Origin of the sequence: Paenibacillus sp. FSL H7-0357 (assembly GCF_000758525.1) — a bacterium.
In the GTDB taxonomy this organism is placed as follows: Bacteria; Bacillota; Bacilli; order Paenibacillales; family Paenibacillaceae; genus Paenibacillus_AQ.
Genome location: NZ_CP009241.1, coordinates 5,823,613 through 5,881,283 on the forward strand (window position 1 = coordinate 5,823,613; position 57,671 = coordinate 5,881,283).

The 57,671-nt window shown below is 53.1% G+C and carries 39 protein-coding genes (2 of these 39 only partly in view); 2 read left to right on the forward strand and 37 right to left on the reverse strand.

From position 1 onward, the window contains the following. The 14 genes from H70357_RS25835 to H70357_RS25900 all read right to left on the reverse strand — a co-directional run. On the reverse strand, positions 1 to 594 hold the 5' portion of the coding sequence (locus H70357_RS25835; RefSeq protein WP_038595428.1) for a PhoH family protein. Its footprint begins 378 nt before the window's first position; the window shows 594 of its 972 coding nt (coding positions 1-594); the start codon lies at positions 592 to 594; the stop codon falls past the left edge of the window. 6 nt (positions 595 to 600) lie between these two features. Beyond that, complete coding sequence (gene yqfD / locus H70357_RS25840; protein ID WP_038595430.1) at positions 601 to 1,791, reverse strand: sporulation protein YqfD; 1,191 nt, start codon at positions 1,789 to 1,791, stop codon at positions 601 to 603. Beyond that, positions 1,788 to 2,081 carry a sporulation protein YqfC gene (gene yqfC, locus H70357_RS25845; RefSeq protein ID WP_038595431.1) on the reverse strand — a complete coding sequence of 98 codons (294 nt, stop codon included), beginning with the start codon at positions 2,079 to 2,081 and terminating at the stop codon, positions 1,788 to 1,790. The genes yqfD and yqfC overlap by 4 nt, the downstream gene beginning before the upstream one ends. Positions 2,082 to 2,524: 443 nt before the next feature. Continuing rightward, the gene (locus H70357_RS25850; protein WP_038595433.1) at positions 2,525 to 3,133 is read right to left on the reverse strand and encodes a hypothetical protein; all 609 of its coding nucleotides are present in this window, start codon (positions 3,131 to 3,133) and stop codon (positions 2,525 to 2,527) included. Between the two features lie 16 nt (positions 3,134 to 3,149). Further along, complete coding sequence (gene floA / locus H70357_RS25855; RefSeq protein ID WP_038595434.1) at positions 3,150 to 4,151, reverse strand: flotillin-like protein FloA; 1,002 nt, start codon at positions 4,149 to 4,151, stop codon at positions 3,150 to 3,152. A gap of 61 nt (positions 4,152 to 4,212) precedes the next feature. Beyond that, positions 4,213 to 5,544 carry an NfeD family protein gene (locus tag H70357_RS25860; protein ID WP_081966236.1) on the reverse strand — a complete coding sequence of 444 codons (1,332 nt, stop codon included), beginning with the start codon at positions 5,542 to 5,544 and terminating at the stop codon, positions 4,213 to 4,215. Between the two features lie 278 nt (positions 5,545 to 5,822). Beyond that, a complete protein-coding gene (locus H70357_RS25865; protein ID WP_036683862.1) occupies positions 5,823 to 6,266 on the reverse strand; it encodes a GatB/YqeY domain-containing protein in 444 nt (147 codons plus the stop codon). Positions 6,267 to 6,281: 15 nt separating this feature from the next. Further along, positions 6,282 to 6,455, reverse strand: a complete 174-nt coding sequence (gene rpsU, locus H70357_RS25870) for a 30S ribosomal protein S21 (protein WP_005547957.1) — start codon at positions 6,453 to 6,455, stop codon at positions 6,282 to 6,284. A 138-nt stretch (positions 6,456 to 6,593) separates the two neighbouring features. Then, positions 6,594 to 6,953 (reverse strand): histidine triad nucleotide-binding protein, encoded by a 360-nt coding sequence (locus H70357_RS25875; protein WP_038595438.1) that lies wholly within the window; start codon positions 6,951 to 6,953, stop codon positions 6,594 to 6,596. A gap of 884 nt (positions 6,954 to 7,837) precedes the next feature. After that, entirely contained in the window at positions 7,838 to 11,266 is a 3,429-nt protein-coding gene (locus H70357_RS25880; protein WP_038595440.1) for an AAA family ATPase, read from the reverse strand. Next, positions 11,267 to 12,448: an exonuclease SbcCD subunit D gene (locus H70357_RS25885; protein WP_038595441.1), complete on the reverse strand. Its 1,182-nt coding sequence runs from the start codon at positions 12,446 to 12,448 to the stop codon at positions 11,267 to 11,269. A gap of 112 nt (positions 12,449 to 12,560) precedes the next feature. Continuing rightward, complete coding sequence (locus H70357_RS25890) at positions 12,561 to 16,742, reverse strand: UvrD-helicase domain-containing protein (RefSeq protein ID WP_038595444.1); 4,182 nt, start codon at positions 16,740 to 16,742, stop codon at positions 12,561 to 12,563. Beyond that, on the reverse strand, positions 16,739 to 20,260 hold the full coding sequence (gene addB, locus H70357_RS25895) for a helicase-exonuclease AddAB subunit AddB (protein ID WP_038595446.1): 3,522 nt from the start codon (positions 20,258 to 20,260) through the stop codon (positions 16,739 to 16,741). The genes H70357_RS25890 and addB overlap by 4 nt, the downstream gene beginning before the upstream one ends. A gap of 402 nt (positions 20,261 to 20,662) precedes the next feature. After that, on the reverse strand, positions 20,663 to 22,063 hold the full coding sequence (locus H70357_RS25900; RefSeq protein WP_038595447.1) for a class I SAM-dependent rRNA methyltransferase: 1,401 nt from the start codon (positions 22,061 to 22,063) through the stop codon (positions 20,663 to 20,665). Between the two features lie 98 nt (positions 22,064 to 22,161). Here H70357_RS25900 and H70357_RS25905 point away from each other — a divergent pair, with 98 nt between their 5' ends. Then, entirely contained in the window at positions 22,162 to 23,151 is a 990-nt protein-coding gene (locus H70357_RS25905) for a Na/Pi cotransporter family protein (RefSeq protein ID WP_038595449.1), read from the forward strand. Positions 23,152 to 23,348: 197 nt separating this feature from the next. Here H70357_RS25905 and H70357_RS25910 read toward each other — a convergent pair whose 3' ends face one another. From H70357_RS25910 to H70357_RS26000, 19 genes are all read right to left on the reverse strand, one after another. Next, positions 23,349 to 25,583, reverse strand: coding sequence for an Ig-like domain-containing protein (locus H70357_RS25910; RefSeq protein ID WP_038595451.1), 2,235 nt, complete (start codon positions 25,581 to 25,583; stop codon positions 23,349 to 23,351). Between the two features lie 304 nt (positions 25,584 to 25,887). Next, on the reverse strand, positions 25,888 to 27,234 hold the full coding sequence (gene mtaB, locus H70357_RS25915; RefSeq protein ID WP_038595453.1) for a tRNA (N(6)-L-threonylcarbamoyladenosine(37)-C(2))-methylthiotransferase MtaB: 1,347 nt from the start codon (positions 27,232 to 27,234) through the stop codon (positions 25,888 to 25,890). A 3-nt stretch (positions 27,235 to 27,237) separates the two neighbouring features. Beyond that, positions 27,238 to 28,002, reverse strand: a complete 765-nt coding sequence (locus H70357_RS25920; RefSeq protein ID WP_038595455.1) for an RsmE family RNA methyltransferase — start codon at positions 28,000 to 28,002, stop codon at positions 27,238 to 27,240. Between the two features lie 154 nt (positions 28,003 to 28,156). Next, positions 28,157 to 28,840, reverse strand: a complete 684-nt coding sequence (locus tag H70357_RS25925; protein WP_038595457.1) for a site-2 protease family protein — start codon at positions 28,838 to 28,840, stop codon at positions 28,157 to 28,159. 2 nt (positions 28,841 to 28,842) lie between these two features. Continuing rightward, positions 28,843 to 29,901, reverse strand: coding sequence for a 50S ribosomal protein L11 methyltransferase (prmA, locus tag H70357_RS25930; RefSeq protein ID WP_038595459.1), 1,059 nt, complete (start codon positions 29,899 to 29,901; stop codon positions 28,843 to 28,845). Positions 29,902 to 30,047: 146 nt separating this feature from the next. Further along, the gene (locus tag H70357_RS25935; RefSeq protein ID WP_038595460.1) at positions 30,048 to 30,626 is read right to left on the reverse strand and encodes a DNA-3-methyladenine glycosylase I; all 579 of its coding nucleotides are present in this window, start codon (positions 30,624 to 30,626) and stop codon (positions 30,048 to 30,050) included. 404 nt (positions 30,627 to 31,030) lie between these two features. Continuing rightward, entirely contained in the window at positions 31,031 to 32,692 is a 1,662-nt protein-coding gene (locus H70357_RS25940) for a DUF4179 domain-containing protein (RefSeq protein WP_038595462.1), read from the reverse strand. Then, positions 32,652 to 33,212: an RNA polymerase sigma factor gene (locus H70357_RS25945; RefSeq protein WP_063848056.1), complete on the reverse strand. Its 561-nt coding sequence runs from the start codon at positions 33,210 to 33,212 to the stop codon at positions 32,652 to 32,654. The genes H70357_RS25940 and H70357_RS25945 overlap by 41 nt, the downstream gene beginning before the upstream one ends. A gap of 329 nt (positions 33,213 to 33,541) precedes the next feature. Next, the gene (locus tag H70357_RS25950) at positions 33,542 to 35,974 is read right to left on the reverse strand and encodes an EAL domain-containing protein (protein ID WP_038595464.1); all 2,433 of its coding nucleotides are present in this window, start codon (positions 35,972 to 35,974) and stop codon (positions 33,542 to 33,544) included. Positions 35,975 to 36,430: 456 nt separating this feature from the next. Continuing rightward, positions 36,431 to 37,609, reverse strand: a complete 1,179-nt coding sequence (locus tag H70357_RS25955; RefSeq protein WP_038595467.1) for a sn-glycerol-1-phosphate dehydrogenase — start codon at positions 37,607 to 37,609, stop codon at positions 36,431 to 36,433. 142 nt (positions 37,610 to 37,751) lie between these two features. Further along, positions 37,752 to 39,242, reverse strand: coding sequence for an L-arabinose isomerase (gene araA / locus H70357_RS25960; protein WP_038595469.1), 1,491 nt, complete (start codon positions 39,240 to 39,242; stop codon positions 37,752 to 37,754). A gap of 80 nt (positions 39,243 to 39,322) precedes the next feature. After that, positions 39,323 to 40,996, reverse strand: coding sequence for a ribulokinase (locus tag H70357_RS25965; protein WP_038595471.1), 1,674 nt, complete (start codon positions 40,994 to 40,996; stop codon positions 39,323 to 39,325). Positions 40,997 to 41,023: 27 nt separating this feature from the next. Further along, entirely contained in the window at positions 41,024 to 41,713 is a 690-nt protein-coding gene (gene araD, locus H70357_RS25970) for an L-ribulose-5-phosphate 4-epimerase (RefSeq protein WP_038595473.1), read from the reverse strand. 211 nt (positions 41,714 to 41,924) lie between these two features. Then, on the reverse strand, positions 41,925 to 42,938 hold the full coding sequence (locus tag H70357_RS25975; RefSeq protein WP_038595475.1) for a FecCD family ABC transporter permease: 1,014 nt from the start codon (positions 42,936 to 42,938) through the stop codon (positions 41,925 to 41,927). Then, on the reverse strand, positions 42,935 to 43,906 hold the full coding sequence (locus tag H70357_RS25980) for a FecCD family ABC transporter permease (RefSeq protein ID WP_231578511.1): 972 nt from the start codon (positions 43,904 to 43,906) through the stop codon (positions 42,935 to 42,937). The genes H70357_RS25975 and H70357_RS25980 overlap by 4 nt, the downstream gene beginning before the upstream one ends. 147 nt (positions 43,907 to 44,053) lie before the next feature. Further along, positions 44,054 to 46,009, reverse strand: a complete 1,956-nt coding sequence (locus H70357_RS25985) for an ABC transporter substrate-binding protein (protein WP_038595476.1) — start codon at positions 46,007 to 46,009, stop codon at positions 44,054 to 44,056. A gap of 150 nt (positions 46,010 to 46,159) precedes the next feature. Beyond that, on the reverse strand, positions 46,160 to 47,266 hold the full coding sequence (locus tag H70357_RS25990; protein ID WP_038595478.1) for a GntR family transcriptional regulator: 1,107 nt from the start codon (positions 47,264 to 47,266) through the stop codon (positions 46,160 to 46,162). A gap of 245 nt (positions 47,267 to 47,511) precedes the next feature. Then, on the reverse strand, positions 47,512 to 47,691 hold the full coding sequence (locus H70357_RS25995) for a YfhD family protein (protein WP_038595479.1): 180 nt from the start codon (positions 47,689 to 47,691) through the stop codon (positions 47,512 to 47,514). Between the two features lie 40 nt (positions 47,692 to 47,731). Next, positions 47,732 to 48,091, reverse strand: coding sequence for a hypothetical protein (locus H70357_RS26000; RefSeq protein ID WP_038595481.1), 360 nt, complete (start codon positions 48,089 to 48,091; stop codon positions 47,732 to 47,734). Between the two features lie 273 nt (positions 48,092 to 48,364). Here H70357_RS26000 and H70357_RS34550 point away from each other — a divergent pair, with 273 nt between their 5' ends. After that, positions 48,365 to 52,900, forward strand: coding sequence for a S8 family serine peptidase (locus H70357_RS34550; protein ID WP_081965934.1), 4,536 nt, complete (start codon positions 48,365 to 48,367; stop codon positions 52,898 to 52,900). Between the two features lie 178 nt (positions 52,901 to 53,078). On the opposite strand, the gene dnaJ is transcribed toward H70357_RS34550, so the two are convergent. From dnaJ to hrcA, 4 genes are all read right to left on the reverse strand, one after another. Then, entirely contained in the window at positions 53,079 to 54,203 is a 1,125-nt protein-coding gene (dnaJ, locus tag H70357_RS26010) for a molecular chaperone DnaJ (protein WP_038595483.1), read from the reverse strand. Between the two features lie 120 nt (positions 54,204 to 54,323). After that, positions 54,324 to 56,159 (reverse strand): molecular chaperone DnaK, encoded by a 1,836-nt coding sequence (gene dnaK, locus H70357_RS26015; RefSeq protein ID WP_038595484.1) that lies wholly within the window; start codon positions 56,157 to 56,159, stop codon positions 54,324 to 54,326. A 103-nt stretch (positions 56,160 to 56,262) separates the two neighbouring features. Then, positions 56,263 to 56,853 (reverse strand): nucleotide exchange factor GrpE, encoded by a 591-nt coding sequence (gene grpE, locus H70357_RS26020; protein WP_038595485.1) that lies wholly within the window; start codon positions 56,851 to 56,853, stop codon positions 56,263 to 56,265. Positions 56,854 to 56,902: 49 nt separating this feature from the next. After that, on the reverse strand, positions 56,903 to 57,671 hold the 3' portion of the coding sequence (gene hrcA, locus H70357_RS26025; protein WP_038595487.1) for a heat-inducible transcriptional repressor HrcA. Its footprint extends 263 nt past the window's final position; the window shows 769 of its 1,032 coding nt (coding positions 264-1,032); the start codon falls outside the window, past its right edge — the gene reads right to left on this strand; its stop codon occupies positions 56,903 to 56,905.

The following is a 57,671-nucleotide window of genomic DNA, read 5'->3' on the forward strand; positions in this document are numbered from 1 at the left end:
TAAGGCGTCGTAGAGCGGACGAAGATATGGATCAACCTTTTCCTGCAAATCGCCGGGCAGGAAGCCCAGGCTCTCTCCTGCTTCAACTGCAGGACGCGTAAGCACGATGCGCTTCACGGAACCTTCCTTCAACGCGGTGACGGCAAGCACAACGGCGAGATAGGTTTTCCCTGTTCCCGCAGGTCCGATGCCAAAGACGATATCGCGCTTCTTGATCGAAGTCACATAGTGCTTCTGGCCAATCGTTTTGACACGGATCGGCTTGCCGCGGAAGGTTGTCGTAATTTCACCTTTGAACAAATCAAGCAGTTGGTCGGCGCGGAAATCCTTTGCCAGCTCCACCGCATACTGCACATCACGTTCACTAAGTATGTAACCGCTGCGGATCAGAGACAGCAGCACATTGAACAGCTGTCCCAGCATGTCCACTTCCCGCTCCGCCCCGCGTATTGTAACTTCAGCTTCACGCGAGTCGATAACCGCCGGTATTTCACTCTCGATAATTTTCAGAAAACCATCCTGCGGGCCGAACAGGGATTGCGCTTCTCCCGCATTTTGCAAAGATATACGAATGCTTGCAGTCTGTTCTGACAAGTAGCCTCATTCTCCTCGGTTGTTTACTATCGGAAGTTCTTCCGCGATTCTCTCTTCCACTTCAAACAGCACTTTCATATAAACTTTACCATTCTCTTTCTTCTCATGCAAAATTTTTTGACTTTTAATAACGCTGTCAGTGCCGTAACGGGCCAAAATATCATTAGTTGCCCGGGTAATCCCTTCCTGCCGGGCAGCCTCCGGAGTTTTGGTGCCGGAAGTATATTTGACCTCCATTTCCTTCTCAGTCATCAGTCCAAGCGGCACCTGCAAAGAACGCCAGGACAGCAGATCATGCTCCGTAAGCGTCCGTGATTTCTCAAATCCGGATTTCCCGTATCCCCAAAGTTGAACCGCCCAATTGCCGATCACCAGATATGTGCGGTCTTTCCGGTCCCCTGTATATGAACTGCCGGTTGTTTTGAGCGGCACCTCGATGTTGTATTCATGCCATACTAGACCCTTTACCTCGCCTTTGGCAACCACCGTCTGCATATTGTTTTCATCACCCAGGGTGCCGGAGATCAGAATATCCCCTTTTTTGACCCGCGAATTGCGCGCTACAACCGGTCTGCCCTGCTCGGCGTAGATCTCGGTAACCACCGCATCGGTTCTGCTGATCAGATGGCGCTGGCTGAGCAGCGGCTTGTTCTCGGGCTTGTCAGCCTCGACAACCTGGATGGTAATGCTCGTCCCCGTGCGCTGCACCCCTACCCAGGAAAGCCCCGGCATCCGCGAGGTCATCTGTCTGGAGAGCTTGTCCGGCTCATCCATACGCCAAATCCACTGGAAAGGATAGATGCCTTCTTGACGAGCAGCGTCCAGAATATCTTCGGAGGCAATGAATTGATTCCCTTCGACTTTGATGCTCCACACCATTGATGAAAGCAGCAGAAGGCCAATGCCAAACAGCAATAAACCGGCAGCAAAAAACTTCCGTTTCCACAGCCGCGCGAGCCGGAAGGGCAAGCCGTTCCTGCCTGTCACATGCATGCGGCAGCCTGTCTTTTTTAACAGCGGCCGAAGGACAAAAAAGTCATTCAGCAGCAGGTTCAGGGAAGCGCCATCCCCCGCAGGCCTCACATCCCATATGACGATGCCTTGTTCGTTCACTGCATTGATAAACCTTTCCACCTGCGGTCCCGTCACATGCAGTGTAACGAACCCCCGCAGAGATGCCAGAGGCGGTTCTTTCATGGTTTCTCCTCGCTTCCCTTATATCTGATCTCCCCGATTAAACCCTCTACAGCCAGTTCCTGGCCAAGAATATTCCGGATCACTAATCCCTCGCCGGAAATCTCCAGATAACCATTGACTAACGCAAGCTTAAGCTGCCCGGAGGAAAAATGCAGCACGCCGCGATGGTTCTCAATATACAGCTCCTTATTGCCGATCAGGGTGATTCGGGGCATCTCCTGCAGCACATCCTGCGGAAGATCCAATACCCCGTTTGTCCATCCCCGCAGCCTGCGGCCGATACGGGTCATATGTAGACTTCTCCCCCTTCCTGCCTTCTGTACACCTTATGCGGCAATGCTGTTTTTTATGAGAAGAACTCACCCTGCCTACTGTAATTTCAATATCAGCACAGAATCCGGCCTCCCCGTTCCATTTGAAATTGGTTGAACATACAATCCAAAATGAAAATCTCAAAATATAATAATCTATCTAACAGGAACGGAGGATTTTACTATGGCAGCTACGCCTAACCCTGATATAAAGTAGCCGTTACCACCGTAGGCGTGGACGCAGGCGGCAAAATAGTGGACAACCAGCAGTATCTCTGCACTCAACTGACCACAATTTCCGCTCTGACTCCATAAAAGCATACCCTCCCCGCAACCCCAAGCAGGACTTCATAAAAAAAAGCAGCAATCAGCACCGGTGGAATACCGGCGGCTGATTGCCGCTTAATACTTCATAATTATACTTAACGCCGCGAAGAATGCGGTTTGCGTGAACGGGGAGGAGCAAGGATTTCAGCCCATACCAGCCCGTTCCGCAGCGATTCACGATTATCTGCCAAACCATGACGGGCAGCAGGCGCTTCGGAGACAGCACCGCTCTTACGTGCATTGCCTGCGTCACCTGCCTCTGAAGCGCCTGCCATGCCGTCAAAAGACGCCTGCAGGCGTTCCAGCTCCCGCTGCATCCGTTCTGTACGCGCCTGTACGCCCTCTTCTCCCGATTGCTCAAGGGACATGCCTTCACCTGTATCATAGTCGGGAGAAGGCCGCTCAGGAGACTCCTTCCAGACAGGAGAAGCATCGTACTCACGCTCGTCATAGGACACAGAAGGCTGACCCGGATAAGAAGACTCGCCTGGAACAGGAAACCCGCTGCCCTGACGGGCCGGGCTTTCATCCTCAGGGCTCTGTTCCTTCTGCCGGGCACGGCGGAGAGGACTGGCGTCCCCTCCGCCGCCAAAAGTCGGCATACCGCCGCGCGGACCATTTTTCTGTTTATTCTTCCCCGCTTTGTTCATGTTGGAAAAGATCGCAATCACAATGACTACGGCGATATAAATCAAACTGCTCATGGGATCTCACATCCCCTTATTTATTGGTCGGACGGCTCGAATCATCGCCATCATTTAATTTGCCGAGCGAGCCGCGCATTTGCGTGTCGGCTTCAATGTTTTTGAGGTTCATGTAATCCATGACCCCGAGTTGACCTGCACGCAGCGCTTCTGCCATAGCCAGCGGTACCTGAGATTCAGCTTCGACGACCAGCGCCTTCATTTCAACGACGCGGGCTTTCATTTCCTGCTCATGGGCAACGGCCATCGCTCTGCGTTCCTCCGCCTTGGCCTGTGCAATGCGTTTATCCGCTTCAGCCTGCTCGGTTTGCAAATAGGCTCCGATATTCTTACCAACGTCGATATCTGCAATATCAATGGACAAAATTTCAAAGGCCGTACCCGAATCCAAACCCTTGGACAAGACTGTACGCGAGATTGAATCCGGATTCTCCAGCACATCCTTATGGGAATCACTTGAACCTACTGTTGTTACAATCCCCTCGCCGACGCGGGCAATGATTGTTTCTTCCCCCGCACCGCCGACGAGCCGGTCGATATTCGCCCGGACTGTAACCCGCGCTTTAACCTTGACTTCAATCCCGTTCTTGGCAACAGCAGCGACAATCGGGGTCTCAATCACCCGTGGATTAACGCTCATCTGTACGGCCAGCAGCACGTCGCGTCCGGCAAGATCAATGGCAGCGGCGCGTGTGAATTCAAGCGGAATATCCGCCCGCTGGGCGGCAATCAAGGCATTGACAACCCGGTCGACGTTACCGCCTGCCAAGTAATGGCTTTCCAGTTGATTGATATTCAGGCCAAGCCCTGCTTTGGTGGCTTTAATGAGCGGATTAACAATCCGGCTCGGAGTAACCCGGCGGAGTCTCATAGCCACCAGGGTAATAATGCTGATTCTTACTCCGGATGCCCATGCGGAAACCCACAGCATCACCGGGAAGAAACTGAAGAACACGCTCAGTACGATGATCACAACAACCGCGATCAGCAAAATCGGAATTAAAGACGCTTCGCCCATACTTTTTGTCAACCTCCGTTACATTTTTAAAATTCATAAACATACTGGCTGCAGGCTCCGCTTATTTCTCGGATTCCTTCACAACCACACGGCCTCCCTCGACCTTCACCACGGAAACTGGAACCCCCGAACTGATGAAGCTCCCTTCGGTTACCACATCCACACGTTCATTGCCGACCAAGGCCGTTCCGGCCGGACGAAGCGGTGTAATGCTGACGCCCGAAGCACCAATCAGACTCAGTTTCTCCAGCACCGGAACAAATCCCTGCTCTTTGGTTAGACTGTCGCGCAGAATAAACCGGTTCCAGATGCCCCGTTCCTTGAAAACCACAGCTACGATGGCGATAACTACTGTGGCTGCCGCAAAGGCTATTCCCAGATTCAAGAATGCATGCTCTAAGCTAAACGCAGCCCGAACAACGCCTGCCACAAGGCTCACAGAGCCCAGCAAACCCAGAATCCCGAAGCTTGGGACAAACAGCTCCAGCACAAGCATGACAAGTCCCAGAATAAACAACAGCCAGGTCTCTGCTCCAGCGAAGCCCGCCACATAGTTGCCGAAGAAATAAAGGGCAAATGCGAGAGTGCCGATAATTCCCGGAGCGCCAAAGCCCGGCACCAGCAGCTCAATGACAATTCCGGCGATGCCGATGAAGAGCAATATCGTCATAATAATCGGATTTGTCAGAAAATGCGACATTTTTTCTGCTCCGGTATGTTCCACGCGAAAAATGTCGTCTGTGGAATAACCAAGCAAAGTGATGGCCTCTTCCGGCGTATCGGCAAGATGATCGGCATATCCGGCTTTCAGCGCTTCATCGCTGGTCAAAGCAATAATTTGGCCTTGCGCTTTGTTCACCCCGAGTTCAGGCTTGTTCACGACAAGGTTCACATCCATCATTCCTGCAGCAATCTCCGGATCACGTCCGTTCAGTGAAGCGGCACCAACCATCTTGGATTTCCAGTAGGAGACCATCTTTGCGTCGTCTACGCTTTTTCCGTTCATATCCACCAGCGATGCAGCGCCGATCATACTTCCGGGCTTCATAATAATTGAGTTGGCGTTCAGGGCAATATAACTGCCGGCAGACGCAGCATCTCCTTTAACATAAGCAGCTGTGGGAATTTCACTGTCCCTGACCATCTGCCCGATTTGTTCCGCAGAGTCGACAAGTCCCCCTGGTGTATCAATCTCCAGTACAATCAGAACCGCCCCGTATTTTGCCGCTTCCTCAAATCCCCGCTCCAAAAAGCTTTGTAGTCCGCGTTCAATCTCCTGGTCAACCGGAATAATGAACACCGGCCCGCCCTTCAGCTTTTCCGCAGCCGTTCCTCCTGCAGCCGAAGAGGCTCCCTCTGCTTGCGTGTAAGCTGCAAACGGCGTCAAGAGCATCAGCAGCAGGACGGTGACTATGCCCGAAAAGGCAATTTTACGGATTTTTTTCACTTGTAACCCTCCTTTCTCTAAAAATAACTCCAGCACATAATCCTTAGTACGCCATTCCCGGAAATATGTTTCAAACAATCGTTCGGTCTGTTCAGGAACACATTACCGGAAACAGGGCGGAGCAACAAAAAAAGGGAGGAAGTAAGCTGCGCTTTACTTTCTCCCTTCATTTTATCCACCGATAATGAAAAACACCCCTTTATTCAAGGGGTGCTAGCGTTATATTATTGCAGAAATTGCAGAACCGCCTGGTTCACGAGTTTACCATCGGCGCGACCTTTGACCTTAGGCATCAGTGCGCTCATGACCTTACCCATTTCACTTTTCGAAGAAGCACCGGTTTCCTGGATGGTCTGCTGTACAATTACTTTAATTTCTTCTTCGGAAAGCTGCTCGGGAAGATACTTAATGATAATCTCGATTTCTGCCTTCGTACTCGCGGCAAGCTCGTCGCGACCCGCTGATTCAAATTCTTGGAGGGCATCTTTGCGCTGTTTGATTTCACGACTAAGGATATCAAGCACTTCGTTGTCGTCTAATGTTCTCTTCAAATCTATTTCAAGATACTTTATTGTAGAACGAACCATTCGAATGGTGGAGAGTGTGAACTTGTCCTTACTCTTCATCGCTTGCTTCATATCTTCGTTTAATCGTTCGCTAAGATTCATGCGTGGGTAATCCTCCTAAAACTTTCTCTTACGAGCAGCCTCAGACTTCTTCTTGCGCTTTACGCTTGGCTTCTCATAATGCTTACGTTTCTTCACCTCAGCCAAGACACCATCTTTAGCGATGGAACGTTTAAAGCGACGAAGTGCAGCATCAATTGTCTCGTTTTTACGAACTTTCGTTTCAGACACCAGTTTTCCCTCCCTCCGACCAGACCGTCCAAGAGCATAACACGGTTCATCATATTTCATTATAGGTCAAACTGAAATAAGGTGTCAACCTTCGTGTTATTCTTTTTTTAGGCAGGTTATCAGAATTTGAAATATCTGCTAAGCATGTGATGCGGAATTGCCGACAAGTGCACCCAGTTTGGCACCGCCAAGCAAATGATAATGAAGATGAGGCACGGCTTGTCCGCTGTCCGGACCGCAATTGTTGATCAGACGGTAGCCTGTCTCCGCAATTCCCAACTGAATAGCAATTTGCTGCGCTACAGCGTGAATCTCACCGATCAGCGGCAGATCTTCAGCCGTGACATCATTCATCGAAGCGATGAACTTCTTAGGGATAATCAGCACATGCACCGGTGCGGCAGGCTCAATATCGTAGAATGCCAGTATCCGCTCGTTCTCGAACACTTTTTTGGAAGGGATTGAGCCTTCAATAATCTTGCTAAAGACAGTTTCCATACAACGCTTCCTCCTAAAAGTTTGTGGAGCGATACTTCCGTAGTAATTCCTCAGACCGGCCTTCTTCGCCACAATTAGTTTTTATGTTCTCTAATCATACAGGATAATCATGGATTACGAAAGCAGCACAAGAATAATACAACGCGGGGAAGTTGGAAAGATCATATCATGAGTCAAATGAAATGAATACACACGCAAGCAGGAGGATAGCTCAAACATGAATAGGACATTGCTTAGTGAAAATGTGTACTAGGGATAATACAGAACTCTGCTTATCACCATGGCTGTATTATAGACAGTGTTAGCTGCTGGCAAACGGGGTGGCATTGTTTTATTTATTTCGCTTGTGGCCTGACTCCCGGGGCATCTATCTGCCCGGTTCCTTTGTTACCCAGGACGCACTTCAAACTTCGGACTTTTTACGCACGGACTGTGTTGTATCAGCCCATATATATTTATGTGGAGCTTTATATCCCGCTTATCTGTATCAGATACAGGAAAAGTGTATTCTGTTTGTCCCACATCATCCGCATCTAACATTCAGGGTGATCGTCAACAAAGTAATCGTTGTCAAAAAGGCACTGCTGAGGCGCTTCTCTATGTGTAGTTGCGGGTTCGGTACAGGGGAACAAGGTAATGATAGCTTAATCTAATCCCATATCTGACAGGGATCTCGAACTTCGGGACCCATCAGACTCATAAAAAAAAGCAAAAAAAAGAAACACCCTACCAGCTTAAAAAGCTGATTCGGCGGCGGACGTATGAAAAGGAGCGTTTCCCGGTCATACGTCCGCCGAGGTGTTTCAAAATGATGTCGGCTTAGCTGTATTATAACAGGGGGTTGAAGGTGTATCTGTGATTGTCATCACACCTTCAACCCGCTTTCACATTTTTTCCAAAAGAATACGCGAACCGCCCCCGCCCTGCTCTGCAGGCACGACTATCAGCTTGCGCGGCAATCGCGCCCGGAGTTCAGGAACGTGGCTGATGATCCCGACGGACAGCTGGTCATTATGCAATCTTTCGAGTGAAGTAATGACGGTGTCCAGCAAATCCGGATCAAGAGTACCAAAGCCTTCATCAAGGAAAAAGAATTGCAGCGGATACTGACCCCGCAGCTGAATCTGTGCCGATAAGGCCAACGCCAGTGAGAGGGAGGTCAGGAAGGTTTCTCCGCCAGACAGCGTCGAGACCGGACGTCTGACTCCTCCATTGCCATCATCGCGGATAACAAAGCCGCCTCCGGAGTCAACTTCCAGTGCGTAACGCTGCTTGCTCAGGAACCGCAGCCGCTGTGAAGCGGCCTGGCATACCTGCATCAGCTGTTCTTCGGCGATATATTCCACAAAGGCATTGCCGCGCAGCACAGCCTGCAGCTTGGACAGCCGGTCCTGCTGCGCCGCATGCTCCTTACGCTGACCTTCGAGCTCCATCCAGCGGATATGGCGGTGCTGCAGATCCTCAAGATCACGCTCTGCGCGCGCTCGGCTCTGCAGCGAGCGTTCATCGTCTTCCTTGCATGTCTGCAGGGCAGACTGGCTCTCCTGCCATTCCTCAGTGCTTAAGGAGGCTCCTGACAGCTTCTCCTCAATGCTCCGCAGCTGCAGCGTCACTTCCGCTTCTTCCTCCCGGTGAGCCCGAATACGGGCAGCGGCTCTGCTGCGTTCTTCCGGCATGAGCGCCGCCCCTTCAACCTCAGAGGCGGAAGCAAACGGAGAAGAGTTCAGGCTCTCTTCCCAGTGGGCCGCGGCCGCAGCGCTATGCTCACGCGCTGATTCCGCCGCCTGGCGGGCAATGGCCGCCTCCTTCACCTCATGCTGTGCCTTGTCCGCTGCCTGCCGGTGCCTTTGCTTATTATTGTCCAGCGCCGCCTGCAGCTCCTGAAGACGCCGCTCGCATTCCTCCAGCAAGGCGGCGGCAGAACGGCCTCCTGTCCACTGGAGCAGACGCTGCTCCTTCTCGCGTTCGAGCGCTTCTTTGCCTTCCAGTTGGGCATTCCACTGGGCCAGTTCTTTATCCAGCACGGCAATCTCTTCCTGCAGAACTTGTACAGCATTGCCCTTCTCCTCAAGAAACTTCACGCTGATGTCGAGCCGGCCTCTGATTTCCTCGGCCTGTTCGTCCTTTGCCAGCATTTCGCGATAGGCGTTCTCGGCCTCACCCGCGGCCAGTTCAGGGAACAGCCGCGCCCAGTCCTGGCGCAAGGTGCCCAACCGGGCGGCAAGATCGCCAGCCTTGGCGGCAAGACCTTCCACCCAGGCCGTCTCGGCAGTGGCCGCAGCCGCTTCCTGGTGGCATAGCTGCTGCTGTTCCTGCATCCCCCGCTGCCATTCCGCCGCTCCCCGGCGCAGCTCGCCGGAGCGGGCTTTCAAGGATACATGCTGCGCCTCCAGCCCGGATAAGAACATTTCATCCGGGCTGATCCCGGCGGAAGCTGAATGAATAGAGGCATCCGCGCTGTCCTGCGCCAGTCCTGCAGCCGCAGGTGTTTTCAGAGCGTCGCCTATAACCCCTTCACCATAAATCTGTTCCAACCATGCGCCATCCTGCTCCAGCAGGCTGCGGAACAGATGGCGGGTTTCCAGCGCGCGCCGTTCAAGCGCACGGATATGCTGGAGCTGGGTTTCCAGGCCTTCCCGCCCGCCGCTGTCCTGGGACAACGCAGGCGAGGGATGATGCCCGCTGCCGCAGACCGGACAAGGCTGCCCGTCTTGCAGCTCGCGGGCTAGGGTAAGCGAGAGCCTGTGCAGCTCCTGCTCCTTCAGCGCAGCCTCCAGCGTGCCGCCGTGCAGCTCCAGGCGCTCGGCGGCATTTCTTGCAGCGGCTTCCGCAGCCCGCAGCTCCTCCTGGTGCAGCGCAGCCGCAGCAATGTGCTCCCCGCGGGCTGCGGCCAGCGACTGCCGCCGGGCTTCGGCGGCGGCCAGCCGCGCCTCTGCCGCCGCGAGCACCGCCGCCCGCTCGCGGCGCTCCCGCTCCGCCGTCTCCCACTGGGACTCGGCGGAGCGCAGTTCCTGCAGTCTCTGCATCGCTTCCTGCAGAGACTGCCGTTCCTGGGAGCGGACCGCAAGCGGCTGCAGGCTTTGCTGCAGCTCCTGCTGGCGCTTTTGGCCCTTGGCCAAAAGCTCACGCTCCCGGGCCATGCTCTCCCGCCGGGCAGCCAGCCCGCGGGAGGCCTCGCCTTGGCGCGCCTGCACCGCCGCGCGCTCACGCCGCAGTTCACTGAGCTCGGCTTCGAGCTCCAGCGCACGGCGGTAGGTATCGGCCCCCTGCCGGAGGGCCGGCTCCTCGGCGGCCAGCGCAGCCTGCGCCGCAGCCTCGGCCGCAGCAAGCCCCGCCGCCTCATGCTCGGCGGCGGTTGCCAAGGTTTCCCGGCTCTCGGCAACAGCGAGCCGGCTCCGCCAGGCATCCTCGGCGCTTCGCCACGCCTTCAGCACAGGCAGCCGCTTCTCGGCTTCGTCAGCCTTGACGAGCTTCTGCTCCAGCAGGAGGACGTTCTCCTCCTGCGACAGCAACTCCTGCCGCCGCCGCTCACGGCGGATACGGTCCTCCTGCAGCTCGCGGATCTTCGCGAACCGCTCGGCAAGCTGCATAGCCGCCTCCAGCTTCTTGCGGCATTCCTCCGCATGGCGGACCGCTTCCTGCAGCCGCTCCGCTGCGGCCTCTACATCCGCCTTCCCTGCACTGCCAAGGCCCTGCTGCTCCGCTTCAAGCGCCCGCAGCGCCGCCTCGTTCTCCTTGACCCGGCGGCTGAGCTTGAGGGCCAGCTGGTCGCCATACTGCTCCAGGTGAAAGAGCCGCTGAAGCATTTGCCTGCGGTCCACACCCCGCAGCGACAGGAACTCGGCAAATTTGCCTTGCGGCAGAACCACCGCACGGGTGAAATCATCCATTTTCAGCCCGATATGCTCTTCTACACAGCGGGTAACATCCGCCAGCTTGTCAGCCATAACCTGGTCTCCGTCTTCCGTGACCTCGATGAACCGGCTGATTGTATTGCTGATGGACTGCTCCCCGGTCCGTTTGAATTTCCGCTCCACCCGGTAACGCCGGACACCGGCGGAGGAAGTGAGCTCGAAGGTGAAAGCCACACTGAGCTGATCCTCGGAATGGTTCATAATTCCCTGCGTTCCGTTCACTGCCCGTTCCACCTTGCCGTACATCGCTAATGTAATAGCGTCCAGCAGACTGGATTTCCCGCTGCCGGTCGGTCCGAAGATCCCGAACAGCCCGGTTTCCGTCAGACTCGCAAAATCAATCTCCTGCTGCTCCCGATAGCTTTGCAGCCCGGATACTTTTAATAGAATCGGCTTCACCTAGTTCTCCTCCCCTTCCTCCGGCTGGCGCCGTTCTTCTTCCGTCAGTTCAAGGAACAGCTCAATCAGGCTGTCCTCCGGCTCCGCACCGCCGGTCTGCCGCTGGTAGAACTTGCGGAACAGCTCCTGGACCGGCATCCGCGAACGGGAGATCTCCTCCAGCTCAAGCTCCATCTGGGGATAGATCGGGCGGATATGTATAATCCCTTCCCGTGATTTGCGGAGCCGCTGAATATCATTCATCGACATCGCTTCGCTCAGGCGCAGCTCCAGATCGATAAAGGCGGAAGCATCCCTGCCTTCATCAAGCCAGCCATACACCTCCTGCAGTCCGCCGGAAGATTTCCAGTTCACCAGCGGACGGCCGCAGCGGAGATAGATTTCCTCAAAGGAAGGCTCCCCGCCCGGTGCCACATCAATCATCGTCACCGATTTGGCCTGGCCCGCTTCGGAGAAGCTGTAGGCCAGCGGTGAGCCGCTGTAACGGATCATGCCCTCGCCTTTGACCCGCTGGGCGCGGTGCAGATGTCCGAGCGCCGTATACTGCGCACCGCAGGACAGAGCCGAAGGATCTACGGTATAAGCTCCGCCTACCTGAATGGGACGCTCCGAATCGCTTTCCACGCCTCCGAGCACATAGATATGGCTCATGGCCAGATTCACCGTCTGCGGTGTAAACTCCCGGCCGAGCAGCTTCATCAGCTTGCCTACCCGCGCACTGTAGGCCAGCCGGAGTTCATCCTCACCGCTGTCCCCGGCGAGCAGCTCCCCGAGGCGGGCTTCAGAGGGATAGGGAAGTGCAGCGATTTTGGCAATTTCACCGGTCCGGACAGCATGTACCGTTACCGGCTCCGAGGTAGGCAGCCCAACCAGGGTGATGCCCTGTCTGCGCACAAGCGGAGACACGGAAGCTACCCGCTCCGGCTGGTCATGATTGCCGGAGATGACAACAAGCGGCCTGCCGTTCGCCGTCAGTCTGGCTGCGGCATCATAGAACAGCTGCTCCGCCGCAGCCGGAGGGTTGACTGAATCATAAACATCCCCCGCCATTAGAATAAGGTCGGCCTTGGAGTCATCGGCAATCTCCACCAGCTCATCCATGAACTGCTCCTGCTCCTTCTGCCGGCTCCGTCCTTCCAGCGTACGGCCCAGATGCCAGTCTCCCGTATGCAATATGCGCATTTTCGCCCTCTTTTCCCCGCCCTCACGCGGCCATCATATAGGTGATATAAGATCAACTGCCGTCAATCTCACCTTTTGGGTTAGTTTTTTCATTCTATCTTCTATAGTAGATTTATAGTTTCACAGCATGTCCGCCGTCAAAAAAGTACAGCCAAATCTCGCTGACCGGTTCGCCTAAAATATCATTCAGCGCCTTGCTGTACAGCTCCAGCTGAAACCGGTACTTTTCCTTCAGCCCGTCCAGTCCGCCTTCATGCTCCAGCACGGCATCACTTTTATAATCCAGCAGAATCAGCCGTCCCTCCTCGCGGAACAGACAGTCAACCACCCCTTGAATCAGCACTGCTTCGTCAATCGTCCGGCGGCCGTTGTCCATCGAAAGATTAGTTCTATCAAAATAATCAAGTCCCCGGTAGGCTTCGCCTGCCGGAACCATATAACTGAACGGCTGCTCTCTGCGCTTCCATGATGCTCCCAGCAGTCTTTGCCCAAGCTCACCGGCGTAAAAAGCTTCCACTTCGGCAAGGTCAACCGCCTCCGCCTGCTCCCCGTTCAGAATAGCGACCCGGGTCAGGTGCGCCATCACAGCTTCCAGAACAGCACGGTCCACAGGCCTGTCCAGCGGGACATGCTGCATCACCGTATGGTACGCCGTTCCACGCTCTGCCTTTGACAAGCCCCGCTTCTCCATAAACTTTGGACGCCGCAAATGGAGACTCTCCGCCAGTGCAGTACTGCGGCCAGACCCGTTACCCCGGCTTGCAGAATACCCTTCTTCGAGCAGGTCATAGGAAGGCTGTTCCTCCATAGACAACATGGCCTTCAGCTCCGTCACCGATGTTTTGGCCGGAATGCCGGATGCTGCCGCGTATGGATACTCCCATTTCAGTCTTCCGGAGATTTCTGTTTCATCCGGTGTTCCTAGTGAACGCAGTGCACTGCCCGTGCGAAGCGCATCCTGGACAAGCCGCCGTTCTTCACTTTTTGCAGCATCATCCGCCGTGCCGGTAAAAGAACCTGACCCAAGTCCGGAAGCAGCCAGCACAGAGATGCTCCAATTGGAAGCATCACCATGCAGCACTGTTGAGACAGTGCCTTCCGCTCCCGCCAGCTTGCGCAGAATAGCTGCGCCGGGATGACGGATCAGAGCGGGACCTACCCAATCCAGATAACTGCGGCCCCGGGCCAGCAGATGGTCGGCCAGCAGCAGTTCCTCGCGCCCCTGCATACCCGTCCAGCCTGAAACGGCACGCGGCAAATCTCTTACAGTGCCGACGAGGATCATTTTGTCTCTTGGTCGGGTCAACCCGACGTAGAGCACGCGCATTTCCTCCGCCAGCAGTTCCAGCCGCGAGCGGCGGTTAATGGCCAGATACGGGAGAGTCGGATAGCTGACACGCGTCTCCCGCTCCACAAACCGCGGACCGAAGCCCAGCTCCTTGTGCATCAGGAACGGGGAATACAGATCCTGCCGGTTGAAGGGCTTAGCCATCCCGGCCAGAAAGACAACCGGGAATTCCAGGCCCTTGGATTTATGAATCGTCATGATTCTGACGCCACCGGCTTCCTCACCGCTTCCCCCGGCAACACCCAGATCGCCGCCGTTCTCCCTCAGCCGGGAGATAAACACCAGGAAGCGGAACAATCCGCGCGCGGAGGTATCCTTCTCGAACTGCACCGCCCGGTCGTACAGTGCTTTAAGATTGTTCTGGCGTTGAAATCCGCCGGGTAGTCCGCCCACCCATTCCAGATAGCCGCTCTCGCCGTAGATGCGCCAGATCAACGCACTGAGACTGCCCTGACGGGCTGCATTTCTCCACCCCTCCAATAACGCTGTGAAAGCTTGCAGCTTCTTCCGTAGTGCAGGCGGAATCTGTGATACCGCTGCTTCATCGGCTCCCCATCCGGCGCCGCCTAATTGCAGCGCACCGGTTACACCACCGGGTTCAAATTCTTCTGCGGAAGCTGCAGAAACATTATTAAGGGGGGATACAGCCGCAGCAACCTCAGCCGCAGCAGTAAGCTCCTGTTCAGCCATAGTGACTTCACCGGTACTGCCCGCAGCCGAGTCACCTGCAGCCGCCATCAGGGCATCATAGAAAGAACCCGGGCTGCATAGACGAACCATTGCCAGCTCTTCCTCACTTAAATTGACTACAGGTGAGCGCAGCACCCCCGCCAGCGGAATATCCTGACGGGGATTATCCACTACTTGCAGCAGCGACAGGGCAATTTCCACTTCCGTTGCCTGGAAATACCCCTTATTCTGATCGCCGTAGGCCGGAATGCCTTCCAGGCGGAGCTCCTCGATCATCAGCGGTGTCCATATCCGTGCAGAACGCAGCAAAATAACGATGTCGCCGTACACAACAGGACGCATGATACGCAAGGACTTGTCATAGATAAGCAGCGGCGCACCGCCGGTCATCCCGGTCATCTGCGAGATGCGCCGGGCAATGGCCCGCGCTTCCAGCTGCGCCGTCTCGCTCTCGATGGCTTCGCTCTCCTGGGGAGGAAGCTCCCCGTCTTCAGCGGCTTCCTCCATGCGGCCCGCCGGTGCAGTCCCCCGGTCAATCAGCAGCAGCTCCGGCGCGAAATAAGTATCCGGCCGGTTCTCCTCCGCTCCCGGGAAATTCGCCCCGTAGACCAGTTCGGCACGCTCATCGTAGCTGATCTCTGCAACGGTCCTGTTCATGATCTGGCGGAAAATCATATTGACGGCATTCACAACTTCCATCCGGCTGCGGAAATTACGCGCCAGATCGATCACCGAGCCCCGGGCAGCTGCTGCTCCGCCCTGCTCTTTCTCATCTCCGAGAATCCCCTCTCGGCCAGCCCCGTTATTTGACGCACCAAAGCTGAGATACTTGTCCAGAAAGAGCCCCGGCTCCGCCAGGCGGAAGCGGTAAATACTCTGCTTCATGTCGCCGACCATGAACCGGTTGCCCGGCGATTCGCGGGAGATAAGCCGCACGATCTCTTCCTGTACGCTGTTCGTATCCTGGTATTCATCCAGCAGTACCTCGTCGAACTGCTCGCGGTATTCCATTGCCGCATCCGATGGCAGCGAATGGCCCGGCGCAGAATCAGGATGGCGCAGAATCTGCAGACAGTAATGCTCCAGATCGCTGAAATCGACCAGACCGCGGCCTGCTTTCTCAATCAGGTAACGTTCACCGAACTCGATGACCGTCTCAGCGAGTTCCTGCATCAGCGGAGCCGCCTCATGCAGCTCCGCCAGAAAAACCTCGGCTGGACGCCCAAACAGCGATTTTTGAAGCTCCAGCAGGCTCTTCTTCACATTGTCCCGCAGCTCCTTGACCGTCTCCTGCAGTCCGGGATCGGTTGCATCCTTCTTGCAAGCCTTAAGCTTGCCAAAGGATATCTCTATGAATATATTATAGAGCTCTGCCCAGGGTTTATTTAGCAGATCATCCTGCAGCGCCCGGACCATTTCCAGATCCGCAGTCAGATTCTCCGCATAGGGAGCCGGACCGCCGGGCTGCAAGGCGATTTCATGCCCCTGAATAAGCTGGCTGGCCGCGCCGTCCAGCGTAAGCTTCGCCTCGGCAAGAATACTCTGCACCCAAGCCGTGCGGCTCAGAGCTTCCGTGTCCGGCAGCGAGAAATCAGCCGCAGTATCCCTCAGCCACTGTGCCGGCCAGGGATGGCTGCGGGCAAAATCATGCAGCCGCTGGACCAGCGCATGCACCGCATCATCGGTACGCTCGCCGCTGAACCAGTCTGCAAGCTTTACGAAAATGCCATCTTCTCCGTCTTCAGAGACCTCACCATATTTCTCTTCCAGCAGCTCCTCCAGCAGCTCTTGGCGCATCATCTCCGCCTCATGCTCATTCAGAATCCGAAATCCGGGGTCAATGGGGATCTGCTGATAATAACGCCGGATAACTTCCAGGCAGAAGGAGTGCAGGGTCGTGATCGACGCTCTTCCCAGCAAGGCAAGCTGGCGGCGCAAGTAGTCATTGCCCACTGCTCCGCCCTCTTCCGCACCCTCTTGCTCCTCCAGCTTCCGCTCCAGTGCCTCGCGGATCCGCTGCCGCATCTCGGAGGCTGCCGCCTTCGTGAAGGTGGCCACCAGCAGCCGGTCCACGCTGAAGCCGTTCTCCTCGTTGCTGATCTTGCGGATGATCCGCTCGACCAGTACGGCTGTTTTGCCAGAGCCTGCCGCTGCCGCAACCAGAATATCTTCGCCGCTCTCGGCAATAGCGCGCCATTGATCATCGCTCCACAGGCTGCCTTCCGGCTTGGCCTCTATTTCAGCTCTAATACTCACGGCTTCTCTCCTCCTTTATGGGACAGCAGATCCCAGATCACGTCTTTGCCCGGCTTGGCAAGATTGTTATAGCCATTGCCCTCCACAGCCTCGTCAAACTGGCATACCGGCCGGAAGGAACAGAACGTGCAGGCCGTTTCCTGCTGAATCCGGTATGGCTGGATCGCCACATCACCTTCCGTAATCCGCGTCCCGATATCGGAAATATTGCTGCGCACCGAGGACAGCAAATGCCCCCACTGCTCAGGCGTGGCTACAGAGGCGCTGCTGTAAAAGCTGCCGTCGCTCTTCAGCGCTACCGGCACAATTGAGGAATGCCCTTTATCGAGCGTAGTATCCATCAGTGAAACGACCTCACGGTCCGCAGTCAGCAGACCCTTCATTTTGAACCGTTTCAGAAGCTCCTGCTCCGCCTGCTCACGGTTCAACCCGTTTGGCGACGAGAGCAGCGGATCATGCACATGGAAATACAGGGTTCCTGCCGGAAGCGCAGCCTTGCCCAGCCACTGCTCCGAATAGGTGAGCAGCACATCGAGATAAGTCAGCATCTGCAGCGACAGCCCATAGTACACCTCATGCAGCTTAAGATCCTTCTGGCTTGATTTATAGTCAATAACCCGCAACAGAACTCCATGCTCCCCTTCGGCCATATCGACACGGTCAATCCGGCCCACCACCTCCATTACACAGCCGTTAGGCAATGTAATTCTCAGCGGCGGGAGATCTTTACCCGGGCCAAAGTCCAGCTCCAGCCCCACCGGCTCGAAGCTGCCCCGGCGGGCATGCTCGCCGAGGATCACGGAAGCGCGGCCGACAATATTCTTCAGTTTGCGGGAAATGTATCCGTAGCGTTTGCTGCTCATCAGAATTTCGCCCTGCAGGAGCGGCGACAGCCTGTCTACTGTCTCTCCGGCTTCCCGGCGGCATTCCTCAGCCGTCAAGCTCCCCCAGCCGCGGCCCTGCTCCTGCAGCCGCTTGGCCATATCGCTTAGCGCGGCATGGAAGAGCTGTCCAATGTCCGGCGCCTGCAGCTTATAGAGCTGGCGTTCTTTCAACCTTAAGCCGTATGAAGCAAAATGGGAGAAGGAGCAGGCAACGAACTTCTCCATACGCGACACGCTGCCGCGCAGTGTTCTGCCTCCGTATAAACGGAGGCTGGTCTCCCGCTTGAGCGGAATGCCGTCATTGCGGTAGAACAGCGAACCCAGCAGCTGCTGCAGCTTCGGACTCCAATGCTCATCCTCCGCGAACCAGTTATAGACATCCCACCACAGTCCGGGGATTTCCACTCCCTGCCGCCACTGGCGCAGCTGCATAATCAGCATGCGCAGACTTTGTCCGGGATGCCCCACAAAGCCCAGATGCAAAGCTTCACCTGCATCGGCTTCGTCAGGAGATACCGCTGCGGGGAACCCGGAAAGGGACCGTTCTTGCAAAGCATCCGGGAACATGCCATGCAGCTGGCGGATGATTTCCGAAGGCAGCAGCGCTTTGCCCTCATCATCGGCTGTGGCATAGCTGATCCACAGTCTGGTGCTGGCCGTTGTCAGCGCGCCATAGATCAGGAAGCGCTCATCGAGCAGCTTGCGCGAGGATCCCGGAGCCAGCTCCATTCCGCTGTTCTCCAGCAGCAGCCGTTCTCCCTCAGACAGGATGCCGTCCTCTTTGAACTGTGCAGGGACAACCCCTTCGTTGAATCCCAGCAGGAAAGCATATTTCACACCTGAAACCCTCGTCCGGTCCATGCTTCCGACCAGCACCTGATCCAGGGCAGGCGGAACCAAACCCATCTTAAGCTCGCTGAGTCCGGTCTCCAGCACCCCGGCAAACAGCTCGAATTCCATTCTCTCCGATCCCATCATTTCTGCGATCTGATCCAGCAAATCGAGCACTGCATCCCATAGCTGGCTGTGTTCCCGCGCACGTTCCGGCTGTCCCAGCTCAAGCGCCTCTCTGCTCAGCTTCTCCAGCTTCCGGGCGGTATCCGACTCCCGGAGCAGCAGGTACACCGCTGTACATAGCTCCAGACCGCTGCGGCTCTTCTTGATTCTTTTCTCAAAAGCATACAGCGGACCGGTAATGCACTCCCGGCACCGCTCCATTTTCAGAAGCAGCTCCTCATCCACAATCCGGCTGCCTTCCAGCGAAAGACTGGGGATTCCCTTCCAGGAACGTCCGTCGGTCCAGCGGTATCCATGGATGCCGCAGGCCAGCACATAATTCTCCAGCGCGTCCATATCCTCGCGGGTAATACTGCCGTCAAGCGGAAGCAGAAGCTCGGTCTTCACACAGCGGAACACATCCTCATACCGCCAGCGGCGGCGCACTACATCAAGTGCAGACCGTACAAATTCCACCAGCGGATGATGCAGCTCATTAACTTTCTGATCCAGGAAGAACGGGACGCTATAGTCTTGAAACAACGGGGTAATCAGCTGCTCATAATCTGAAATGTTGCGCATGAATACAGCCATCTCGCCGTACTCCGCCCCTTCATCCCGGGCCAGCCTGATCATTTCACGCAGCGTGCCCTCGACCTCTGTTCTATGCGAGACTGCAGCGCTGATCGTGATGGCTTCCGCAGCCTGCCCGATATCGCCGCTCCAGCGGCTGCGGCGGTGAAATCCGCGCTCCAGGTGGGCCAAGGCCGGACTTCCGGCGAAACGCGGAAGCACAGGCGGCGCCAGCAGCTCGTCCCAGACCTCAAGGCCCAGCTCTTCGGCCATCCCGCGCAGCTTGATATACGTAACTGCGGAGGGGTGAAACAACTCCAGTTCATGCGGCTGCAGCCCCGTTGGATAAATCCGGTCAAGCGTAAGGGCCACTGTCACCCTTGATGCATGCTGCATCAGCTCGCGCAGCACCATAAATTCCTGCGGGGTAAAACCATGGAACCCGTCTACCCAGATCTCGGCTTCTCTTATGTAAGAGGAATCCGCAATATGCTCTGCCAGTTCAGCCAGCCGGTCTTCCTGATCTATATACAGCTGTGACATTTCCTGCTCCAACTCGCTGAATACGATATGCAGATCATCCAGCTTGCCGGCCAGAATCGGACTGCTTCCTATGGCCTCGCGCATTCTTGCCAGCTGTCCTTCCAGATCGGAAGCACCCAGGCAGCAACGTTTCAGCTCGGTATGCAGTGCGCTGAGCCGTTCCACAAAGCCCGGTCTGTCGCTTGAAGCGCCGAACAGCTTCAGTTCTTCCTTGCGGCGGTTGATGATCTTGTATATCAGCATTTTTTTGCCTTCTTCGCTGATGGGCAGACTGGCGCTGCCCCCGGTCTCCTGCTTCACCCGGAATGCAAGCCGCGAGAAGCTCAAGGTCTGGGCCCGGATGCTGCCCTTCACGCTGCCTGCTGCCAGCAGGCCTCTCTCCGCCCCGAACGAGCCCTGCTCCGGAACAAGTACAATGATCGGTGCGCCCAGCGGCTCAGACTCCAGCTTTGAGGATACCGTTTCCCATATTCTTGTTGTCTTGCCGCTGCCCGAGCGGCCTATCAAAAAGTTTACCGTCATTGCAGTAGACTCCTTCCGTGGCCAAATCTATGAATACAACCGGTATCAAATTTCTAAACCCAGTTGATGAATCCGTCCCAACATTATAGCATATCTCTTCCAAACGGAACATACGTTTGCCATTGTTTTCAAGTTTCAGCGGATGGATATCCGCATGTACAGCACAAAGAGACTGCCGCGTTTTTAAGCTGCGGCAGTCTCTTGATCATTCACGGTAATATTCACAAATAAGCATGGTCCAGCTTCACTTCCTGCTGCCCTCCCCTTTCTTCATCTGCAGCAGTTCCAGCCACCGGGCCGCCTCTTCTTCAGAAGAGAACGCCAGAATGATTATCAATGAAAAACGAAAAAAAGAGCCTCTTTACAGAGACTCCCGTAGAGCCGGCTTAGGGCCAGGTTTGTTTATTTCTTGCTGCGCACTTCGAAAATGGCAAATTTCAGATAATGCCCTTCGTCGACACCGAGAATTTGCGGATGGTCTTTCCCCGCGGCCCGCCATTCAATCAGTCTGAGGACCTTACCGGCATCCTTCGCCGCTTCGGCAATGGTATCCAGGAACAGTTGCGGCTGCATGTGGTAGGAACAGCTTGCCGTCACCAAATAACCGCCCTCATTGACCAGCTTCATGCCGTGCAGGTTAATATCCTTGTAACCACGGCAGGCACCGGCAACAGCGCTTTTGGTTTTGGCAAACGCCGGCGGATCCAGAATGACGACATCCCATGTGCGTCCGCCGCCAGCAGTCATCGGCTTCGCCGTATCGGCCTTAGCCGCCGGCTTTGCTCCTGTCTTAGCCTCTCCTGCACCGTTTGCCCGCTCCGTCCGCTCTTCCAGCCCTTTAACCTGATTGCGCAGAAAAGCAAAAGCATCATCCACCACAAATTCCACACGGTCTGTGAATCCGTTCAGTTCCACATTGGCCTTGGCGCTTTCGATCGCGTGGGCGGATACGTCGAGGCAGGTAACCTTTTTGGCTCCGTATTTGCAGGCATGCAGTGTGAAGCTGCCCGTATGCGCGAAGCATTCCAGCACTGTCGCACCGTCCCAATACGGGAAGGTGACCGGCTTGCCGCTTTTGTTCACCGGCAGGGTCTGAACCAGACCTTCATCCGTCTCGATCTCCTGCAGCGTAATTCCGCTGCGGCCGCCCCAGCCTTTGATCAGCGGAGCGATGGAAGCTCTATTCTCGCGCTGGTCGAAAAAGTAGCCCGTCTTCTGGCCTTCCTCAATATCCACGATTACCTTAAGACCGTTCTCGCTTACAGTAATGTGGCGCGGACATTCCCCGTAGAGCACTCCGGTTCTTTGCTCCAAACCCTCCAGCTCCCGGACACTAACATCACTGCGCTCATAAATCCCGCGTGGATTCATCACTTGCACCAGTGCCTCCACAATCTCGGCGCGGCGCACATCCATGCCCAGCGTCAAGAGCTGAACGACAAGAATCTCGCCGAAACGGTCAACAATCAGGCCGGGCAGAAAATCAGCTTCGCCGTACACAAGCCGGTACGCGTCTGCTCCCGGCAGAAAACGTTCCCGATGCTGCAGGCAGCTTGAGAACCGCTCCGCGAAAAAGGCCGTATCCATGACCGCCAGCGGACTCTGGCAGAGAATTCTCACCCGGATTTGCGAAGCCGGATTATAATAACCTGCACCCAAAAAACGCCCCTGGTGATTAAGCACATCCACCAATCCGCCTGCCTGCGGATCTCCATCCACCGAGGCTACCTCGCTGGCGTAGACCCACGGATGACCCTGCTCCAGTCTTTTCTTGCGGTTTCGTTCCAGAATAACCGATGCCAATGACTTCAACTCCCTGTTCGTGTTAATGATTTCATACATGTCCACTGCAATGCTTTCATATATTGGTGTACAACCCCCGTTCAAAGGAGCCTGTCCTTATGATCCGTGACCTGCTGTTCCCTATTATATATGGTCTAGTTATCTTTCTTGCCGGCATGAAGCTTATGGAAGCCGCGCTGTCGCGGCTTGCTGGACCCCTGCTATCCCGAGGCCTGCATAAGGCCACATCTACGCCAGTAAAAGGCCTCATTTCCAGCAGTCTGCTGTCGGCACTGCTGCAGAGCAGTACTGCCGTCACGGTGCTGACCATCGGCATGGTCAATGCCGGCCTGATTACCTATGCCCGGACCCTGGGCATCATTCTCGGCAGCAACATTGGCACCTGCTTAACCACCGAGCTGATTGGACTGCAGATCAGCACGATGGCCACGCCGCTGCTGGCTGCCTCGCTCTGCGTCTGGGCCGCGGCAGTCATGATCGGCGAGCTGCCGCCTTACTCCTGGCGGGCAGCGGGAGCCTGCCGTAAATTCTCCGGGCCGCTCCAGTTCATCAGCCTGGCGGTGGCCGGCTTCGCGCTTGTCCTGTGGGGCATCGCCGTCATGCAGTCGATCAGCCCCGCGCTGCAAGCCAGCGGACTGTTCCGCTGGTTCCTTGGCCATGCTGCCACCAGCGCTCTCTGGGGGCTTGCCGCCGGAGCTTGTCTGACCGCAATGCTGCACAGCAGCGCGGCGGTCATCGGGATGGCGATGGGCCTGGCTTCCACCGGCGTGATGCCGCCGGAGCTGGGCATCGCCATCGTGCTTGGCGCAAATGTCGGCACCTGCGTCACCGCCGTAATTGCCGCAATCGGCGGCTCGCCTTCCGGGGTGTTCGTCGCCTGGTCGCATGTAGCGCTCAACGTCGGCGGCGCACTGCTGTTCCTGCCCTTTATAGGGCCGCTGCAGAGCCTCGCCGCCTGGATCGGCGGCGGTCCCGCCGCACAGCTCGCCCATGCCCAGACGATCTTCAATGTGGTCTGCTCGCTTGGGGCATTGCCGCTATGCTACCTGCCGCTATGGTCCAGGCTGGAAAGCCGGCTCCAGCCGTGAGAACATACGCATGGCCGATCGGGCTATCCCCGGACGCATGCGCTATCGCTGTACTATTATACTTCAATTGAGCCTTTTCATCTAATGCAAAGACGAAATGTCGAGCGCACCAGAAAAAAAAGAACTGCAAAGTGCCCCAAGGCGGCATTGCAGTTCTTTGGTCTTTCTTTGATTTTGCATACAGCAGTTTGTTGCTGCTACTTGACTTTAACCGAAATTGTCACGGTCTTGTTATTGTATTTGCCTTTGAAAGAAGTGCTTCCCTTGGCCAGCGCTGTGATGCTGCCTGAGGAGAGCTTGGCTACAGACGGCTTCGAGTTGGTCCAGGTTATCAGACCAGTCACGTCTGCCGTTTTACCAGTATCATACAAGGCGGTTACCACAACGGTCTGTTTGCCTCCCGGAGCCATATTCAGGCGTGATTCATTCACTGTCAGCTTGGTCAGCTTGGGAATCACGTTGACCTTGAGGCTGACGTTAATACCCTGATAAGATCCCGTTAACGTAGTTGTGCCTTCAGCCACGGCCTTCACGGAAGCGCCCTTGACAGTCGCTGCTGCCGGATTGGAGGATTCCCAATTAATCGTATTCGAGAAGTTGGCTGATTTTCCGTTGGAGTAATAAGCTGTTACTTTTACCGATTTGGAGGCTTTAATGTTCATCTCCAGCGATGCCGGCTCAACTTCAAGCTTGGTAATCTTTTGCTCAATGGTCACCGGAATGGTGATTGTCTTGTTGGCATAGGTCCCTTTTAGGCTTGCACTGCCCTTTACCAATCCTCTGACCGTTTTTCCGCTTGTGCCTGATTTGATCACGGCATTCGTGCCCGTAATCTCCCAAGTAATCTTGTCGGAGGTCTCACGCTCATCGCCGTTTTCCATAACTACTTTAACTGAAGGCATAGCCTTCTCTTCGCCAGTAACAACCACCAGGTTGTCCTCAGGCCCGATCAGCACCAGCACTTTATCCAGAACAGTAAGCTTATATTCAACGCTCTTGTTGCGGATGTCCGCTTTTGAGGCACTGACGTTGCCTTCTTTAATTTTACCGATCAGTGTAACTGTACCGGCTGCTTTACCTTCAATCTTGCCATCCTTGATGGTAGCAACTTCTGCATTGTCAGAAGTCCACTCTATCTCCTGGCTCAGTTCAAGTTTGGTACCGTCGAGCTTGGTGCCATTTACCTTAGGCAAGCTTAAAGTGTCGCCTTTGAACATTTCCTTTTCGGACTTTTCATTCTCTGCTTTCTCAACCTCTATGGCCGTGATGGTCGGAAGCACTTTCAGCTTAATCTCTCTGCTGACACCTTTATACTCCGCTTTGATAGTAGAGTCGCCCACACCCTTAGCCGTAATGTCCGCAGCGTCTGCTTCGGATTTGGCTGTGGCTACCAGTTGATCACTGGATGTCCAGGTGGCGTTCTGGGATACATTCAGCGTAGAGTTGGCAGCATCTCTGACCTCAGCCTTCACATCCAGCACTTCACCCATGAACAGCTTCTGTTCCTTGGAAGGCGTCAATAGAATCGCTTCATACGACGAGCGGACGTATACGTCTACGGAAGCTTTCACACCCAGATAAGCAATCGTGATTACAGTCTTACCCGTAGCCAGAACCTTGAGTTCTCCGTTCTTGACGGTAGCTACAGCAGTATTTGAAGAACTCCAGTCGCCTTTAGCCGTCACGTCCTCAGACTCCGCTTGGGTAGCGGCTTTGGTAGTTGCCGTCAGCTTAATCGCGCTATCCCCCATAAGGGTCTCGACATCCTTCACAACCTTATCATTCTGTTTGATGTCGATGTCGGTAAAAGCCATTTCAACTTCTGTCTTATATGTAGCCGTCAGGCCTTTGTATTTCGCAGTGATCGTTACCTTACCTTCTTTAAGAAGGTTGACTTTACCGTCCGATATCGTCAATACATTGGTGTCAGAGCTGGACCATTCAACATCTTTCGTAACATCAGTCGCTTCGGTGATGGACTTTCCTCCGAGTACCTTAGCTTTGATAGTCCGCTTCTCTTCACTGTCTCCCAGCTTATAGTTGCCTTCTTTATGCTCAATCTTCAAATCCTTGAATGGATGAGTCACAGAAACTTCAATCGTAGTAAGCATGCTATTATAAGTAGCTGTAATAATAGCCGTGCCACTGTCAAACGGCGTCAAAAGGCCGTTTACAACCTTTACAGCAGTGGTATTGGAAGAATTCCAGGTCACCGCACCCGTTACATCTCTCTTGGAAGAAGAACCTTCTACATTGGCGAACACCTTCAATTGCTTCGGTGTCTGGCCGACTACGAGATCCAATTTGGCCGAACTCTCAAACTCAATCGAGTTGATATCTCCCTTATCTGCAAAGACACTTACCGGAAATACTACGGTAGCCAGCAGCGCTATGATGAGAAGCAACTTCGTCATTTTCCTGTTCACAGTCATCATTTCTCTCCTTCATTGTGATGTTATTCTGGGAGGGTACATTCCCACACTCTTCCACTACTATCGACATTTAGCACTGAAGACTTTAACTTTTCTTGAAATCAGGGGTCTTAAAAGCCCAATTAGGGACTTTATAACCAGTGTTTCCCATATGTTCCAGTACCAGCGCCTCATGTTGAAATTCAGAATGATTCGCATACGCGCGGCAGGCTCTTATGATCCAGTCTGCTGCAAACATGTCCCCCAACAAACAACAAGGACTTCATCCCTTGCAGGGGACGAAATCCTTGGTTCCAAGCTGTATTTATTGGCGGACCGCCTGTTTCAGGCCAGCTTGTGACATGCCAACCAGTTCGCCTCTGCACTCGTTGACGCCAGCTTCCGTAATCTTCACCTCGCACAGCTGTCCCTGCAGCGAATCATCGCCGCTGAAGAAAACCTGCAGGTAATTGTCGCTGAAGCCGTGCTGTGTGCTGCGGCCCGGGGCCCCTTTGGCCGACCGTTCAGGAATAACGGACAATGTCTTGCCGACGAACCTGCGCGCATAGGCAAGCTGCATCTCCTCGGATAGGTCGATCAGTTCCTGTACGCGGACGTTCTTAATTTCCTCGTCAACCTGGTTCAGCATTCGTGCCGCCGGGGTGCCTGTGCGCTTCGAATAAGGGAAGACATGCATCTCGGAGTAATTCACGGCCTTCATGAAATCATAGCCGGCGCGGAACATCTGCTCGGTCTCGCCGGGGAATCCGACAATAACGTCGGTGGTGATTCCGACATCCGGCATCGCCTGGCGGATCAGCTCCATCTTGGCATAATACTCTTCGGTGGTGTATTTGCGGCGCATCGCTTTGAGCACCTCGTTATGTCCGGCCTGCAGCGGAATATGCAGATGGCGGCACATCTTGGAGCTGCGGTTCAGCACCTCAAGCAATTTATCGTCAATTTGGCTGGCTTCAATCGAACTGATGCGTACCCGCTCCAGCCCGTCCACCTTGTCCAGCTCCCACAGCAAATCGGCGAGACGGTAATTCTCCAGATCGTCGCCATAACCTCCGGTATGAATTCCGGTCAGAACAAACTCCTTATAACCGGCCTCCACCAGCTGATGCGCCTGGGCGACAATTGATTTCGGATCACGGCTGCGCGACAGTCCGCGTGACCATGGAATGATGCAGAAGGTGCAGAAGTTGTTGCAGCCATCCTGGATTTTCATAAACGCCCGCGTCCGGTCAGCAAAACCCGGCACATCCAACTCTTCGAATTCACGCGTCTTCATAATGTTGCGGACGGCATTCACCGGCTGGCGGGACCCCTGGATATTTTTGACGTGAGTCATAATCTGTTCACGGTCCTGGTTGCCGATCACGAGATCGACCCCGGGAATATCAAGGATCTCGCCGGGTGAGGTCTGCGCATAGCAGCCTGTTACGGCGACGATAGCCTCCGGGTTGCGGCGCACGGCGCGGCGGATCATTTGGCGGCTTTTCTTGTCGCCGGTATTGGTTACCGTACAGGTGTTGATTAGATATACGTCGGCGGGCCCTTCGAAATCAACCTGCTCGTAACCTTCATTTTTGAATAGCTGCCAGATGGCTTCAGTGTCATAGAAATTCACTTTACAACCTAAAGTATAAAATGCTACGGATGGCATTGTTCAAGCTCCCCCCATTTCTCCGGATTCATACAGGATGCAGGCAGCAGCGACCATACCGGCCGTCTCGCAGCGCAGAATACGCCGCCCGAGGCCTACCGGTACCGCTCCGGCCTCTTCGGCCGCGAGGCATTCCTCCGGGCTGAAGCCGCCTTCGGGACCGACAACGATCATTACCCGGCCCGGTGATTCCGGCGGCAGCGAAGACAACCAAGGTGCGGCGGCACTCCGCAGCTGCATCCCTTCTTCCTTCTCATAACAAAAGTAAACGGCATCATAGTCGCGGAAGCTTTGCAGCAGCAGCTTCCAGCTCAAAGGCGCATGCACGGCCGGCACTATATTACGGTGCGCCTGCTCCGCTGCCTCCTTGCAAATCTTGCGCCAGCGTTCCAGTCTCTTATTCTCCTTGCGCTCGTCATACTGCACTATTGTGCGCTCTGAGAGGAACGGGACAAAGGCCACCGCACCGATTTCGGTGCACTTCTGAATGACGGTTTCCAGCTTGTCTCCCTTCGGCAGACTCTGGGCCACCGTAATCTTGATCCGCGGCTCATGCGTCATCTCCAGAGATTCCAGTATGTTCACTATAATCTCGCCGATCTCAATCGAAGAAATCTCCGCCAGCGCCTCGCGGGAAATGCCGTCGCTGACAATTAGCTTGTCTCCGGCTTTGCCGCGCATCACTTTAGCAATATGGCGGGCATCTTCGCCGTCAATGGTTACCTGTTCCGGGCCGAACTGCTCCGGTGCTACGAAATAACGCTGCATCTTCATCCTCATCCTGTCCATTATTCAGCGTAAAAGCGGCGGCGGTCCTGCTGTTCAGGTTTCCAGCCGCCGCTCTACGCACTTGTAAACCGTCTAAAAATTCACATTACATCATACAACGTTTGTCTGCCTGTGAACAGCCCCTGTTCAGGCTTTACCCTCCGAACAGATTGAAGAACAACCGGAAAAAGTCGTTCCCGATTTGCAGTGCCCAGCTGTTCAGCGGTTCGATCGTATAGGCACGCAGGCCGGGGATAAAGATGATAAGCAAAAAGATAAAGACCGTCCACTGCTCATACTGCTGTAATTTTGCACGGATCGGACGCGGTGCCACATCCTCTACGATCCGGTAGCCGTCCAGCGGAGGTAGCGGAATTAAGTTAAACAGGAATAGGAAGAAATTAAATTGAATGAACATGCCAAAGAACCAGTACACTGCCCGCAGCAGCTGTTCATTCGTAATGGACTCAATGGCGCCGCTGGCATGCAGGGCGGCATATACTAGAGTACCGAGAATACCGAGCAGCAGATTGCTGATCGGACCGGCCGCAGACACGATAACCCCCATCAGCCGGGGGCGTCTGAAGTTGTCGCGGTTCACCGGAACCGGACGTGCCCAGCCGAAGCCGGCAATGAGCAGCAGGATGATACCGAATAGATCGAAATGCACTGCGGGATTGAGCGTCATGCGGCCCAGCAGCCTTGCAGTTGGGTCACCAAATTTATTGGCAAAATAGGCATGTGCGAATTCATGCACAGTAAATGCGATCACCAGGGTAATCAGGAAAAACGGAAGCTGCTGCAGGGGTACTACTAAAATTCTATCCAAAAAATCCATTTCTACCTCTTTCCGGCTGTAAAGGCCACCCAATCTTCTTCACGGGATACTTCCTTAATCTCAAACCCGGACGACTCCAGCGCCTGCGCCACGAGCCCTTCCTTATCTTTATAAATGCCGGAGGTGATATAGATGCCACCCGGCTGCAGGGCACGGTAGACATCATCGGTGAACAACACGATAATCTCTGCCAAGATATTGGCGACCACAACCTTCACCGGCAGTGTGACACCAAGACTGTCTTCAGCTTTTGGCTTTGCCGGAACAGCCTGCTGCGCGTCCGTATGACTGGCTCTTGCCGATGGCCACATATCTCCCGCCGCCGTATCTGCCGCGCCTTCACCGCCTAGCAGTGACAGCAGGTCGCTTTCTTTTACCGTAATGGAATCCTGCAGCCGGTTCAGCGCCACATTCTCACGGGCACTTTCCACAGCCACCGGATCCAGATCCAGCGCCAGCACAGACTTGGCACCCAGCAGCACCGCGCCTACAGCAAGAATGCCGGAGCCCGTTCCAACGTCAATCACTTCCTCATCACCGCTGATATGTTTCTCCAGTGCCCGCAGGCACAGTGCTGTCGTTGGATGGGTTCCGGTTCCAAATGCCATGCCGGGATCAAGCTCAATAATTTTTTCTTCCGGGCCGGCAGGGGTATATTCCTCCCAGGTGGGCTTAATCGTCAGCCGGTCCGATACGCGAAGCGGCTTGAAATACTGCTTCCAGGCATGCGCCCAATCATTTTCATCCACAGTTTTCCACGAAATCAGTGCTTTGCCGGGATCAATCCCGAACTCTCTCAGCTCTTCGATCCGTGGAGCCAGCTCTGCGATAATGGCATCCATCGGGACGGTTTCGGCATAATATCCTTTAATCACCGCTTCCCCTTCAGGGATATCATTCAGCGGCTCGTCGTATAATTCACCATAACGTGTATCCCGTACCTTATTCAGGGTTCCGGATTCCTCGATGGAAACACCGCCTGCCCCGGCCTCATACAGCAGATTGGAAATCATCTCCTGCGCCTCTTCTGTTGTATGTACTGTCAGTTCATGCCATAACATCTTTGTGGATCCTCCTAAAAGTTTTGTGAGCGCAGCTTACGTGGTTATTCTTCGAGCAAAACTGGCTTCGGAAGCATACACAAAAAGTTTTGTGAGCGCTGCTTAACAGTATACCATTTCTTCCCCGGGTAGCGCCAAACTGCGGATCAGCTTCCGGAAAGCTGACTTTTGCTGCGGCAAAAGCATTCCTGTATATGATCGTCCACCATTCCGGAAGCTTGCATAAACGCGTAGCAAATGGTTGAGCCGACAAACTTCATGCCTTTTTTACGCAGCGCTTTGCTCATTTGGTCTGACTGGGGAGTTGTAATCGGCACTTCCGCTCTGCTCTTCCAGTTATTGATCACCGGCACCCCCCCGGTAAAGCTCCAGAGATAGTCTGCAAAGCCGCCCTCCTCCTGGACGATCTGCAAATACAAGGCCGCATTCCGGATGATCGCGTTAATCTTGAGGCGGTTGCGGATAATGCCCGGATCGCCCAGCAGTGCGGTTATTTTGGCTTCATCATATTCCGCGATTTTCACCGGATCAAATTCGTCGAATACTTTGCGGAAATGCTCCCGCTTCTTCAAGACGGTGTACCAGCTTAGTCCGGCCTGCATTCCCTCCAGCATCAGCAGCTCGAACAACTTCCGGTCATCATACAGCGGTTTGCCCCATTCTTCATCATGATAAGCAATATATAGTGGATCTTCATTCACCCAGTCACAGCGGATCTCGTTCACCTGTCTCCTTCTCTCCTTTTTATGTCCGAAGAACATTATTCATAGGCTGTTTCTATAATAAGTTGAACTTTAGATTTACCGAGCCGGCATAGAACGCAACTGCAGTGAATGTTTGGACTTCCGGCCGCTGTTGTCTCCCGATTTCTTGATTTATACCGCTATTGCGGTTGAAATCCGGAGACAAAGGCGATCGCTATCGCTCCTACAGTTCCAAAATTCCCCTCCGCTGCTTTTGCCTCTAGGTAGTTCTTCAGTTCAAATTATATAGCGTCTCTTTATATTCTAAGCGCCATTACCCTGTATACACAAATAAAAGAGGCCTCCGTTTCCCCCAAGGGCCGGACAACCTCTTCTATTAAAGGTTTCTCTTTCAATCTATTGTCTCCGCTTCATCACCCTGCCGGTTAAGGCAGCAGCTGCACCTGTATCATCTGATCCGGTTCAACCGTAATATAACCGCTGACATACATGGATGCTTTCGTCTGCTCATACCCCTCATACCTCTTTATAGCCGTGTTGTCATCATCCCCGGAGTAATTGGCTATCAGCGTTTCGCCTGCAAAATAGGAGTTGTTCCGGGTCGTTTCGAACGAAACGATTCCGCCAAAGCCTGGGGTCTGGCTCCCGGTCTCCACATATAAATCCCCATCGAGAGTGTAGTATATCCATTCTACCGGATAACCGCCTACCTGCGATGTTACCGATTGCCGCTTCCCGCTGATAGCTGTCAAACGGATGGGAGTCCGCTCCCCCTTATGATTGGTAATCTTGTATTTTCCTGTTAGAGTTACAGGGGTTTTCCCGTTCATTACGAGACCCAAAGGCCGTTCGAAGCGAATCTCTCCCTTATTCGGATCCCGTTCAGCTGTCGGCCATAATTCACCCTTCAGGCTCATACCTTGTACTTCAAGAGTTATCTTCTCATAGGGCAGATGAGCATAGGCTTCTCTGGTCCGGTAGCTGATCCGGATCTGGGTCGGAGTAACCACCATTTGCTCCAGGGTGATATCGTCGCTGCTAGTCTCCAGCGGCTTATTCAAAGCATATTTCGCTGTCCCTGTGTTCATCTGCTTCTTGCTCAGGTTCAGATCGAATGACCATTTCCCGTCCAGTCGCTCTTCTTCTTTCATATATTGCAGCCGATAGGCTGTGCTCTCATCCGAAACGTCGCTATGTCTATAGAATTGCTGGCTGATATATTCTCCGTTATCACCCGGCCGCACTTGCAGGCTGTCAGTAAGTTCCTTTACGACAGCTCCATCCCGGTAAGCAACAACCTGCGGCTTGGCCCATGCTGCAGCCTCATCTTGTTCAAAGGTAATCTCACTGTAGACGAGCAGCCTATTATCCTCCCGGGGAAACATCTGCACATGAAGCGCCTGCAGGCCGTCCTGCGCAATATTGAAGCTCTGCGTTTCCCTGGTCGTATTGTCCACCTCCAGCTCCTGCTCCTGCCGGGTGAAGCTTTGCAGATCCCTTGCTATAAATTCTACCTTTGCCGTATCCCCCTCCGGTGTCCAGTTGCTCTCTACATAGCCGGTGTATCTGCCGCTGCCGGCATCCCACACCATATCTCTAAGAATCCCTTCGCTAAGCTTTCCCTGTTCATCCCTCAGAGAGATTCCTTTGAACTTCATGAATTCAGCCCGGTTATGTTCACCGGGGTTCAGGCTGTACAGAATCACCGTGCGGTTCTCATCCACAACCGCCGTATGCAAGGTCAGCGTGACCCCATCTCTTGTCACCGACTGTTCAAGCTCCTGGCCTAGGTGCTCGGAGAGTGCGGCTTGAATCCCGCTTTTGCCATGAAGCAGCCCGTTCCAGTCCACCTGAATCGCTGCATATACGGGAGCTGCAGCCAGAAGGGCTGCAAGAGAGAGCGCGACAACTGATTTCCGTAAGTTCCGTCCCTGGCGCTGGACTGATCTCCCCCGTGCCCGTTTGCTGTCCGACTCCCCAGTATGTCCAGCTTGCTCCATCCGTTCCCACATGCTTGCAAAATCGGGATACTCCATTCCGTGATCATTATTTAAGCGCAGTTTCAGCGCATCTTCCACCGATTTCATACAAAACCTCCTCCCCTGCCTCTGCATGCTCTCCTGCTTCCTGCAGCATCTTTTTCATCATTTTCAATCCTTTATGCTGTCTGGATTTGGCCGTCCCGACCGGGATGGACAACGCCTCCGCTATTTCGGCCAGACTGAAATCATGCATATACCTTAACGTAAGCACCGCGCGAATCTTCGCAGGAAGCCTGGACATGTAACTGCTCCATTCCAGCGCCGTTTCTTTTTCTTCAATTAAGAGCTCTACCGGAGTTTCGGCACGGCCTTTCAGCAGATGCATATGCTCAGCTACCTTCTGCTGCAGACTGCGCCGGCGTTTCAAGTGATTCAGGCAGGTATTGACTGTGATTTTCATAATCCATGCCCTGACATGCTCGACTTCCTGCCAGCGGCTGCGGAATACGGTGATAAACACCTCCTGGCATAGATCCTCGGCATCTGCAGCATCATGCAGCATATAGTAGCAGGTCCGGTAGACAGCCTTGTTGTAGGCTTCGAACAATTCCCTATGGCTTTGCAAAGCACGCCCCCTCCTTTCTTGTCTGAGTTGTCTATATAACAATCAAACATGCAAAAAGGTTCATTTCTGGAAATCATACAACTCATATACAAAGAAATCCATACTGGAGCAGCTCGGTAAAGGCAGCGTAGTGGCATAGGAGACAACGGGTTTGAGCGGAGGCTTTACCTCAATTCCCGCTTGTCCGGGCAGATCACAGCTTGAAGGCTTCAACCTGATAAAAATAAAAAGCCAGGAGATGGTCACGCAAGCCATAAATATGGCGTCCGCGGCTTTCCTGGCTTCCTCTTATCCTCTTTTGCGAATTGTAACTTTCGGAGATTCCCATCCTATACACTCTGTACGAGGTTCAGAAATAACCTCCCGATCTCGTCGGCCGGTAAAGGACGGCTGTAATAATAGCCCTGCACCTTTATGCAGCCGCTCTCCACCACAATATCCAGCTGCTCTTTGGTTTCTATACCTTCGGCAATGACCTGCATATTCAGATGCCTTGCCATAGTAATGATGGTGGACACTATGGCCCGGTCATCGCTGCTTGCGACAATATCCTTGATGAAGGAACGGTCAATCTTCACTTTATGAATGGGATATAATTTCAAATAACTGAAGGAGCTGTAGCCTGTCCCAAAGTCGTCAAGGCTGATACGAATTCCGTTCCGGGTCAGATTGCTCAGAATTCCGGCAGATGCAGAAGCATTCATCATCATACTTTCCGTAATCTCCAGTTCAAGATACTGCGGAGCAAGCCCGCTCTCCTCCAGAATCCCCATAATCTCCCCATGCAAGTTGTACTGGTGGAACTGCTGGGACGACAAATTCACCGCCACAGGAATCAGCGGGCCGCCTGCATCCTGCCATAGCCGCATTTGGCGGCAGGCTTCGCGCAGCACCCAGTTTCCGAGCTCCACAATCTGGCCTGTCTCCTCCGCATGTGAAATGAACAGGCCAGGCGGCAGGAGCCCTTTGTCCGGATGCTGCCACCTGATCAGTGCTTCTACTCCGATAATTTGATTGTTATCCGCCCGGATTTGCGGCTGGTAGTACAGAATAAACTCGCCGCGCTCCAGCGCTTTCCGCAAATCGCCTTCCATTTCAATCCGCTGGAGCAGCTGCTCATCAAGATCGTCCGAGAAAAACTGATAATCATTTTTACCGTTTTTCTTAACCTCGTACATGGCAGTGTCCGCATTCTTGAGAAGCTGTACCTCATCTTGACCATGGCAGGGAAAGAAGGCGATTCCGATGCTTACCGTAACGTAGAAATCCTGCTCTTTCAGACGATACGGCTGCTCAATCGCTGCAACCATCTGCTCCGCAATGGCTGTTACATTCATGTTCTTCCGGGAGAACCGGCACAACATCGCAAACTCATCTCCCCCAATCCGGGCCAGCGTCACATTCTCGTTCACCACACTATGCCGGATACGGCTGCTCATTTCCTGGAGGAACAGATCGCCGTACATATGCCCCAGTGAGTCGTTGATGATTTTAAACCGGTCAAGGTCCATAACCATAACAGCAAACGGCTCCATCGTTTCACTATGCGCTTCAATGGTTTGCGACAGCAGCTCATTGAACATTCTTCTGTTCGGCAGACCGGTTAACTCGTCGTGGAAAGCAAGGTAATGATTTTTCTCCTTGGCCCGCTTTTCTTCTGTCACATCTCTGGCAATTACATAGGTTCCGACCACATGCCCGTCGACCATAACCGGAGCGTTAACCACACTGATCTCTACCCGGTGCCCGTCCTGATGGATGATCGCTGTTTCATAGCTCAGTTCCTCTCCGGCAAAAGATCTTGAGAACAGCGTCTGCATCCGCTCCTGCTCCTCCACAGCCACAATCGAGAGAATGAACATCATGTTCTGATCCTTAAAGGCACTTGAGCTGATTCCCGTGATTCTTGAGGCTGCAGGATTAAATCCGATAATGCGCATGTCCAGGTCAATCGAGATAATGCCGTCCTGGTTATTTTCATATAACGACCTGTACCATTTCTCAGTAACCAGTATCTCTGTGTCCTTGTTCGAGAACCGGCGGGAGATGAACATTCCGACAACTGATAACCACAACGTGAACAAAGTCCCGCCTGCAATGACATAGGCAAGCCATTTCTGATCCAGGACAACACCGGTGATCCGTGCAGTATGATGCCGCGGCTCAAAGTGGACTGCCAGCATACCGGTGTAATGCATGCCAACAATCGCAGTTCCCATGATCAGACCGCTGCCCAGCTTCCTCCAATGATTGTCTTCTTCGCCATGATCGATAATATAGGAAAATAACCCGAGCGCTGCATAGGATGCAACAAAAGCTATCACGATGGACAGGACTACATATCCGGGAGTATAGGTCACATTAATTTGCATCGCTGACATGCCGATATAATGTATCGCTGAAATTCCAAACGCGGAAAATACGCCCGCTCCAAGAAATTGAAGAATGCCCTGCTTGCAGCGGCTAATCACGACAAGGGCGATGAAAGAGGCAACGACAGAAACCCCTACTGACAACAATACAGTGTTCAGATTATAAGCAACCTGAAACGGCAGTGATATGGCCAGCATTCCGACAAAATGCGTTGACCAGATCCCCACGCCCATAATTACTGCACCGCACATCAGCCATAGCCAACGTTTCTTCCCTTTAGATCTACCTACTGCCCCTGCCAGACTTAGAACCGTATATGAAGCTGCTACCGCAATTACATATGAAAATAATACAAGCACCCTATCATGAGTACCATAGATATGCTCCACTTAAGTCCCCCCCTCTCTGTCTTCGTTGTCTTCGTTTCTAAGAACTCCCCTGATCTTCTCCCGATAGTAAATATTTAAAATTTGCACTATTTCACTATTATTATCGACATAAATAGACCTAAATCGACAGATTAGAGAGTAGTTTTTATAAAAAAATTTACACTATAACTCAGCCTTCTCAAGCTCCTTGTTAGACGCCGTGTAGAGAGGTGCAATCCTATGAATGGAATCCTATGAAATGAAAGTTTCCCGCTCCCGGAATCCGTTTCCCGCCTCCATTTATTGTGCGTATACAAAAAAAGGGCCCCGCCAGCAGCTGGCGGGGTCAAGGTATGTAATAAGGGGGTATGTGTCTAATATACAGTCCCAAGCTTAAAACAGTATTAAGTCCTCCTAAAGTTTTACTTAAATCTTCAGAAGGTTAGTATCTGCTCCAGATTCTTCAGCATCACCTGTCTATTCCGCAGCAGCTCCCGCAATCTTCCCTTCATTGCGCGCCCGCAACAGGGTATGACGGTTCATCCGGATGAAATGCGCTTCCTGCAGACTGCGGCGCAGCAGACCAGCATCCACACCAAGCTCTTCCAAGGTAGAGGGTCCATGTACAGTGCGCAACAGGCCGCGCAACATTTCCGGTGAAGGAAGTCCGCTGATTTCCTTAAGCACCTGCGCCCACTGCTCCTTGTCCGCCAAACCCTGCGTATCCGCCAGCTCATGGTACAGCGCGGAAATTTCCGCACAGGCCACACCGACCTTGGCGCCATGCAGCAGCTGTCTGCGTCCGGTGCGGATGTACTCCATCTCCCAATAATGGGACAGATGATGTTCTGCACCCGATGCCGAATGGGATTGCCCAAACAGCAGGATCGCCAGACCGGATTCAATCAGCGCTTCGGTCAGTACACGGATTCCCAGTTCGGTATGATTTCCGATCTCCTCTGCATGATTTACGCAGGCCAACAACGCCTTTTCGGTAATGGCAGCAACCGCCGGAGCATACGGCTCGTCAGCCGTCAGGCGGCCGAATTTCCAGTCGAACAACGAGGTGTATTTGCCCAGCATATCGCCAAAGCCTGCCGCCACCATGGGAGCCGGCGCCTTGCGCAGCAGCTCTGTATCGGCGAAGATAGCGACTGGACCCGCCGCAGGAATTGTTATCTTGTTGCCGCGGATAATCAGCGGCGAGCCGTTCGAGGTGAAGCCGTCTACCGAAGGAGCCGTCGGGACCGACACAAAAGGGATGGCTGCTGTATAAGCCGCATAACGCGCCACATCATGCAGTGTGCCCGAGCCTGCCACGATGACGGAATCTGCTTTAACTTTTTGAATATCCAACAGCACCTGCACTACAGAGGCTTCATCTGCGATAACATCGCCCTGTGCATTGGGCAGCACCAAGGTGGTGTGGACCGAAATCCCGGCTTCCCTGCACGCCAGCTCCAGACTTGCTCCCGCTACTTTCAGTGTATGTTCATCTGCCACAAGCACCGGCCGTTCCCAGCCCTGTGCGGCCACATAAGGAATGACCTGCTGCAGGGCACCCGGTTCTACATGAATAACCTGCGGAAGAGCAAAAGCTGCCCCTCCTTCTATTTCAGTGGCGGCTGCCTTTATATTATCCAGTATGCTGCTCATATCGAATTCCTCCTAAAAGTTTTGTTAGCAAAAGCTTCCTTATACATTTTATCAGATGTCCAATATACAGGAAGAAACGGACGTACCGCACTCTAATCGAGCGCGGTACCCGTTTCTTGTCATCACACGAATATAGAGAGAACTAGAGCAGCTTCCAGGCGATATCGTTCAGACGCAGTTCATTGCGGAAGGATCGTGTATTGGTATCTTTGTCGATGACTACACATTCGATGCCAACCATTTCGGCGAAATCAATCAGTTGCTCTGTTGTCACCACATACGAGAATCCGGTATGATGCGCGCCGCCGGCCAGAATCCAGGCTTCCACGCCTGCCTTCAGGCTTGGCTGCACTTTCCACAATACGCGGGCAACCGGCAGGTTCGGCATAGCTTCGGTAGGCTCAACGCCTTCCACTTCGTTCACAAGCAGGCGGAAACGGTTGCCCATGTCGATGATCGAGGCATTCAGCGCTGCACCGGAACGTCCGTTGAAGACCATGCGGGCCGGATCCTCTTTGCCGCCGATACCGAGCGGGTGCACTTCAAGCTTCGGCTTGTCGACAGCAATGGTCGGGCAGACCTCCAGCATGTGCGATCCAAGCACCAGCTCATTGGCCGGATCAAGGTGATACGTGTAATCTTCCATAAAGGAGGTGCCTTTGTTGCCGGCGATAATCTTCATCAGGCGGACAAGCGCCGCTGTCTTCCAGTCGCCTTCTCCGGCAAAGCCGTAGCCCTGCTCCATCAGGCGCTGTACAGCAAGACCCGGAAGCTGCTTCAGTCCATGCAGATCTTCAAAAGTAGTAATGAAAGCTGTATATCCGCCTTCTTCCAGGAAAGCTTTCATCCCCAGCTCAATCCGGGCCTGGTAACGGATGGATTCACGCACAGGTCCATCCTGATCTCCGCCTTGGGCAAAGTCATACGCCTTCGCGTATTCTGCCATCAAATCGTCGATCTGCGCTTCGGTAACGGCATCCACACGTTCCACGAGGTCGCCTACACCATAACCGTCAACGGTCCAGCCCAGCTTGATTTGTGCTTCTACCTTATCACCTTCGGTTACAGCCACCGAGCGCATGTTGTCGCCGAATCTGGCAACCTTCAGCGTTTGGCTCTCATTGAAGGCAGCAGCGGTGTTCATCCAGCCGCCGATGCGGCCTCTAACTTCACTGTCTTCCCAGTAGCCGACAACCACTTTACGGGCAATGCCCATACGCGCGCCAATGAAGCCGTATTCGCGGTCGCCGTGTGCCGACTGGTTCGTGTTCATGAAATCCATGTCGATGGAATCCCATGGAATATCGCGGTTAAATTGGGTTGCCAGGTGCAGCAACGGCTTGCGGAGCTGCGACAAACCGGCGATCCACATTTTGGCCGGGGAGAAGGTGTGCATCCAGGTGATGATCCCTCCGCAGTTCTCATCACTGTTCGCAGCAATTGCCAGCTTGCGGATTTCGTCCGCTGTAGTCAGAACCGGTTTGAATACTATTTCAAAGGGAACCGCGTCGTCCGAGTTAAGGCCTGCGGTAATTTGGCGGGAGTGCTCCGCTACTTCCTCGATCGTTTCAGGGCCATATAAATGCTGACTTCCGGTTACGAACCAGAATTGATAAGGTTTAATGGATAACATGTAATTACCTCCTAAAAGTGTTGTGAACGTAATTTTACTGGATGATTTCGTACTACACTGACTTCGAATGTATCAAAGTACTATTCCGTAACATCCTCTTTAATCGCCTTAAGGTGCTTCATGACATTGTTCTCGCCGCGGCCGAAATAGTCATGCAGTCTGGAATATTCCTGATACAGCTTTTCGTAAACTGCTACGTTTTCCGGAATTGGAACATAGGATTCTTCGCGGATACGGGCCATTTTTTCTGCCGCTTCTACGATCGAATCGTAGCCGCCTTTTTGAGCACCGGCTGCAACTGCTCCGAACATTGCCGCGCCGAGCGCAGGCGTCTGCTTGCTTGCTGCCACTTTAATTTCACGGTTGGTAACGTCAGCGTAGATCTGCATCAGCAGGCGGTTCTTTTGCGGAAGTCCGCCGCAGGCATACAGTACATCAACGGCTACACCGTTTCCGTGGAATGCATCCACAATCTTGCGTGTGCCGAAAGCTGTAGCTTCAAGCAGCGTGCGGTAAATTTCTTCCGGTTTGGTCAGCAGCGTGCAGCCGAGCAGCAATCCGGTCAGGTTCGTATCCACGAGCACGGAGCGGTTGCCGTTCCACCAGTCCAGTGCGAGAAGTCCGGTTTGGCCCGGCTTGTAGGCCGCAGCCCGTGCTTCCAGCCAAGTATGGATGTTTACGCCTTCTTCAGCCGCAGCTTCTTTCGCATAGGCAGGGACCGCTTCTTCCACATACCATTCAAAAATATCGCCAACAGCGGATTGTCCAGCCTCATACCCGTAATATCCCGGAATGATTCCGTCTTCCACCACACCGCACATGCCTTCAACTTCTCGTTCAGTATCACCCAGCACCATATGGCAGATTGAGGTACCCATGGACATTACCAGTTTGCCCGGGGTAACTACACCTACAGCGGGTACAGCAGCATGCGCATCGACGTTGCCGACGGCCACGGCCGTACCTGCCACGAGGCCAATTTGCTGTGCCATCTCGGCAGTCAGTTCCCCGGCTTTTGTTCCCAGGGGAACGATATCCCCGCGCAGCTTCGTTTCGGTCAGGTTCTCGAGGCGCGGATCAAGCGCTTTGAAGAACTCCTTGTCCGGATATCCGTCCGCTTTATGCCAGATGGCCTTGTAACCGGCCGTGCAGCTGTTGCGAACAATGTTGCCGGTCATTTGCGAGATCACCCAGTCGGTAGCTTCCAGGAACTGATCAGCCGCATCATAGATTTCAGGCGCTTCGTCCAGGATTTGCCAGACCTTGGCCATCATCCATTCGGAGGAGATTTTGCCGCCGTAGCGCGGCAGCCATTTCTCGCCGCGTTCAGCGGCGATGCGGTTGATTTCATTCGCTTCATGCTGTGCGGCATGATGCTTCCACAGCTTCGTCCAGCTATGCGGGTTCTCCTGATATTCAGGAAGCAGGCAGAGCGGCTGTCCTTGTTCGTTAACTGGAAGCATCGTACAAGCGGTAAAATCTATGCCAAGACCCACGACATCCGCAGGATCTATGCCGGACTCACGGATTACCTCTGGCACCGAACGCTTCAATACTTCAATGTAGTCTGCCGGATGCTGCAGCGCCCAGTCATATTCCAGTTTTTTGCCGGTTCCCGGCAGAATCTCGTCAATCACGTGATGCGGATAAGGCGTTACATGATCCGCGACTTCCGTTCCGTCGGCCAGATCTACCAGCACAGCGCGTCCGGATTGGGTACCGTAGTCGACGCCGATTGCATATTTTTTACTCATGTACGAATTCTCCTTTATATATAGTAATTAGCTTTGGCCGTAATAGGCATTTGCTCCATGCTTGCGCAGGAAGTGACGGTCGAGCAGCGTCTGGCTCATCGGCTGCACATTCGGGTTCAGCTGGAAGGTCTGTGTTGCCATCTTCGCAACTTCCTCAAGCACAACGGCGTTATGAACCGCATTATGCGGATCCTTCCCCCAGTTGAAGGGAGCATGGCAATGTACAAGCACACCCGGAATCATGTCCGGATTCAGATCCTTGAATGTCTCCACGATCACATTGCCGGTCTCCAGCTCATACGCACCTTTGATTTCCTCGTCCGTCATCGGGCGGGTGCAGGGAACTTCACCGTAGTAATAATCGGCATGGGTGGTTCCGAGCGCCGGAATGCCTCTGCCTGCCTGTGCCCAGCCGGTTGCCCATGGTGAATGGGTATGGACAATGCCGCCGATGTTCGGAAATGCCTTGTATAGCACCAAATGAGTAGCTGTATCAGAAGAAGGGCGGTAGCTGCCTTCAACAATATTGCCTTCCAGATCAAGCACAACCATATCGTCCCGGCGCAGCTTGTCATACTCCACACCGCTCGGCTTAATAACCACCAGTCCCTTATCCCGGTCAATGCCGCTGACATTCCCCCATGTAAACGTTACCAAGTTGTAACGGGGCAGGTCAAGATTGGCTTCCAGTACCTCTTGTTTCAATTGCTCCAACATTCGTAATCCTCCCTATGGTCTTAGGTATGATCGTTCTTTTGCTTTGCCACCTCATTATACACTTGTACGTACAATTAATCTATAGTTTTTTAATAAAACGGAGAATAGGTACATACAAATAAAAAAACAGGCTTCATCATCCTAGTACCAGATGATAAGAGCCTGTTTAGCCGCATTGGATGGATCCAAGCAACGGTTGCTTCCCCATTGTTTATTCTGACCTGGCCAGCAAATACAAAAAATAAGGTGTACTCAGCATAGTGATGATGATGCCGGTCGGTATATCTGTTCCGAAACTGACCGTGCGGGTAATTGTGTCCGCAATAAGTACCACCAGCGTCCCGGTCAGCGCCGAGGCCGGAAGGAGAAGCTTGTGGTTCGGGCCAACCAGCTTGCGCGCCAGATGGGGGCTAATCAGACCGACAAAGAAAAAATTACCGCCCAATGCCACACTTCCGGAGGAGAGCGCCACTGAAGCCAGAGTAAGTCCAAGAAATTCCGGTTTTACCGCAAGCCCTAAGCCCGTGGCTGTCTCATTGCCAAGATTGAGTGTATTCAAAACCCGTGACTTGTAAACCGCATAGCCCACCAGCAGCACTGTCCATGGGGCCAACACCGAAATATATTTCCAGTCATCACCCCAGAGGCTGCCCGCCATCCAGCGCTGGGCAAATTCGAACTGCGTATGATCCAGCCGGAGTGTAATCATCAGCGACAGCGCTCCATAGCCGCTTGACATGGCTACCCCCGTAAGGATTAATCCAGTGGGGGATATCTCCCTGCCCCGGCGGTAGGACAGCAAGAAGATCAGCACCGCTGCAGTCATGCCTCCGATAAAAGCCAGCACCGGCAGCGCAATCGCCGAGGAAACACCTTTAACGGAGAAAATCGCGATATAGATGAGCACAAACAGCCCGGACCCGGAGCTGATACCCAGCGTTCCCGGACTAGCCATGTCATTCCTCAGCAAACTTTGCATGATAGACCCAGCAACGCCCATTCCGATGCCAACCAGTATACAAAGCACGATCCGCGGCAGCCTGAATTCGAAGACAATCAGGTTCTGCTTGTCTGTTCCTTTCAGCAGCAGTACACGCAGCACCTCCATGGGAGACAGGTTCATTTGGCCCGAATTCATTCCTATCACCACAATCAGAATGACCAGTACTACTAGTAGAAGGCACAAACCAATTCCCCGGGAAACGGTATAAGCTCGCTGCTTCATCCTAATTCCCCCTTTTGCCGGCGTGACAGATAGAGGAAAACGGGAACGCCGATGATTGCAAAAATAATCCCTACAGGTGTTTCATTTGGGCGGTTAATGAGCCGGCCGAACAAATCAGCCCCCACCATGAAGGTCGCTCCATAAAGCCCGGACAGCGGAATAATGTAACGGTAATCCACACCCGCCATATAGCGGACTACATGCGGGATAATCAGGCCCACGAAGCTGATGGGGCCGACGATCAATACCGACAATCCGGTCAGCACCAGCACAATAAGTGTGGAAATCCCCTTGATCCGTCCGGTTGGCAGCCCCAACCCGGACGCAACATCATCTCCCAGACTCAGCAGCGTAACCGAAGGGGCCAAAGCAATAGCAGCCAGCACGCCGACGGCAAACAGCGGCGAGATAATGCTTAGCTCTTTCCATGTGGTGCTGGCTGTCCCTCCGGCCGTCCAAAACGTAAGGGCCTGTCCGATGTTGTATTTAATGGCAACAAAGCTGCTAAACGCGGCAAATAGCATCGATACTGACATTCCCGCCAGTACAAGCCGCTGCGGGGTCATCCCCCTTTTGCTTAAAGAAGCGACTCCATAGGTCAGCCCGGTTGCTGCACCTGCCCCAAGACAGGCATATAGCATTGTCTGTGCATAAGTACGGTCCGGCAAAAAAGCCATGCAAAGCGCCATTGCCAGTCCCGCACCAGAGCTGATGCCCATCAGTCCCGAATCGGCCAGCGGATTTCTGGTAGTGCCCTGCATAATCGCTCCTGTCATCGCCAGGCTGCAGCCGACGATAACATCCGCAATTGTGCGTGGAAACCGGAGGTTGTGAATGATCTGGTGCTCCGTTTTAGCGGGATCGAATTTAAAAATCGCCGCCCAAGCTGTATGCAACTGCATATCAGCAGATCCGAAGGAAATGGAAGCAGCCACTATCAGCACGAGTGCCAGGAATCCTGCGGCCATCAGCAGTGAAAAGGATACTCCCCTTTTTTTCCCATATGTATCTGTATCCACATCTTTCATCATACCCTTCGTCCTTCATCAGTAATTTGCTGTCTCTCACAGCTTCATAGTTAAGAGCCCACCGGCCGAAGCCTGTGGGCTAAGCTGTTATGACTGCGGAGAATCCAGCAGTGCATTTACAATAAAGTTAACCTGCGCCTTAGCGGAATAAATGTCGGTATAATAGCTTAAGCCGAATTCCATCTCGATCAGATGATGGTTCTGGATAGCCGGCAGAGAGCTCCATACCTGATTTTGGCTCAAATCATCCATGCCATCATAGGTATTGCGAATGATATAATCCCCTGCATATTCGGGAAGCACCTCGAGGGATACTGATTCAGAATAAGTGTTCTTATCGATAATTCCCGTTTGCACACCTTTTGGCGCTTTCAGTGAGAGCACATCGTAGACAATTCTGCCCGCTCCGAACAACTTGCCCATGACTGTCATGGAATCATTACCGCCTTCAAATACAGAAATCGTTTTATCACCAAAGCCGGCATCAAGCAGCTTCTGGACAGATTCTTTTACATTCTGATCATAATCCGCAAGCACCTGCTCGGCTTCCTTCTCTTTATTGAGTGCTTGTCCAATCAGCCTTACTCTTTCTTCCTGGGTAATCTCCCCGTAAGGCACATAGATAGCCGGAGCGATTTTGGACATCTCTTTGGCCTGCTCCTCACCAGCCGTGATAATCAGATCAGGGTCCAGCTTCATGACGGCTTCCATATCCCACTCTGCCCAATGCCCCAGATCGGTGCTTTCCTTTACCTCTTCCTTAAAAGCCGCACCATCATACGCCTCAGAAATTCCAACAGGCTGCACACCCAGAGCAATCACATCACCCATCAAGTATTGGACCAGCACACGCTGCGGATTGGCAGGCACTTCTACATCACCAAGTACAGTGGTTATTGTCCGTGTTCCGGTGTCCGCCACATCCTCAGGTGCAGAAGTAGCAGCTCCGCCGCTTCCCGCCCCCTCCAGCGCGTTCCCTCCAGTTGTTGCATTACCCGTGGCGGCCGAACCGCCTGAGCAGGCGCTAAGCAGCAAGGCCATACACAGCATTGCTGTGGCGGCTATTGTTTTTTTCTTTTGTCTCATCTGAAAATGATCCCCCTCCACTTGCTGATTATGATAATCATTATCAATATAAGACCAAAACTCATCCTTTTGAATGGCATATCCTTGCTCCGGGGATGGCATATCTTCATTTACGGCTGTCTGAAGTCCTTCTGATCTATACTTGGAGGGCGAGATACCCATATGCTTTTTGAAGCTGCGGCTGAGCGTATAACCATCCGGATAACCCACACTTTCGGCAATCCCCTGCAGATTCGCTTCTGTTTTGAGCAGCAGCTGCGACGCTTTCTCTACCCTCACACGTGTTAAGAAACGCATGGGACTCTCACCCACCTTATTCTTAAACAGCTTGGATAAGTGCCCCTGACTGCATCCGAGAGCTTGAGCAGTGCTTTTCAGTGTGACTGAGTGTCTGTATTGTTCAAGGAGATAACGTTTGGCCTGCTCAGCCAGATCCGTCTTGGCCGTGGTATGCCCCTTAAGCTGCAGATGCTTCAGCAGTTCATAAACGAACCTGTAGAGCAGCGATTTTACGTACAAGCGCCCCAGTCCTTCATTGGACTTCCATACGGTTTCCATCTCCCGGGCCGTGTTGAACAGCATCAGTTTGTGGGTGGCCTGCACCCCATACTGCTGCTGAAAGGGGTTGCTGTGCTCCATAATCAGCGGGATATCTTTCCTCTCGGACACAGGAACCACAGCCTTGTACAAGATGAGACAATATTCGAACCTCGTCCCTCTTTCCACCACAACGTCTAGGCGCATGCCCTTGCCTCCATGAAGAACATAAGCACTGCTGACTTCAAGGAACGTTCCTTCAAGACATACCCCCGCTTCTCCTTCAATGACATAGATAAAAGCGCTGGCTGGCAGGCGGTAAGAATACAGCTCTTCCTCTTCCCCTATTCTCACCCGGCGAACATCCATCACTTTGACGGACGCATGGTTCCACACCAGCAGATGTTCATTCCAATCCATTGATTCCGGCACTTCCTTTGATATAGTCATTTTAAACCATTATAGTGATAACCATTCTCAACAACAACCCGCACACATATATTCCTTAAATTCCAGATAACTTAAACACGAAAAAAGCCCGCACCCTGTGCGGACTTCCGTTACTGTTATTCAACTGCGGTCTAACTGTTCCAGCCGTTTCGTTGAGCTTCTCAGAACAAGCTCCGGCTTATAAATCCTGTCCTTCGGCGGCTCCGCACTTTTACGCTCAATCATGTCAATCAGCATGTTGGCTGCCTCTATACCCATTAGCTCTTTCGGATGTTTTAGGGTGGTCAGCTTCACTTCTGTCGCCGTCGCCAGCGTTGAATCGTCGAAGCCGATAATCGACAGATCGTCGGGCACGCTTAATCCCGTCTGGCGCGCGGCCTCCAGCAGCAGCACTGCCAGCTCGTCATTGTAGCAGACGAAGGCTGTAGGCCGCTGGCGTCCCTGCAGCATTTTTAATGCCGCTTCATAAGGCACGCTATGCTTCTGTTCGCTCGTATAATGGGTCACGGTATCCGCTCCCAGGGGAAGGCGGTGTTTGTGCAACGCCCGTGTAAACCCCTTTAACCGGTTGGCTCCCTGGAGATCGTCTGTCTTGAAAAAACCGGCAATCTCCCGGTGGCCCAGCTCAATCAGATGCTCCGCAGCCATAAATCCCCCTGCTTCGTCATCCAGCTTCAGGCAGGGACAATGCAGCTCGGGATACCGCTCATTGATCATGATGAACGGAATGCGGTGGATTTCAAGCGCCAGAAACAGCGGCAGATTAGGATTGCCCTGTGCGCTTTTGGTCGGCTCAATAATCAGTCCCTTGAACGGCTGGCCCAACAGCATCTCCAGGTTCTCCCGCTCCTTATTCTTGTCATTGTCGGTGCTCGACAACATCATGCTGTATCCGCTGCCGCGAAGCTGCGCTTCTGCGCCGCGTACAAGATGAGGAAAGATATAATCGGAAATATGTGTCGTCATCATGCCAATCATGCTGCTGGTCTGCAGCGGCCGCGTTTCCTGCCGGGCAACAAAGGTTCCCTTCCCTTGCAGGCGGTACAGCCAGCCTTCCTTCTCCAGTTGGCCAAGCGCTTGGCGAACCGTCTGCCGGCTCATCCCGAATTGTACGGCAATTTCATTCTCGGATGGGATCTGGTCATCCGGCTTCAGCCGCCCGGACTCCATCCAGGACAGCAGTTCACCCTTTAGCTGCATATATTTCGGTATCGGTTTATCCGTCATGGTACACCTCAGGCTACTTATATAGAGTAATACAAGTCATTATAACATAAGCCACTTGTATGTACATGTTAAGTCTTTACTTTTTTGAATCTTCATCCTCCCTTTTATCCATTTGATTTATCAAGCGGATTCCGGCATCCTGCCGTTTCGCGCAAAAATGCCCCACACTGGTGGGGCATCCCGATGTAGCAGCTTTGCCATTCCTTTCGCTTCATTTAATACGCTTCGTACTGTACCCCTGTCAGCTATTCCTTCTTCATAATTTCGTGCAGCTGACGTTTATCGGCTTCCTGTGACCGCTCAAGCGCCTCCAGATCATCCTGATCCGCTTCCGCCGCTGAGAATTCCACATCTTCCAATTTCGCTTCGTAGAGCATCTTCTGCTTGTCTGTTTTAGAGAAGATCTTTGAGTTTTCTCTATCCATCGGTTGTCCATCCTCCTGATTTGTATTGATGTGTCAAGACTTAGACCATTCCGCCGGCCTCTTCAATTATGGTCAATGCCTGGTTATAGGAATTCTGGTCCACGATAACTGTCAGCAAAATATTCCGGCCTGTCGGTCCGCCGTCACCGCCGTGGCTCATGCCGCTGCCGCTTGTATGCGCTGCAGACAAAATACCTGTGTGCGGGCTGACAGAGGTCATGGAATCCATACTTGCCAGATTGCCGGTCACCGGATTCACGCTTGCCTGCAGCCCGTTTCCGCCAAATCTGCTGAAACGGTCAATGGACAGCTCGCTGACGCGCAGCGCCTGAAGCTTGCGGGAGACGCCCTCGGCTTCCTCGGGAGCCTTGAAGTAGGCTAATATAGATCTCTCCGACATTATATCCCTGCTCTCGCCTTTAATTTATAACACTGGATGCTTGGTTAGGTTGTCTCAGGCAAGCCTATTTTATGCTTCTGCTGTTATTAATTCTACTATCCGGCTGGAATTTAAATGCGGGGCCAACTTCACCATAATATGGTACAAAAGTGCTATATTCTATTTCGGATTAAACCTGTAGAATAAATGTAATTTTCATTTATATTCCATTTTTTAGAAGGAGGACAGCAATCACACGGCAGTTAAATTCATGTTTGGGAGGATGAAGCTATTTTGAAACAACCATTAAGGCATTCTATTCAAAGATTTGGTATTGGCGCAGCAAGTTTCAGCTTGGCCGCTTCTCTATTGTTTCCCGTTTCCGCCTTTGCGAACTCATCCCTTGAGTCATCCTCAGGGCTATCTGCCCAAACAACCCTAGAACAGGCCCAGAAGGTGATCCCGCAAAATTATGCGGGAGTAACTGCCGGATCAGCTCCTGTTACAGTGATTGTTGAACTGACCCATAAGCCGGTCAATGTATACGAGAGTGAAGCCAAAACCTCGGCTGCGCGTTCCTCCACCTCTCAACGAAGCAAAATCCTTACCGAACACAACTCTTTCAAAACTGCAGCAAGACAGCTCGGAGCTGCTATTGAAAATGAATACAGCGACATATTTAACGGATATTCAGTGACTTTGCCGGGAAATCAGGTCGACAAACTGCTCAAGCTGCCTGGAGTGGCGGCTATCTATCCGAATGAGGAAGTCCACGCGCTTGCAGACAGCACTGACACTGCCACTCTTCCGGCAACTCGCAGCTACTCTGATACCGGAGAACTGATTGGAGCAGACAAGCTTCACGAGCAGGGTTATACCGGCAAAGGCGTTCAGGTTGCCGTTGTTGATACCGGTATTGATTATAAGCACCCGCTCCTGAAGGATAATTATAAGGGCGGCTATGATGCGGTGGATAAGGATAACGATCCATACGAAACAGAGCCCGATCCCACCAAACCGCCCAAAGGCACCCGCTCTTACGATACCTCGCATGGTACACATGTATCGGGCACCATTCTCGATATAGCGCCTGAAGCGGATTTATATGTGTATCGTGTGCTTGGTCCATATGGCAGCGGCACAACAGCAGATGTCATCGCCGGCATCGAACGCGCCGTTCAGGACGGTGCGGATGTCATCAATCTTTCACTGGGCTCAAGCATGAACCAAAGTTATTCCGCCGATTCGATTGCGATTGACAATGCCGTGAAATCCGGTGTAGATGTCATTATTGCTGCCGGTAACGCCGGTCCTGACGAATCGACGCTGGGCTCCCCTGGCGGCGCACAGCTGGCGCTTACGGTCGGCGCCTCTACTATTCCGGTCACCATTCCTTTCTTTGATATTGGTAATCTCAAAGGTATCCCCGGCCTGATTTCCACATACTCCCCGGAGTTGACTGAAGATATCTCGGACTTGACGATCGTTTATGCCGGCCTGGGCACTGAGGCTGACTTCGCAAATGTCGATGTTACCGGCAAGGCAGTACTAGTGGACCGCGGACAGATCAACTTCGGCGCGAAATCGCTGAATGCCAAAGCTGCCGGTGCCAAGGTTCTATTGATTGCCAACAATACCACCGGTGAATTGAACGCCACTTTAGGAGCACCCGGAGACTATATTCCTACTTTCGGCATCAATCAGGAGAACGGCAAAAAGATCAAGGATGAGCTGAACGCGAGCAGAAATTCAATCAGCTATGTTCCCGTAGCGGAAAAGAATCAGCTGGCCGATTTCAGCTCTACCGGCCCCGGACTGCCAGACTATTTGCTGAAGCCGGATGTGGTTGCTCCCGGTGTAAGCATTAATTCCACCGTACCTATTTGGGAGAGCACGGACGAGACGTATGATAACGCCTTCGGTCTGAAGCAAGGAACAAGTATGGCAACTCCGCATGTGGTTGGAGCTGTTGCCCTGTTATTGGGCAAATACCCGGATCTTGCACCTGACCAGATCAAATCCCTGCTGATGAATAATGCTGATCCTATATTTGCCCGGGGCGGCAGCTCTTATTCCCTCTATCAGCAAGGAGCAGGTTTAATCAATCTGGTGAAATCAGTTGAAGCAGGCTCTATCGCCAAGGTAGGAGAGATTTTTTACAGCGGCCTTCCAGGCTCTGCCGAAATTCCATATTATGCGGGTTCCCTGTCCTTCGGCCTGCAGCCGAAAGGTGCAAGCGTGACGAAAGCCGTCTATGTGGAAAACTTTAAGGACAGCGGAAAGAGCTATAATCTTTCTCTTGAATGGCTGACCAACAAGCCTAGTGACATCTCGGTGTCCACAGCACCTAATGTCATTACCTCCGGAAGCGGAGACAGCAGTTATATTCCCGTTGTGCTGGGCGTTTCCGCAACAGCACAGGACGGAGCCTATGAAGGCATTCTGAAGCTTACCTCCGGAGCCGAGGTTCTGCGTCTACCGCTCAACGTTCTGGTAGGCGACAAATTCAATCTGGATCCAGTAAACCAGCTCAGCCTGGATGATGCCGAAATTTCACCAAACGGAGACGGACTGTTCGATAAGACAGGCTTCTACTTCTCGGTAAACAAAGATCTGCAGAATATCCGGTTTGCCGTAACGGCCCAAGATGCACCGGCTACGGTAATCGGTGATGTGTATTCCGCCCAAGGGACCATCTACCGGGGAGCGCATGAATTCCTGGATTGGGGCGGAACGGTAACAGATCCTGCAACCTCTAAAGTAAGTGTGCTGCCGGATGGACACTACAATATCACGCCTGTTCTGCAAGGCAACATTTGGCTTACTGATCAAGCCATTCCATTCACAGTAGATACTGAGAAGCCGCTCTCTTCCGGATATGCAGTCGAGGAATATGAGCTGGAGTCACCTGATGATGCAAGAGTGGCCAATATTAGTGCAACCATTGACTCTGACCTTTTGGCCGATCTGATTTCCACCTCCAGACCTGTGTCTTCTCTCTTCAGCGTGTATGCACTTGCCGAAGATGAAAACGGAGAAGTATCAGCCTACCCAGGAGTTATCGCCCCTGACGGTTACTTCGAAATTGATGTGCCGGTCAATGAAGGCGTTAATGATTACATTGTTTATGTGACTGATGCCCTGGGCAATGGTGCTGCTGAAGAGGATTACAGCCAGCATCTGGTATACAACACCAATGGCGGTGTTCTTGTTGCTCCTAAACTCTCAGCACAGACCATCGAAACCGGTCAAACGGTTACGGTAGATGTGTATTTCTCGGCAACGGATGCGGTCTATGGTGTGAACGGCGCTGGAGTCAACATCGTCTACGATGAAAAGCTGGCTGCACCGTTAATTACACCGAGCGTACAGCTCGCTACGTACCAGGAGCAAAAGTTCCCGGGGGTTCCATTGTTACAAACGGATACGACTACCCCGTCTGCCGACGGACTGAAGTTGACATCTTATGCAGTTCAATTAGAAGGAGGAGCATATAGTGGTACCGGCTCACTGGTACAGTTCACCTTCACTCCAAAGACTGCCGGGATCTATTCCTTTGAATTGAATGATTTGCTTACCTGGAATGAGAAGAAACAGGATAACGTTCCGTCAAGCTATTCTACAGTGACGGTGACCGTTAACGATCCGGTTAAACCAACCGATCCGGAAACACCGACTAACCCGGAGACACCAACGAATCCGGAAACACCAACCAATCCGGGCTCACCAGCTAATCCGGGTTCACCTGCCTCTACACCGGCTCCGGCTGCCGGCACATCGCTTAAGTCCGGGCAGCTGGTAGAAAAGGCTGATCCTGCTGGCGGAAAGCCGACGGCTGTGCTCAGCATTTCCGAGGCGGCTTTGACTGCTGCCCTGCAAAATGCATCCGAAACAGCCGTTTCACTTGATCTCGGCGATGTGGATTTTGCGAAATATGGTCAAGTGAGCTTTACCCTTACCGCAGCTCAGGCTGAGAAGCTTAAGACTTCAGCCAAAGCGCTAAGTCTCACAGGTACTGGATTTACGCTGCTCGTTCCGGCAGCTACACTTCCCGGCTTCATTTCCGGCAGCGGGCTTACTCTCAGCCTTAGTCTTGCCGAAGGCGCCGATACGGGCACCCTGGCGGGAAGCACCACAGCCATTGACCTGAGCTCTGCTACTCTTATTCTCAAAAATGGCTGGACTACCGGAAAACCTGTGATTCTACAGCTTGCCCTCAATAAAGACGGTCTAAAGGATGTCCGCAAGACAGCGGCCTATCAGCAAAATGCTGACGGAAAATGGGCTTATCTGCAGGCAGGTACACTTCCTAAAGAAGGGGTGTTGCAATTTACCATTACCGCTGATGGTACCTACAGCACTGCCGTACGCAATATAAGCTTCAAAGATATCGGCGCACACTGGGCCAAGGAAGATATTGAAATTCTGGCCGCTCACGGTATCGTAGCCGGCAAAGGCACTGATGGCAGTTTCAAGCCATCCGATACCTTGAGCCGGGCCGAATTGTTGACACTCTTCGACCGCTTGCTTGGCAAGGGAGATACCTGGTCGTCCCGCAGCAAGGAGAGCGGATCTCGTGAGGTATTGACTCGTGAAGAAGCTGCAATCATTGTTGCAGAAGCTCTAGGTGCAGACAAAACTTCTAGCACTGCCTTAACCTTCAAGGACACAAGCAAGATCTCAGGCGCCGCCAAGGGTGCAATCTCCTTCGCGGTAGCCAAGGGCTACCTGAAAGGAGTAGGGGCCAACACCTTCAATCCTGGAGGCACCCTGACCCGCGCGCAAGCAGCATCCATTCTGCAACGAGTGCTTGAGGATCTGCGCTCTTAAGATCACCATTCACTAAAAAATCAAAAAAACGGCTGCACCATCCTGAAACTTAAGGGGGTACAGCCGTTTTTGTGTGTGCAAGTGAAGTCTCAAGCACTTCATCCATTACAATAAAATAGCCCCCTAGCCTCCGCACAGCGGAAACAGGGGGCTATTAAGGTTATCATAGGTGAATAAATCAGTCCCCGCGGAATGCACGTTTCACACGGTCAAAGAAGGATTGCTCCTGCTCATGTGTGTTCTCTCCATTGTAAGAAGCGAACTGGCGGAGCAGATCCTTCTGCTCTTCACTTAGCTTGCTTGGAGTGACTACGATGACACGGACATGCTGGTCGCCTGTTCCGTTGCCGCGCAGGCGTGGCACGCCTTTGCCCTTCAGACGGAAGAAGGTGCCGGTCTGTGTTCCGGCAGGAATCTTAAGCTTTACTTTTTCCGTCAAAGTAGGAATCTCGATCTCGTCGCCAAGCGCTGCCTGAGCGAACGTAAGCGGAACCTCGCACATGATGTCATCATTCTCACGCACGAAGAAATCATGGGTCTTCACGCGGATCACAATGTACAAATCGCCGGCAGGGCCGCCGCGTGTGCCGCCTTCGCCTTCTCCGGTCATGCGCAATTGTGCGCCGTCATCGACACCGGCCGGAATGCGCACATGAATCTTACGCTGCTTCTTGACCTTGCCTTGACCTCCGCAAGTCGTACATTTTTCCTTAATGATCTTGCCTGTGCCGCTGCAATGGGAGCAGGGACGGCGGTTGCGCATTTGTCCCAGCGGTGTATTCTGCACGAATTCCTGCTGGCCGCTGCCGTGGCATACGGAACAGGTCTCCGGTTTGGTGCCGGGTTTAGCCCCGGAGCCGAAGCAGGTATCACAGGACTCCGTGCGTGGAATGGTAATGTCGGTTTCTTTACCGAATACCGCTTCCTTGAATTCAATGGTCATCGTGTATTGCAAATCGCCGCCGCGCTGCGGAGCATTCGGATCACGCCGTCCGCCCCCGCCGCCGAAGAACATATCAAAGATATCGCCGAGTCCGCCGAAATCTCCACCTCCGCCGAAGCCGCCGCCCATTCCCTGGTTAGGATCAATATGACCATACTGGTCATAACGCGCCCGTTGCTGGCCGTCGCTCAGCACGTCATAGGCTTCCTTCACTTCCTTGAATTTCGCCTCGGCGTCACTGGCTTTGTTAACGTCCGGATGATACTGGCGCGCCATTTTGCGGTACGCTTTTTTCACTTCTTCGTCTGAAGCATCTCTACCGAGGCCCAGAACCTCATAATAATCGCGTTTGTCTGCCACTGCTTTCACCTCCGTACATCAATTTCCATAATCCCTGTAACATGTTAAAAGGAAAGCCAAAACACGGGATGCCCCGGTTTTGACCTTCCCTTCTTACAGAAATACATTTATCGTTTAAGGTTACCCTTGATTCTTCTCGTCGTCAACAACCTCGTAATCGGCATCAACAACATTGTCTTTCTTTGCACCCTCTGGAGCACCTTCAGCACCCTGTTCAGCCTGTGCAGCCTGCTCATACAACTTCACGGACAGCTGCTGTACGATCTCTGTCAGCGCTTCTGTAGCTGCATTGATTTCTTCCAGGTTGTCAGTTTCCAGTGCCGCTTTGAGCTTATCCTTGGCTTCGTTTGCTTTCTCAACTTCGGAAGCATCCACTTTGTCGCCGAGGTCTTTGATCACTTTATCTGTGGAATACACGAGCTGGTCAGCGGAGTTCTTGGCTTCCACCAGTTCTTTACGCTTGCGGTCTTCCTCAGCGTGCAGTTCGGCATCCTTCATCATTTGTTCAACTTCCGCATCGCTCAAGCCGCTGGAGGAAGTGATCGTGATCTTCTGGCTCTTGTTCGTGCCTTTATCTGTTGCGGATACATTTACGATACCGTTGGCGTCAATATCGAAGGTTACTTCGATTTGCGGTACACCGCGCGGTGCCGGTGGAATCTCATTCAGCATAAAGCGTCCCAGCGTCTTGTTGCCGTTCGCCATTTGGCGTTCGCCTTGCAGGACGTGAATTTCTACGCTCGGCTGGTTATCAGCAAAGGTCGAGAACACTTGCGATTTACTTGTAGGAATCGTAGTGTTGCGCTCGATCATCTTCGTGAACACGCCACCTGCAGTTTCAATACCGAGGGACAGTGGAGTTACGTCGAGCAGTACAACGTCTTTCACGTCGCCGGTCAATACGCCAGCTTGAACAGCAGCACCGAGGGCTACTACTTCATCCGGGTTAACGCCTTTGTGCGGATCTTTGCCGGTAAGCTTCTTGATAGCATCCTGTACAGCAGGAATACGTGTGGAACCGCCGACCAGTACGATACGGTTAAGATCAGCCGGAGTCATGCCAGCATCGTTCAGCGCTTGACGGGTAGGTCCCAGTGTGCGTTCTACCAGGCTGGCAGTCAGCTCATCGAATTTAGCACGGGTCAGGTTGATCTCCAAGTGCTGAGGCACTCCGTCAACAACAGTGATGAACGGAAGCGATACTGTAGTTGTCAGTACGCCGGAAAGCTCTTTTTTCGCTTTTTCCGCAGCATCCTTCAGACGTTGTACAGCAGCTTTGTCCTTGCTCAGGTCAATTCCTTGCTCTTTCTTGAATTCTGCTACGAGGTAATCCATAACCAATTGGTCGAAATCGTCACCGCCGAGACGGTTGTCACCGCTGGTTGCTTTTACTTCGAAGAAGCCATCGCCCAGTTCAAGGATCGATACGTCGAACGTACCGCCGCCAAGGTCATAAACGAGGATCGTTTGGTCTTCGGATTTCTCCAGACCGTAAGCAAGCGCCGCTGCTGTCGGCTCGTTGACGATACGCAGCACTTCCAGACCGGCGATTTTGCCCGCATCCTTCGTAGCTTGACGCTGACTGTCATTAAAGTATGCAGGAACTGTAATAACCGCTTGGGTTACTGTCTGGCCCAGATATGCTTCTGCATCGGATTTCAGCTTCTGAAGAATCATAGCCGAAATCTCTTGTGCGGAGTAATCTTTGCCGTCAATGCTTTCTTTGTGGCTCGTACCCATGTGGCGTTTAATCGAAGCAATTGTACGGTCAGGGTTCGTAATAGCCTGGCGTTTCGCTGTTTCGCCGACGATGCGCTCGCCGTCTTTCTTGAAGCCTACAACCGAAGGGGTCGTACGCGCGCCTTCCGGATTCGGGATAACGACGGCTTCGCCGCCTTCCATAACGGCAACGCAAGAGTTGGTGGTTCCAAGGTCAATACCGATAACTTTACTCACTGTAATGTGCCTCCTCAAAAATGATATGGAGCCCTAGCTCCTATAATAGTTAGTTATTTATGACGATCATGCAGCAGGGTGATACCCGGCTATATAGACAGGACTACATGCTGACTTTGACCATGGCGGGACGAAGAACTTTATCTTTCAGGAGATAGCCCTTCTGGACCTCTTCCGTCACGATACCTTCCTCGTGCTCGTCGCTCTCCACCTGCATAATGGCCTGATGATATTCAGGGTTAAAAGGCTGTCCTACTGTTTCCATGGCTGTAAGTCCTTCGGACTTCAATACCCCTTCAAGCTGGCGGAAAATCATGTTCACACCTTTGCCGAAGGCCTCGGATTCTGTACTTGCCGAAGCCGTGGCGAGTGCACGCTCGAAATTATCCAGTACAGGAAGCAGTTCACCGACCAGCTTGGAAGTGGCGTATTGCGCCAGCTCTTCCTTCTCCTTCTGCGTACGGCGGCGGAAGTTGTCAAAATCGGCCTGCACACGCAGCGCACGCGCTTGATACTCCTCAGCCAGATCCTGCAGGCGCTTAGCAGCTTCACCGCTGCCCGAAGCCTCCCCGCTGGTCTCTTCCCCCGTAAACGAACCGGTTTCCTGTGCTGCTTCTGCTTCATCGGCTGCCTGGTTCTCATTTATAGCCTGATCTTTAATTTCATTTGAATCTTGCACTTGATCCTCTTTCAAGTTGTCTTCACCTCCTTAAAATCAGTCACGTTAATCTTTAACACTCTGTTCACTTATACCAGTGTGCCAGCATTGCTGTCAAATCCCGGGACAGAATCCCCAGTATGCCCATTACTCTTGCGTATTCCATCCGGGTCGGGCCAAGGATGCCGATGCTTCCCAGCGCCTTGCCGTCGAGCGAATAAGTAGCGGTAATCAGACTGCAATTGGCGAAGGCCTCATGCTTATTCTCGGTACCAATCCGCACCTGCATACCGGTTCCACCGGATGCGGGGGCCAGCATTTTGAGCAGGGTCGGCGTTTCCTCCAGCAAATCCAGAATATTCTTGACTTTATCGACGTCTTTGAACTCCGGCTGGGTCAGCATATTCGTCGCCCCGCTGAGATAAATGCGCTGTTCATGATCGCTTTCCAGCGCCGTGTCCAGTACTTTCATTAATTCTTCATAATGGGAGATGTGGCGCTGCATTTCCTCACCAAGCTCGGAATAGAGCTGGCTCTTCAGCTTATAGAGCGGTACGTTCACCAGCTTGCTGTTCAGCAGATTAACCACTTTCTCCATTTCGGAGAGGGAAATCTCCGGAGGGATCTGAACCGTACGGTTCTCGACCTGTCCGGTGCTTGTAACGATGATCGCCACGGCGTTGTTGCCATCGAGCGGAAGCAGCTGAAAATGGCGCAATGATGTATGAAAAACCTCCGGTCCCAGCAGGATGGAAGTATAATTCGTCATATTGGAAAGGATCATTGCCGCATGTTGGATTACTTGCTCCGTCGCATTCAGCTTCTCTGCGAAAAAAGCGCGGATCGTGCCCATT

Excerpts from the sequence above, each read along its gene's own strand:
- H70357_RS25955 (WP_038595467.1), bottom strand. The coding sequence starts at position 37,609 with ATGAGCAGCATACTGGATAATATAAAGGCAGCCGCCACTGAAATAGAA.
- prmA (WP_038595459.1), bottom strand. The coding sequence starts at position 29,901 with ATGTTATGGCATGAACTGACAGTACATACAACAGAAGAGGCGCAGGAG.
- H70357_RS25990 (WP_038595478.1), bottom strand. The coding sequence starts at position 47,266 with ATGACGGATAAACCGATACCGAAATATATGCAGCTAAAGGGTGAACTG.
- H70357_RS25980 (WP_231578511.1), bottom strand. The coding sequence starts at position 43,906 with ATGGCCGCAGGATTCCTGGCACTCGTGCTGATAGTGGCTGCTTCCATT.
- H70357_RS25920 (WP_038595455.1), bottom strand. The coding sequence starts at position 28,002 with ATGCAGCGTTATTTCGTAGCACCGGAGCAGTTCGGCCCGGAACAGGTA.
- yqfC (WP_038595431.1), bottom strand. The coding sequence starts at position 2,081 with ATGACCCGTATCGGCCGCAGGCTGCGGGGATGGACAAACGGGGTATTG.
- H70357_RS25965 (WP_038595471.1), bottom strand. The coding sequence starts at position 40,996 with ATGAGTAAAAAATATGCAATCGGCGTCGACTACGGTACCCAATCCGGA.
- addB (WP_038595446.1), bottom strand. The coding sequence starts at position 20,260 with ATGACGGTAAACTTTTTGATAGGCCGCTCGGGCAGCGGCAAGACAACA.
- H70357_RS25910 (WP_038595451.1), bottom strand. The coding sequence starts at position 25,583 with ATGACTGTGAACAGGAAAATGACGAAGTTGCTTCTCATCATAGCGCTG.
- mtaB (WP_038595453.1), bottom strand. The coding sequence starts at position 27,234 with ATGCCATCCGTAGCATTTTATACTTTAGGTTGTAAAGTGAATTTCTAT.
- floA (WP_038595434.1), bottom strand. The coding sequence starts at position 4,151 with ATGGGCGAAGCGTCTTTAATTCCGATTTTGCTGATCGCGGTTGTTGTG.
- H70357_RS25885 (WP_038595441.1), bottom strand. The coding sequence starts at position 12,448 with ATGCGCATATTGCATACGGGAGACTGGCATCTGGGCCGTACGCTGGAA.
- H70357_RS25985 (WP_038595476.1), bottom strand. The coding sequence starts at position 46,009 with ATGGATTGGAATGAACATCTGCTGGTGTGGAACCATGCGTCCGTCAAA.
- H70357_RS25940 (WP_038595462.1), bottom strand. The coding sequence starts at position 32,692 with ATGAAATCGGTGGAAGATGCGCTGAAACTGCGCTTAAATAATGATCAC.
- H70357_RS25925 (WP_038595457.1), bottom strand. The coding sequence starts at position 28,840 with ATGGATTTTTTGGATAGAATTTTAGTAGTACCCCTGCAGCAGCTTCCG.
- yqfD (WP_038595430.1), bottom strand. The coding sequence starts at position 1,791 with ATGAAAGAACCGCCTCTGGCATCTCTGCGGGGGTTCGTTACACTGCAT.
- araD (WP_038595473.1), bottom strand. The coding sequence starts at position 41,713 with ATGTTGGAGCAATTGAAACAAGAGGTACTGGAAGCCAATCTTGACCTG.
- H70357_RS25995 (WP_038595479.1), bottom strand. The coding sequence starts at position 47,691 with ATGGATAGAGAAAACTCAAAGATCTTCTCTAAAACAGACAAGCAGAAG.
- H70357_RS25860 (WP_081966236.1), bottom strand. The coding sequence starts at position 5,544 with ATGCTCTTGACGCCGTTTGCAGCTTACACGCAAGCAGAGGGAGCCTCT.
- H70357_RS25875 (WP_038595438.1), bottom strand. The coding sequence starts at position 6,953 with ATGGAAACTGTCTTTAGCAAGATTATTGAAGGCTCAATCCCTTCCAAA.
- H70357_RS25850 (WP_038595433.1), bottom strand. The coding sequence starts at position 3,133 with ATGAGCAGTTTGATTTATATCGCCGTAGTCATTGTGATTGCGATCTTT.
- araA (WP_038595469.1), bottom strand. The coding sequence starts at position 39,242 with ATGTTATCCATTAAACCTTATCAATTCTGGTTCGTAACCGGAAGTCAG.
- H70357_RS25975 (WP_038595475.1), bottom strand. The coding sequence starts at position 42,938 with ATGAAGCAGCGAGCTTATACCGTTTCCCGGGGAATTGGTTTGTGCCTT.
- H70357_RS25865 (WP_036683862.1), bottom strand. The coding sequence starts at position 6,266 with ATGAATCTTAGCGAACGATTAAACGAAGATATGAAGCAAGCGATGAAG.
- H70357_RS26000 (WP_038595481.1), bottom strand. The coding sequence starts at position 48,091 with ATGTCGGAGAGATCTATATTAGCCTACTTCAAGGCTCCCGAGGAAGCC.
- H70357_RS25905 (WP_038595449.1), top strand. The coding sequence starts at position 22,162 with ATGATCCGTGACCTGCTGTTCCCTATTATATATGGTCTAGTTATCTTT.